Annotated in this window: 51 protein-coding genes and 1 pseudogene (2 of these 52 cut by a window edge); 35 read left to right on the top strand and 17 right to left on the bottom strand. The window is 65.1% G+C overall.

The features are described 5' to 3' along the window. Nucleotides 1-66, top strand: the 3' end of a protein-coding gene (locus ACVI1L_RS04000; protein WP_076829027.1) for a GFA family protein. Its footprint begins 360 nt before the window's first position; 66 of the gene's 426 nt are visible here — the last part of the coding sequence; the start codon falls outside the window, past its left edge; its stop codon occupies nucleotides 64-66. 235 nt (nucleotides 67-301) lie between these two features. Here the strand turns inward: ACVI1L_RS04000 and ACVI1L_RS03995 are convergent, their stop codons facing one another. Next, complete coding sequence (locus ACVI1L_RS03995; protein ID WP_456785505.1) at nucleotides 302-1546, bottom strand: IS4 family transposase; 1245 nt, start codon at nucleotides 1544-1546, stop codon at nucleotides 302-304. 307 nt (nucleotides 1547-1853) lie between these two features. On the opposite strand from ACVI1L_RS03995, the gene cnbZ reads away from it, so the two are divergent. From cnbZ to hemC, 8 genes are all read left to right on the top strand, one after another. Beyond that, nucleotides 1854-2606 (top strand): 2-amino-5-chloromuconate deaminase CnbZ, encoded by a 753-nt coding sequence (cnbZ, locus tag ACVI1L_RS03990; protein ID WP_456782334.1) that lies wholly within the window; start codon nucleotides 1854-1856, stop codon nucleotides 2604-2606. A gap of 124 nt (nucleotides 2607-2730) precedes the next feature. Beyond that, nucleotides 2731-4323: an FAD-dependent oxidoreductase gene (locus ACVI1L_RS03985; RefSeq protein WP_456782333.1), complete on the top strand. Its 1593-nt coding sequence runs from the start codon at nucleotides 2731-2733 to the stop codon at nucleotides 4321-4323. A gap of 2 nt (nucleotides 4324-4325) precedes the next feature. Next, the gene (locus ACVI1L_RS03980; protein ID WP_229192223.1) at nucleotides 4326-4730 is read left to right on the top strand and encodes a c-type cytochrome; all 405 of its coding nucleotides are present in this window, start codon (nucleotides 4326-4328) and stop codon (nucleotides 4728-4730) included. A 172-nt stretch (nucleotides 4731-4902) separates the two neighbouring features. Next, nucleotides 4903-5391, top strand: coding sequence for a Rid family hydrolase (locus ACVI1L_RS03975; protein ID WP_456782332.1), 489 nt, complete (start codon nucleotides 4903-4905; stop codon nucleotides 5389-5391). Nucleotides 5392-5521: 130 nt separating this feature from the next. Then, a complete protein-coding gene (locus ACVI1L_RS03970) occupies nucleotides 5522-6940 on the top strand; it encodes a M20/M25/M40 family metallo-hydrolase (protein WP_253640464.1) in 1419 nt (472 codons plus the stop codon). Continuing rightward, a complete protein-coding gene (locus tag ACVI1L_RS03965; protein ID WP_456782331.1) occupies nucleotides 6940-7758 on the top strand; it encodes an aspartate dehydrogenase in 819 nt (272 codons plus the stop codon). Before ACVI1L_RS03970 ends, ACVI1L_RS03965 begins: the two co-directional genes overlap by 1 nt. Beyond that, nucleotides 7758-8378 carry a bifunctional nicotinamidase/pyrazinamidase gene (gene pncA, locus ACVI1L_RS03960; protein ID WP_057018820.1) on the top strand — a complete coding sequence of 207 codons (621 nt, stop codon included), beginning with the start codon at nucleotides 7758-7760 and terminating at the stop codon, nucleotides 8376-8378. Before ACVI1L_RS03965 ends, pncA begins: the two co-directional genes overlap by 1 nt. A gap of 65 nt (nucleotides 8379-8443) precedes the next feature. Further along, the gene (gene hemC, locus ACVI1L_RS03955) at nucleotides 8444-9454 is read left to right on the top strand and encodes a hydroxymethylbilane synthase (RefSeq protein WP_168857218.1); all 1011 of its coding nucleotides are present in this window, start codon (nucleotides 8444-8446) and stop codon (nucleotides 9452-9454) included. A 4-nt stretch (nucleotides 9455-9458) separates the two neighbouring features. Here hemC and ACVI1L_RS03950 read toward each other — a convergent pair whose 3' ends face one another. From ACVI1L_RS03950 to ACVI1L_RS03940, 3 genes are read right to left on the bottom strand one after another with little or no spacing between them, the layout of a single operon-like run. After that, entirely contained in the window at nucleotides 9459-10148 is a 690-nt protein-coding gene (locus ACVI1L_RS03950) for a DUF1045 domain-containing protein (protein ID WP_253640462.1), read from the bottom strand. 9 nt (nucleotides 10149-10157) lie between these two features. Further along, on the bottom strand, nucleotides 10158-11330 hold the full coding sequence (locus ACVI1L_RS03945; protein WP_456782330.1) for an alpha-D-ribose 1-methylphosphonate 5-triphosphate diphosphatase: 1173 nt from the start codon (nucleotides 11328-11330) through the stop codon (nucleotides 10158-10160). Continuing rightward, entirely contained in the window at nucleotides 11327-11992 is a 666-nt protein-coding gene (locus ACVI1L_RS03940; protein ID WP_141341832.1) for a transferase hexapeptide repeat family protein, read from the bottom strand. The genes ACVI1L_RS03945 and ACVI1L_RS03940 overlap by 4 nt, the downstream gene beginning before the upstream one ends. A gap of 211 nt (nucleotides 11993-12203) precedes the next feature. Here ACVI1L_RS03940 and phnC point away from each other — a divergent pair, with 211 nt between their 5' ends. The 4 genes from phnC to phnE (ACVI1L_RS03920) all read left to right on the top strand — a co-directional run bounded on the left by phnC (nucleotide 12204) and on the right by phnE (ACVI1L_RS03920) (nucleotide 15844). Beyond that, nucleotides 12204-13019, top strand: coding sequence for a phosphonate ABC transporter ATP-binding protein (gene phnC, locus ACVI1L_RS03935; RefSeq protein ID WP_028334545.1), 816 nt, complete (start codon nucleotides 12204-12206; stop codon nucleotides 13017-13019). A gap of 79 nt (nucleotides 13020-13098) precedes the next feature. Then, nucleotides 13099-14031 carry a phosphonate ABC transporter substrate-binding protein gene (gene phnD / locus ACVI1L_RS03930; protein WP_057018814.1) on the top strand — a complete coding sequence of 311 codons (933 nt, stop codon included), beginning with the start codon at nucleotides 13099-13101 and terminating at the stop codon, nucleotides 14029-14031. A gap of 83 nt (nucleotides 14032-14114) precedes the next feature. Continuing rightward, nucleotides 14115-14999 (top strand): phosphonate ABC transporter, permease protein PhnE, encoded by an 885-nt coding sequence (gene phnE / locus ACVI1L_RS03925; RefSeq protein ID WP_057018813.1) that lies wholly within the window; start codon nucleotides 14115-14117, stop codon nucleotides 14997-14999. Further along, nucleotides 14996-15844 (top strand): phosphonate ABC transporter, permease protein PhnE, encoded by an 849-nt coding sequence (gene phnE / locus ACVI1L_RS03920; RefSeq protein ID WP_176936949.1) that lies wholly within the window; start codon nucleotides 14996-14998, stop codon nucleotides 15842-15844. Before phnE (ACVI1L_RS03925) ends, phnE (ACVI1L_RS03920) begins: the two co-directional genes overlap by 4 nt. A gap of 49 nt (nucleotides 15845-15893) precedes the next feature. Here the strand turns inward: phnE (ACVI1L_RS03920) and ACVI1L_RS03915 are convergent, their stop codons facing one another. Beyond that, nucleotides 15894-17600, bottom strand: a complete 1707-nt coding sequence (locus ACVI1L_RS03915; RefSeq protein WP_456782329.1) for a Na/Pi cotransporter family protein — start codon at nucleotides 17598-17600, stop codon at nucleotides 15894-15896. Between the two features lie 346 nt (nucleotides 17601-17946). On the opposite strand from ACVI1L_RS03915, the gene ACVI1L_RS03910 reads away from it, so the two are divergent. Beyond that, nucleotides 17947-18447 carry a DUF1269 domain-containing protein gene (locus ACVI1L_RS03910; protein WP_076829007.1) on the top strand — a complete coding sequence of 167 codons (501 nt, stop codon included), beginning with the start codon at nucleotides 17947-17949 and terminating at the stop codon, nucleotides 18445-18447. Nucleotides 18448-19012: 565 nt separating this feature from the next. After that, nucleotides 19013-19202: pseudogene (locus tag ACVI1L_RS03905) on the top strand (patatin-like phospholipase family protein); the annotation flags it as partial. 97 nt (nucleotides 19203-19299) lie between these two features. Here ACVI1L_RS03905 and phnF read toward each other — a convergent pair. After that, nucleotides 19300-20025 carry a phosphonate metabolism transcriptional regulator PhnF gene (phnF, locus tag ACVI1L_RS03900; protein ID WP_456782328.1) on the bottom strand — a complete coding sequence of 242 codons (726 nt, stop codon included), beginning with the start codon at nucleotides 20023-20025 and terminating at the stop codon, nucleotides 19300-19302. Nucleotides 20026-20153: 128 nt separating this feature from the next. Here phnF and phnG point away from each other — a divergent pair, with 128 nt between their 5' ends. Genes phnG through ACVI1L_RS03855 form a run of 9 tightly spaced genes read left to right on the top strand, consistent with a single transcriptional unit; the run spans nucleotide 20154 to nucleotide 27105 of the window. Continuing rightward, complete coding sequence (gene phnG, locus ACVI1L_RS03895) at nucleotides 20154-20615, top strand: phosphonate C-P lyase system protein PhnG (RefSeq protein WP_456782327.1); 462 nt, start codon at nucleotides 20154-20156, stop codon at nucleotides 20613-20615. Between the two features lie 4 nt (nucleotides 20616-20619). After that, the gene (gene phnH, locus ACVI1L_RS03890; protein WP_456782326.1) at nucleotides 20620-21228 is read left to right on the top strand and encodes a phosphonate C-P lyase system protein PhnH; all 609 of its coding nucleotides are present in this window, start codon (nucleotides 20620-20622) and stop codon (nucleotides 21226-21228) included. A 3-nt stretch (nucleotides 21229-21231) separates the two neighbouring features. Then, nucleotides 21232-22335 carry a carbon-phosphorus lyase complex subunit PhnI gene (locus tag ACVI1L_RS03885; RefSeq protein ID WP_057015440.1) on the top strand — a complete coding sequence of 368 codons (1104 nt, stop codon included), beginning with the start codon at nucleotides 21232-21234 and terminating at the stop codon, nucleotides 22333-22335. After that, nucleotides 22332-23216, top strand: coding sequence for an alpha-D-ribose 1-methylphosphonate 5-phosphate C-P-lyase PhnJ (locus ACVI1L_RS03880; protein ID WP_456782325.1), 885 nt, complete (start codon nucleotides 22332-22334; stop codon nucleotides 23214-23216). The genes ACVI1L_RS03885 and ACVI1L_RS03880 overlap by 4 nt, the downstream gene beginning before the upstream one ends. Next, nucleotides 23209-24006 (top strand): phosphonate C-P lyase system protein PhnK, encoded by a 798-nt coding sequence (gene phnK / locus ACVI1L_RS03875; protein ID WP_253624192.1) that lies wholly within the window; start codon nucleotides 23209-23211, stop codon nucleotides 24004-24006. The genes ACVI1L_RS03880 and phnK overlap by 8 nt, the downstream gene beginning before the upstream one ends. A gap of 8 nt (nucleotides 24007-24014) precedes the next feature. Then, nucleotides 24015-24713: a phosphonate C-P lyase system protein PhnL gene (phnL, locus tag ACVI1L_RS03870; RefSeq protein WP_057015437.1), complete on the top strand. Its 699-nt coding sequence runs from the start codon at nucleotides 24015-24017 to the stop codon at nucleotides 24711-24713. 13 nt (nucleotides 24714-24726) lie between these two features. Further along, a complete protein-coding gene (locus ACVI1L_RS03865; protein ID WP_456782324.1) occupies nucleotides 24727-25881 on the top strand; it encodes an alpha-D-ribose 1-methylphosphonate 5-triphosphate diphosphatase in 1155 nt (384 codons plus the stop codon). Continuing rightward, complete coding sequence (gene phnN / locus ACVI1L_RS03860) at nucleotides 25878-26471, top strand: phosphonate metabolism protein/1,5-bisphosphokinase (PRPP-forming) PhnN (RefSeq protein WP_253624191.1); 594 nt, start codon at nucleotides 25878-25880, stop codon at nucleotides 26469-26471. The genes ACVI1L_RS03865 and phnN overlap by 4 nt, the downstream gene beginning before the upstream one ends. 22 nt (nucleotides 26472-26493) lie before the next feature. Further along, nucleotides 26494-27105: a pyridoxamine 5'-phosphate oxidase family protein gene (locus ACVI1L_RS03855; RefSeq protein WP_057015434.1), complete on the top strand. Its 612-nt coding sequence runs from the start codon at nucleotides 26494-26496 to the stop codon at nucleotides 27103-27105. 135 nt (nucleotides 27106-27240) lie between these two features. Here the strand turns inward: ACVI1L_RS03855 and ACVI1L_RS03850 are convergent, their stop codons facing one another. Then, complete coding sequence (locus ACVI1L_RS03850) at nucleotides 27241-28968, bottom strand: SulP family inorganic anion transporter (protein ID WP_057015433.1); 1728 nt, start codon at nucleotides 28966-28968, stop codon at nucleotides 27241-27243. A 69-nt stretch (nucleotides 28969-29037) separates the two neighbouring features. Further along, nucleotides 29038-29637: a TetR/AcrR family transcriptional regulator gene (locus tag ACVI1L_RS03845; RefSeq protein WP_028339538.1), complete on the bottom strand. Its 600-nt coding sequence runs from the start codon at nucleotides 29635-29637 to the stop codon at nucleotides 29038-29040. A gap of 204 nt (nucleotides 29638-29841) precedes the next feature. On the opposite strand from ACVI1L_RS03845, the gene ACVI1L_RS03840 reads away from it, so the two are divergent. Both ACVI1L_RS03840 and ACVI1L_RS03835 read left to right on the top strand, forming a co-directional pair. Further along, on the top strand, nucleotides 29842-31086 hold the full coding sequence (locus ACVI1L_RS03840) for an efflux RND transporter periplasmic adaptor subunit (RefSeq protein ID WP_456782323.1): 1245 nt from the start codon (nucleotides 29842-29844) through the stop codon (nucleotides 31084-31086). A gap of 23 nt (nucleotides 31087-31109) precedes the next feature. After that, nucleotides 31110-34292 (top strand): efflux RND transporter permease subunit, encoded by a 3183-nt coding sequence (locus tag ACVI1L_RS03835; protein ID WP_057015430.1) that lies wholly within the window; start codon nucleotides 31110-31112, stop codon nucleotides 34290-34292. Between the two features lie 137 nt (nucleotides 34293-34429). On the opposite strand, the gene ACVI1L_RS03830 is transcribed toward ACVI1L_RS03835, so the two are convergent. The 4 genes from ACVI1L_RS03830 to ACVI1L_RS03815 all read right to left on the bottom strand — a co-directional run bounded on the left by ACVI1L_RS03830 (nucleotide 34430) and on the right by ACVI1L_RS03815 (nucleotide 37219). Beyond that, nucleotides 34430-34648 carry a hypothetical protein gene (locus ACVI1L_RS03830; protein ID WP_057015429.1) on the bottom strand — a complete coding sequence of 73 codons (219 nt, stop codon included), beginning with the start codon at nucleotides 34646-34648 and terminating at the stop codon, nucleotides 34430-34432. Nucleotides 34649-34864: 216 nt separating this feature from the next. Next, complete coding sequence (locus ACVI1L_RS03825; protein ID WP_057015428.1) at nucleotides 34865-35665, bottom strand: SDR family NAD(P)-dependent oxidoreductase; 801 nt, start codon at nucleotides 35663-35665, stop codon at nucleotides 34865-34867. 1 nt (nucleotide 35666) lies between these two features. Further along, on the bottom strand, nucleotides 35667-36221 hold the full coding sequence (locus ACVI1L_RS03820) for a carboxymuconolactone decarboxylase family protein (RefSeq protein ID WP_168857209.1): 555 nt from the start codon (nucleotides 36219-36221) through the stop codon (nucleotides 35667-35669). 47 nt (nucleotides 36222-36268) lie between these two features. Next, nucleotides 36269-37219 carry a hypothetical protein gene (locus ACVI1L_RS03815; RefSeq protein WP_456782322.1) on the bottom strand — a complete coding sequence of 317 codons (951 nt, stop codon included), beginning with the start codon at nucleotides 37217-37219 and terminating at the stop codon, nucleotides 36269-36271. 216 nt (nucleotides 37220-37435) lie between these two features. Between ACVI1L_RS03815 and ACVI1L_RS03810 the strand changes: the two genes are divergently transcribed. The 4 genes from ACVI1L_RS03810 (at nucleotide 37436) to ACVI1L_RS03795 (ending at nucleotide 44346) form a co-directional block, all read left to right on the top strand. Further along, the gene (locus ACVI1L_RS03810) at nucleotides 37436-40909 is read left to right on the top strand and encodes an indolepyruvate ferredoxin oxidoreductase family protein (protein ID WP_456782321.1); all 3474 of its coding nucleotides are present in this window, start codon (nucleotides 37436-37438) and stop codon (nucleotides 40907-40909) included. Nucleotides 40910-41034: 125 nt separating this feature from the next. After that, complete coding sequence (locus tag ACVI1L_RS03805; protein ID WP_200844543.1) at nucleotides 41035-41466, top strand: hypothetical protein; 432 nt, start codon at nucleotides 41035-41037, stop codon at nucleotides 41464-41466. 314 nt (nucleotides 41467-41780) lie between these two features. Next, nucleotides 41781-43361, top strand: coding sequence for an alkaline phosphatase D family protein (locus ACVI1L_RS03800; RefSeq protein WP_456782320.1), 1581 nt, complete (start codon nucleotides 41781-41783; stop codon nucleotides 43359-43361). Nucleotides 43362-43527: 166 nt separating this feature from the next. Next, the gene (locus ACVI1L_RS03795) at nucleotides 43528-44346 is read left to right on the top strand and encodes an aldo/keto reductase (RefSeq protein ID WP_057015422.1); all 819 of its coding nucleotides are present in this window, start codon (nucleotides 43528-43530) and stop codon (nucleotides 44344-44346) included. A 69-nt stretch (nucleotides 44347-44415) separates the two neighbouring features. Here ACVI1L_RS03795 and ACVI1L_RS03790 read toward each other — a convergent pair whose 3' ends face one another. Further along, nucleotides 44416-44646: a hypothetical protein gene (locus ACVI1L_RS03790; protein WP_050387960.1), complete on the bottom strand. Its 231-nt coding sequence runs from the start codon at nucleotides 44644-44646 to the stop codon at nucleotides 44416-44418. Between the two features lie 232 nt (nucleotides 44647-44878). Here ACVI1L_RS03790 and ACVI1L_RS03785 point away from each other — a divergent pair, with 232 nt between their 5' ends. Next, on the top strand, nucleotides 44879-46159 hold the full coding sequence (locus tag ACVI1L_RS03785; RefSeq protein WP_316395979.1) for an amidohydrolase/deacetylase family metallohydrolase: 1281 nt from the start codon (nucleotides 44879-44881) through the stop codon (nucleotides 46157-46159). Between the two features lie 247 nt (nucleotides 46160-46406). On the opposite strand, the gene ACVI1L_RS03780 is transcribed toward ACVI1L_RS03785, so the two are convergent. Next, on the bottom strand, nucleotides 46407-47645 hold the full coding sequence (locus ACVI1L_RS03780; RefSeq protein ID WP_168857204.1) for an aminotransferase-like domain-containing protein: 1239 nt from the start codon (nucleotides 47643-47645) through the stop codon (nucleotides 46407-46409). A 60-nt stretch (nucleotides 47646-47705) separates the two neighbouring features. After that, a complete protein-coding gene (locus ACVI1L_RS03775) occupies nucleotides 47706-48248 on the bottom strand; it encodes a DUF3124 domain-containing protein (RefSeq protein WP_375162624.1) in 543 nt (180 codons plus the stop codon). 59 nt (nucleotides 48249-48307) lie between these two features. Between ACVI1L_RS03775 and ACVI1L_RS03770 the strand changes: the two genes are divergently transcribed. From ACVI1L_RS03770 to ACVI1L_RS03755, 4 genes are all read left to right on the top strand, one after another. Beyond that, on the top strand, nucleotides 48308-50038 hold the full coding sequence (locus tag ACVI1L_RS03770) for a cation:proton antiporter (protein WP_168857203.1): 1731 nt from the start codon (nucleotides 48308-48310) through the stop codon (nucleotides 50036-50038). Between the two features lie 263 nt (nucleotides 50039-50301). Beyond that, nucleotides 50302-51378 carry a 3,4-dihydroxy-2-butanone-4-phosphate synthase gene (ribB, locus tag ACVI1L_RS03765; RefSeq protein WP_028334516.1) on the top strand — a complete coding sequence of 359 codons (1077 nt, stop codon included), beginning with the start codon at nucleotides 50302-50304 and terminating at the stop codon, nucleotides 51376-51378. Nucleotides 51379-51546: 168 nt separating this feature from the next. After that, entirely contained in the window at nucleotides 51547-52761 is a 1215-nt protein-coding gene (locus ACVI1L_RS03760) for an acyl-CoA dehydrogenase (protein ID WP_229190641.1), read from the top strand. Nucleotides 52762-52961: 200 nt separating this feature from the next. Continuing rightward, a complete protein-coding gene (locus tag ACVI1L_RS03755) occupies nucleotides 52962-53879 on the top strand; it encodes an MBL fold metallo-hydrolase (protein ID WP_057015202.1) in 918 nt (305 codons plus the stop codon). A gap of 92 nt (nucleotides 53880-53971) precedes the next feature. On the opposite strand, the gene ACVI1L_RS03750 is transcribed toward ACVI1L_RS03755, so the two are convergent. Both ACVI1L_RS03750 and ACVI1L_RS03745 read right to left on the bottom strand, forming a co-directional pair. Next, the gene (locus ACVI1L_RS03750; protein ID WP_057015203.1) at nucleotides 53972-54829 is read right to left on the bottom strand and encodes a DUF1499 domain-containing protein; all 858 of its coding nucleotides are present in this window, start codon (nucleotides 54827-54829) and stop codon (nucleotides 53972-53974) included. 243 nt (nucleotides 54830-55072) lie between these two features. Beyond that, nucleotides 55073-56148: the 3' portion of a fatty-acid--CoA ligase gene (locus ACVI1L_RS03745; RefSeq protein ID WP_456782319.1), read on the bottom strand. The gene runs 553 nt beyond the window's last position; only the last 1076 of its 1629 coding nucleotides appear in the window; its start codon lies off the right edge, out of view; the stop codon is at nucleotides 55073-55075.

Genomic DNA, 56148 nt, shown 5'->3' with positions numbered 1-56148 from the left:
CATACGAACGACACCGGCAAGCCGACGCGCCGGGCAGGCACACTCCACTTCATCCCTGCCGACTGACGATCGCTGTCGGCCGACGACCGCCCGGCTCGTCGCGGGACGACGGTGAGAGGGAAGGGAGCCCTTCCACCGGTGGTTGTGCAACAAGTTCAGTGTCGTCCCTGCCTAGTGCGCAATTGCGCACGGAGCACGGACCCATAACCACCGATCGTCATTGTTTCACGACGCCGAAATGACGAGTCCCTTTAACAACCTCGGCCGCGGAGTATGGGTCTCTGCTTTCGCACTAGTGCATCTACACGTTTGTCGGGCCATTTGCGAGGATTTGGAAGCGGGCCATTCCGGTGTGGAAGGTGATTGGTCCAGGTGGACGGTGGGAGGCGTAGCCGGTCCATCCGCCGAGTTTTGCGATGATCCATGCCGCCCAAGCAAGGGTGTTGGGGCGATGGTGGTTTTTCTGAAGCTCGGTGCGACCTTTCATGGTTTTGTTGATGGCCCTGAGCGTCTCGATCTCTTCTGCGGTGAAGACAAATTCAGCCGGCAATTCTTCGCCACTGTTGCGGGCCTGAACGAGTTGAATGACGATACATGCCGCTCTGGTGGCGACCGCCACGAGCTTGATCAGGCCTTCGGCGCTCTCGATCTGACTATCCTCGATGCGCAAACCCTGGCTCTTCAGCGAGCGAAAGAGTTGCTCAATGATCCAGCGCTGGCGGTACCAGGAGACGATCTGCCAGGCGTCTTTAGCGGTGGCGACCGGATGAGTGGTCAGGAGCAGCCAGCGAATGGGCTCCGCACCTCTCGGCGGATGCAACTCGACCACTTCTACGAAGCTGAGTTTGATGCCCTCCGCCAAGTCGGTGACGCCGGGCCTCTGCGGCCGCTTGAGCACGACGGTTCCGAAGCGCATCGAGAGATGGGCCTGCCGGCCGCGCCGATCCATTCGCTGCGGCAGATCGATCACCGCGTTGTCGCAGAAGCGGCTCCGCTCGACCGCCTGATAAAGTGTGTCGCCATCGACCAGCGCATGGTCGTGCATGGCACGCGACAGAAGATGGACATTCTCAGCTGGCGTCAGCGCCCAGTGAGCAAAGAAATCCCCCTCGCGGTCGTTGACGACGGTGATCATGCGGGCATCTGCCAGGACGTCGCGGCCTTGCTCGGCGGCCGTCACCCAGCGCGCCGACTCCTTGTCGGCCAAGGCGCGCCGCTCATGCGGGATTTTTACCTTGCCTTTGCGCGTCCAAACGTTGCCGCCAGTAAGGCCAAGACAGACCCCGCTGTCGGCATCCACCGCCATCATCGCATGCAACAGCACGCCGCGAGCATTGCCCTTGCCGACTTTGCCCAGCCCGCGCCGCCGTCCCGCCTGGGTCTGGAACTTGACCTCGCTCGTATCCTGGATCGCCAGCACATGACGCCCGCTGACCGCAGTCCGCGTCTGCGTGCTCCAGCCCTCAATCAATTTATCGATCGTGACTTGGGGGTTGTTCACAAACCGCCAGAACGCCATATTGGCAGCCCAATCGCCCCGGGCCATCTGGCGCAAGCAGACGCTGCGCGTGCAAAGCATAGCCCGGAGAAGCGTCGCCCCCTTTTGTCGAGACGAACGTCCCCGAACTCACCCAAAGACAAATCCGGCTGCATCGCTGGCGCTCCTTCGAATCAAAGCGCCAGTGAGAGAATCATACAACATGCTGCAGAGACGCCACTTCTTGCTGCACCGAGTCAATCTGTCGCGCCCCAAAACCGTGTAGACACGCTAGTGCTTTCGCAGGGACGACAGCTGTGGTGAAATCAAGTGAGGCGTCATCGCGACGGCCCCATCACCGTGTTCACGAGGCACCATGACCAACACCATCGAGGCTTCCGACGGCGGCTACCGCTTCATGCCCGGCGTCAGCCAGTATTCCTGCGGCATCGCTGCGCTGCCCAGCTTTGCCATCGAGCGCGTCAGGTTCTCTGAACCGGTGCCGTTGGGCGCGGGTTTTGCAAGGATTGCCGACATCATCAAAGCGGCGGGTCGTCCGCTGACGTCATTTGGCGCCTGCGAACTGCGTTCCCCGGCGCCGTTCACCGAGGACGGGTTCAGGGCCTTCAACGAGATCTACATCAAGACGCTCGTGGCCTGGGGTGCGATGCGGGACGGCGTCAATCCGGTGGCGCGCAGCAATGTCTGTCCGAAGCTCGATCCGCCCGGTGAGCCGAGCTTCCACGCCTTCTGCTACACGGTGCCGGCCGCCATGGACGAACCAGCCAGCTTTGTCGTCGCCGGCAGCGGCGAGTCGGTCGAGGGCAAGGCCAATTATCGCGATCATACCGTAGCCCTCGGCGACACCAGCCCGGCCGGCCTCCTGGCGAAGGCGAAATTCGTGGCCGACGAGATGGAACGCCGGATGAGCGCGTTCGGCGGCCGTTGGCAGGACACCACCGCGGTGCAGCTCTACACTGTGCACGACGCCTATCCGGTGCTCGAAAGCGAGCTCGGCCGCCGCGGCGTGCTGCGCAACGGCTTGACCTGGCATTTCGACCGGCCGCCGGTGGTTGGCCTCGACTTCGAAATGGATTGCCGGCGCGTGCATCGCGAGCGCGTGGTGTGACGTGGCGGTCGCGTGATGCATCAAAAGCGCGTGTGGGTGGATGTGGAAGCGTGCGCCCTTTCTTGACACGGATCGCGTCAACCGTTTCCCTTCGCCATCGACGTCAGCGGCTGGGTGAGCGCGGGTGCAGAACGAATCTGTGATCAGGCGGCGTGATCTGCTGGCGCTGATTGGCACCGTTGCCGGCAGTTCGGCGATGTATCACGCGATGACGAGCCTCGGCTTCGCGTCCGAATCCGCCTACAAGGGGCCGCTGAAGCTCGCAGGCGATGTGAAGGGCGCCTCGGTGCTGATTCTCGGCGCGGGGCTTGCCGGGATGACGGCGGCGCTGGAGCTGCGCAAGGCCGGCTACAAGGTCCAGATCCTCGAATTCAACAGCCGCGCCGGCGGCCGCAACTGGTCGATCCGCGGCGGCGACAGTTTTGTCGAGCTCGGCGGCTTCAGGCAGACCAGCCAGTTCGAGCAGGGGCTCTATCTCAATCCCGGCCCGTGGCGGATTCCCTATCATCACCGTGCGCTGCTCGACTATTGCCGCCGGCTCAATGTGACGCTGGAACCCTTCATCCAGCTCAATCACAACGCCTATCTGCACGCGACGCGTGCATTCGGCGGCAAGCCGCAGCGCTTTCGCGGTATCAAGGCGGATTTCCAGGGCGGGGTCTCGGAGCTGCTCGCAAAGATCACCCAGCAGGGCCGGCTCGACGAGACCATCGGCAAGGAAGATCAGGAGATCCTGCTGCAGTCGCTGCGCGACTGGGGCGCGCTGGATCGCGACTACAAGTACAATGCCAACCTCGTGTCGGCCGAGTTCCGCGGTTATGCGCGCGATCCCGGCGGCGGCCTGATGGGCGATCCGCTGCCCAGCGAGCCGATCCCGCTGCAGGAGCTGCTGCGGTCGCGGATGTGGCGCTATCTGCAGACCTTTGCGCGCTACGATTTCCAGACCACCATGTTCCAGCCGGTCGGCGGCATGGACATGATCGGCAAGGCGTTCGCGCGCGAGGTCGGCGATCTCATCCGCTATGGCGCCAAGGTGACGCAGATCCAGCAGAACGGCTCCGGCGTCACCGTGAGCTATGTCGATACCGCCAATCCATCGACGGTGCAGCAGGCGACCGCCGACTGGTGCATCTGCACCATCCCGTTGCCGATCCTGAGCCAGTTGCCGGTCGATGTCAGCGCGCCGATGAAGAGTGCGATCGACTCCGTGCCCTATGCCGCCTCGGTGAAGATCGGCCTGCAGTTCAAGCGGCGGTTCTGGGAGGAGGATGACGCGATCTACGGCGGCATCAGCTACACCGACCTGCCGATCCGGCAGATCGCCTATCCGAACTATGGCTTCAACCGCGGCGGCCGCGGCATCCTGCTCGGCGCCTACATGTATGGCGGTGCCAATTCGTTCGAATTCACCGCGATGACGCCGGCCGAGCGGGTCGCCAGCGCGGTCGAGTTCGGCGCCGCGATCCATCCGCAGTACAGAAACGAATTCGAGAACGGCGTCGCGGTGGCCTGGCATCGCGTGCCGTTCACGCTCGGCTGCGCCGGCGAATGGACCGAGGCCACCCGCGCGCAGCACTACCGCAATCTCTGCCAGATCGACGGCCGTATCGTGCTGGCGGGCGAGCACGCCTCGCAGCTGCCGGCCTGGCAGGAGGGCGCCATCCTGTCCGCGCTCGACGTCATCTCCCGGCTGCACGAACGCGTGGTGAAGACATGATGATGCGGACCGCAACATCCGTCGTCGCTGGACTGGCGCTGCTGTGGGCGACGGCAGCCCTTGGGCAGGACAGCGGCGCGGGTAAGCGCACCTTCTCTTCGGGCTACCGCTTCGTCGAGATGACCGGCGAGGAGCTGTTCGCCAATGTGTGCCAGGGCTGCCACATGCCGGATGCGACGGGCGCCAGCGGGGCGGGCAGCTACCCGTCGCTGGCCGGCAACAAGAATCTCGAGGCCGGCAGCTATCCGGTCTTCCTGGTCATCAACGGCCGCCGCGGCATGCCGGCGTTCGGCGACATGATGACCGATGGTCAGATCGCCGCCGTTGTGAATTATCTGCGGACGCACTTCAGCAACAACTATGAGGACGCGGTGACGACCAAGGATGTCCAGGACGCCCGCCGCTAGAGGCGCCGTTCCGTCATTCCGGGGCGTGGGCAAGGCCCGCGAACCCGGAATCCAGAGGTGATGTACTCGGAGTTCCGCAACTTCGAGATTCCGGGTTCGCGCTGCGCGCGCCCCGGAATGACGAAATGAACGATGTGTGCCGCACGAACTTCTATCGAGTAATGGAGAAATCATGAGATTAGCAACTATCACACTGGGCGCGGCGCTATCCGCGGTGGCGACGGTCGCCTGCGCGGATGTGGTCAGGCATCCGATTCCCAACTCGACATTCCCGATCGCGCAGGCCGTGACCGTCACCGGCAACACCACGACCGTCTATGTCAGCGGCCAGGTGCCGCCGGCGATCAACAAGGACGCCGATCCGTCAAGCCCGCAGGCCTATGGCGATACCAAGACGCAGACCGTCGGCGTGCTCAACCGCATCAAGACCATTCTGGAAGGCCAGGGCCTTGGCATGGGCGACGTCGTCAAGATGCAGGTATTCCTGGTACACAACGCATCCGCGCCGATGGACTTCAAGGCCTTCATGGAGGGCTACACCCAGTTCTTCGGCGGCAGCCAGCCGAACCTGCCGGCGCGCTCGGTGGTCGGCGTCGCCGCGCTCGCCAATCCCGGATTCCTGGTCGAGATCGAGGTGATCGCGGCCAAGGATTCGAAATAAGGACTGCAAATAGTGTGCGCGAAACCGCGGAGCATGCGCGCGGAAATTGAAGGGCTCGCCGTCTTGCCAAAGCGCGTGTCGCCTGTCTGAATTCGTCTCCGATCAGGCGGCGGAATTCTGGGAGAGTACGATGTCGCACAAGGCTAGAGACACGGTTCGATCGCTGCGGCTCGCGGCAGCGCTTGGTCCGGCGCTGCTGGCAACCGGCGCCGCGGCGCAGGGGCTGACCGAGCAGCAGCAATTCGCCCGCGGCATCTACCAGGAGCTGGTCGAGATCAACACCACCACCGCGACCGGCGATACCCAGAAGGCAGCGGAGGCGATGGGCGCGCGGCTCCGCGCGGCTGGCTTCCCCGAGGCCGACGTGCACGTGTTCTCGCCGGCGCCGCACAAGGGCAATCTGGTGGCGCGGCTGCGCGGTTCCGGCGCGCGCAAGCCGATCCTCCTGGTCGCCCATATCGACGTCGTCCCCGCCAACCGCGAGGACTGGTCGGTCGATCCGTTCAAGCTCACCGAGCAGGACGGCTATTTTTACGGCCGCGGCTCCAGCGACGACAAATACATGGCGTCCGCCTTCATCACCAATCTGATCCGCTACAAGAAGGAGGGCTACAAGCCCGATCGCGACATCATCGTGGCGCTCGAGACCGACGAGGAGATCCTCGATGCCAACGGCCTCGGCATGCAGTGGCTGATCAAGAACCACCGCGACCTGATCGATGCCGAGTTCGCGCTCAATGAAGGCGGCGGCGTCGGCCTCAAGAACGGCAAGGCGATCCGCAACAGCGTGCAGACCAGCGAGAAGGTCTCGATCGGCTACCAGCTCACGGTGAAGGATCGCGGCGGCCACTCGTCGCTGCCGCGCAAGGACAACGCGATCTATCATCTCGCCGAAGGCCTCGTGCGGCTCTCCAATTACAGCTTCCCGATGAACCTCAACGAGACCACCCGGATCTATTTCACCAAGACCGCCGAGGTCGACACGTCGCATGCCGACGATATCAAGGCCATTTTGGCGCCGCAGCCCGACCCGGCGGCGCTGGCGCGATTGTCGGAGAATCCGGGTTATAATGCGCAGCTCCGCACTACCTGCGTTGCGACCATGCTGGAGGGCGGCCACGCCATCAACGCGCTGCCGCAGCTGGCGACCGCCAAGGTGAACTGCCGGATCCTGCCCGGCGAGCCGGTCGAGGGCGTGCAGGCGACGATCGAGCGCGTGCTCGCCGACAAGGAGATCGCGGTGGCTCCGACCGGCAAGGCCGTGCTGAGCCCGCCGTCGCCCCTCAACGAGGAGATCATGGGTTCGATCGAGAAGCTGTCGAAGGAGTTCTGGCCGGATGCGTCGATCGTTCCGGTCATGAGCACCGGCGCGACCGACGGCAGCTATCTGCGTAACGCGGGGATTCCGACCTATGGCCACTCCGGGCTGGCCGCCGATGTCGACGACAACCGTATCCATGGCAAGGACGAGCGCGTGCTCGTCAAGTCGTTCTACGAGGGCGAGGAGTATCTCTATCGCCTGGTCAAGATGCTCGCCGGCGGGAAATGATGGCTGACAGCAAGACAAGGACACGGGTTGCGGTCGCCGGCCTCGGTGCGATCGGCACCGACGTCGTCAAGGCGCTCGATCAGGGCATCGAGGGCCTGACGCTGGTCGCGGTGTCGGCGAACAGCCCGGACAAGCATCGCGGCTGGGTGGCGGAGCTCAAGTCTGCGCCGAAGCTGGTGCCGATCGAGCAGCTGGCCGAGATTGCCGACATCGTGGTCGAGTGCGCGCCGAGCAAGCTGGTCCGCGCAATCGTGGCGCCGGTGGTCGAGCGCGGCAAGACCGCGGTCGTGCTCAGCGTCGGCGCGCTGCTGCAGAACGAGGACCTCGTCGATCTCGCGAAGGCCCATGGCGGCCAGATCATCGTGCCGACCGGCGCGCTGATCGGGCTCGATGCGGTGACCGCCGCGGCGATCGGGACCATCCATTCGGCGAGGCTGGTGACGCGCAAGCCGGTCGCGGGCCTCGTCGGCGCGCCGCATCTGGTCGAGAACAACATCCGGATCGAAGGCATCACCGAGCCGCTGCGCATCTTCGAGGGCAGTGCGCGCGACGCCGCAAAGGGTTTTCCGGCCAACCTCAACGTCGCGGTGGCGCTGTCGCTGGCCGGCATCGGCCCCGACCGCACGAGGGTCGAGATCTGGGCGGATCCGACCGTGACCCGCAACACCCACCGGATCGAGGTCGATTCAGATTCCGCGCGGTTCTCGATGATGATCGAGAACATTCCCTCGGAGAACCCGAAGACCGGCCGCATCACCGCGCTGTCGGTGATCGCCTGCCTGCGCAAGCTGCGCGCATCGTTGCGGATAGGCACCTGATGAAGATTGCGCCCGACGATCTGTTGCTGGTCATCGACGTGCAGAACGATTTCTGCCCCGGCGGCGCGCTGGCGGTCGCGGACGGCGATGCCGTCGTGCCGGTCGTCAACCGGTTGGCCGGCCGGTTCGACCATGTCGTGCTGACCCAGGACTGGCACCCGGCGGGCCACAGCTCGTTTGCGACCTCGCATCCGGGCGCGGCGCCGTTCTCCGAGATCGCCATGCCGTATGGGCCGCAGACGCTGTGGCCGGATCATTGCATCCAGGGCAGCGCGGGCGCCGCGTTTCATCCTGACCTCGCCACCGAGCGGGCCGAGCTCGTGATCCGCAAGGGGTTCCGGGCCGCGATCGATTCCTATTCGGCGTTCTTCGAGAACGACCGCAAGACGCCGACTGGGCTCGCCGGCTATCTGCGCGAGCGCGGCCTCAAGCGCATTGTGATGGCGGGGCTCGCCACGGACTATTGCGTGCAGTATTCGGCGCTCGATGCGCGCCGGCTCGGTTTCGAGACTATTGTCGTGCTGGCAGGCTGCCGCGCCATCGATCTCGGCGGTTCGCTTGCCGTCGCCACCGCGGCGATGCGCGCGGCCGGGGTGGAGCTTGTCGAGGAGCTCGTCTGAGCGTCGCCAAAGAGGGGCAAAAACCGTTGTTTTGACTGGCTTTTTGTTCTAATCCCCCACCGTTGATGATCACGCGTAGCGGAGCTTTCGTGTCGGGACAGGTTTTGCGGATTGGGACGCGCAAGAGCGCGATGGCGCTCGCGCAGACGGATGAGGTCGCACGCCTGCTGCGCGCTTCGGCGCCGGACCTTGCCGTCGACATCGTCAAGTTCGAGACCCGCGGCGACCAGGACCAGACCAGCAAGCTGTTGCGTCATGGCGGCAAGGGCGGCGCCTTCGTCGCCGAGATCCGCGAAGCCATGCGTGCCGGCACCTTGCAGGCGGCGATGCATTCGCTGAAGGACGTGCCGGGCAACGAGGAGACGCCGGGTCTTGTCATCGCCGCGATGCTGGCGCGCGATGCCGCCAATGACAGCCTCGTGCTGCGTCCCGGCCTGTCGCTGGAAACGCTGCGCGCCGCGCGCGGCAAGGGCTTCATGATTGGCACCAACGCCGTGCGCCGCGCCGCCTATCTGCGCCGGCTGTTTCCGGAAGCGACCGTGATCCATTATCGCGGCGCCGCCGACACGCGCGTGGCCAAGCTCGATCGCGGCGACAAGCAGCGGCTGCCCGGCGGCGGCGACGTGGGGCCGGCGGATGCGCTGGTGATGGCGCGCTCGGGCCTGGAGCGCATCGGCATGACCGCGCGCATCGCGCATGATTTCTCGGTCGGCGAGATGCTGCCGGCGGTCGGCCAGGGCATCGTCGCGGTGGAATGCGTCGAGACCGACTGGGCGACGCGTGCGCGGCTTGCCGGGATCGACAACGTGCCGTCGCGGCTCGCCGCCGAGGCCGAGCGCGAGGTGCTGTGGGTGCTCAACGGTCATTGCAATTCACCGATCGCCGGCCACGCCACGCTCGCGGGCAGCGAGATGACGCTGCGCGCCTCCGTGCTTGACGAGGCCGGCGCCGGCTTCATCGAGGTGACGCGGCGCGGACCCGCGGACCGGCCGCGCGAACTCGGCCGCGCCGTGGGCATGGAGCTGCTGGAGAAGGGCGCCGCCGAGATCATCGCCCGCACCCGGGCGGAGGAATAGCGCGCTACGCCCGCAACGGCCAGCTGCCGATGATGCGGAAGCGCGATGCGCTGTCGGTCTGCTTGAACAGCGCGATGCGGTCGATTGCGAGCCGCGCGAGGTCGACCGCCGCGAACCGTGAGCGCAGCTGCGCCACGATCGGGCCGCGCCGCTCGTCGCTCAGCCGCCCTGTCAGCGTCATGTGGAAGCGGAACTCCTCCATGACGTAGGGATAGCCCCAGCGGTCGAGATAGTCGCACTGCCGCGCGGTGAGTTTCTCTGGCCTGCGGCGCGCGCGATCTTCCGGCGTCAGCGGCGCGCGGAACGCGTCGAATTCGGTGACGCAATCGGCGGCAAGCTGCTGCAGATCATCCGAGCGGCTGGCCGGGATCACCGCGATGAAGCCGCTGATCGCATCGACCACCGGTTCGATCACCGGAATGCGCCGCGCGCGGCCGGCGAAGGCGGCACAGGCATCGAGAAGCTCGGCCTCGCTTCGACCGTCGGCGAGCGCGGTGGGCGCTTTCAGCGTGGCGTGGAATCCATACTTGCGCGGATCTTCGGTGATCTCGCGCCAGTCCGGCGTGACGCCTTCGGGAAACGGCAGGTCGTCGCCCGACACCGCATCGTAGCCGAGCAGTGTCGAACCGAAGCGGTGCAGGACGCTGTCGGGTGACGGCGCATAATAGATCGCGTAGCGCGGAGTGCTGGCCATGGGACTGGGCTACGCCGCCGCAACCGTCTTGCGCGGCGCGAGTAAATGAACGAGGCAGCTCGCGTCCGCCAGATGCACCAGCCGTCCGGCCGCTATTACGGCGATGATGCGCGGCCGCAGCGGCGCCTTGTCGTCGACGACGATGATGTCGGCACGGCGGCCCGCGGCGAGCACGCCGCGATCGGCGAGCCCGGCCGCGCGGGCCGGCGCCGACGAGATCAGGTCCCAGGCCCTGGCGAGCGGCAGGATGCCATCGGCGACGAGGCGGAACGCCGCGAGCAACTGCGCCGGATAGTAATAGTCCGACGCCAGCACCGAGCAGAGGCCCTGCGCGATCATGTCGGATGCCTTGGTCCAGCCGGTATGGCTGCCGCCGCGCACCACATTGGGCGCGCCGAACACGATGAAGTCGTCCGCCGCCGCAGCGTCGCGCGCGGTCTCCTCGTTGACAGGGAATTCGGCGATCGTGGCGCCCAGCGCGCGAAACTCCTGGCGCATCGCCGGGCTGTTGTCGTCATGCGAGAGCATGCGGATATCGGCCGCGCGCGCGGCGGCGGCGAGTCGCGCGATCGAGGCGGGCACCTCGGGGCGGCGCGCCACGATCCGGTCGAGCATGTCGTTGACGGCCTCGACGGAGAGCCCGGTGCGCTCGGCCAGCTGGTTGCGCTTCTTCGGCTTGACGTTGCTGTGGTCGTTGAAGGCGAACAGGTCGATGCGGCCTTCACTGAGCCATTGAATGATCTCGGCCTCGGCCTCGAGATTGTGGGTCTCGTGGCGCAGATGGAAGCGGGTGTCGGCGGCGAGCTGCGGCCGCAGCGCCTCGATCGCATCGAGCAGCTTGCGCGCATTCTCCGCGCCGCGCAGGCCGGGCTCCCACGACCAGGTCGCGCCATGGAACACGGTGGTGATGCCGTTGGCGATCGCCTGCCGGTCGCTGTCGATCAGCGCCACGTCGGTCGGGAAGTCGACGCCGGGGCGCGGCATCATCTGCCGCTCGAACGCATCGCCATGCAGGTCGATGATGCCGGGCAGCACCAGGAGGCCACTAGCATCGATGTGAAGCGCGGCGCGACCCTGCTCGGCGTCGAGCGCGCCGATGTCGCGGCCTGCGGTCCGCAGCGAGGTCTCGACCAGGGCGCCGTCAACCAGCGTGCGCCCGCCCTCGATGAAAATGTCCGTCACGATGCGGCGCTCCGTTGTTTGGCTTGCGATTTGGATACGGCCTCGGCCTCGTACTTGTCGAGGAATTCCTCGACCGCGAGCTTGCGAAAGTCGGGCAGGACGCGGCGGAGCGTCTCGTGATCCCAGTCCCACCATGCGAGCGCGGCGAGGCGGTCGGCGATCGTCTCGGAGAAGCGCCGCTTCACGGGCCGCGCCGGATTACCGGCAACGATGGTGTATGCGGGAACGTCCTTGGTCACGATCGCGCCGGCAGCGACGACAGCGCCGGTTCCGATGTTCCGTCCTGGTAACAGGATCGCACCGTGCCCGATCCAGACGTCATGGCCGATATGCACGTGATGCGCACGTCGCCAGTTGAAGAAGTCGGTGTCGTCGCTCTCTCCGGGGAAATACGCGCTGGCGCGGTACGTGAAATGCGCTTGAGTCGCGCGATGCATCGGGTGGTTGCCGGGGTTGATGCGGGTCATCGCCGCGATCGAGCAGAACTTGCCGATCGAGGTGTAGGTGATCTGGCTGTCGTTCACGACGTAGGAATAGTCATCCATGCTCACTTCAAGCAGGATCGTGCGCGCGCCGACCTCGGTATATTTGCCGAGCTTGCTCTCACGGACCGACGCGGTCGGGTCGACGGTCGGCACAACCGAGAGTGTTTTTCCGGCCATCAGGGCCTCCGCAAATCTTCAAGGATCTTGGGCTTCCGGGGGATGCGCGCTCGTCATCGGGATGCTTGATGACAACATCATGACGTTGCGATGACGGCAAGGGAGCGACAAGGGAGGAGTGTGGACGATCGCCGCACCGCAGCGCTGTCGTCACATAACTGTAAAACGCCGGGGATAGCGATGGCCCAACGAGGCGCGGTTGGAGCATTACATGCTGGTCGTGGAAGGTTTGACGTGCCGTTTCGGCACGAAAGCCGCAGTCGACAACGCGTCCTTTTCGATCGCGCCGGGCAGCTTTGTCGGCGTGATCGGCCGCTCCGGCGCCGGCAAGTCGACGCTGCTGCGGATGATCAACCGTCTCGCCGATCCGACCTCCGGCCGTATCCTGTTCGAGGGCACCGACGTCACCGCGTTGCGCGGCAAGGAACTGCGGCGGTGGCGCGCGCGCTCGGCGATGATCTTCCAGCAGTTCAATCTGGTCGGCCGCCTTGATGTGCTGACCAACGTGCTGATGGGCCGACTGGCCCAGATTCCGTCATGGCGCTCGCTGGCGCAGGTCTGGCCGGAGCAGGACAGGGCGCTCGCACTGTCGGCGCTCGAGCAATTCGACATCGCCCAGCTGGCGGCACAGCGCGCCGACCAGCTCTCCGGCGGCCAGCAGCAACGCGTCGCGATCGCCCGCGCGCTGGTGCAGGAGCCCGACATCATTCTCGCCGACGAGCCGATCGCCTCGCTCGATCCGCGCAACACCAAGATCGTGATGGACGCGCTGCTGCGCATCAACAAGCATTTCGGCATCACAGTGCTTTGCAATCTGCACTCGCTCGACCTGGCGCGGACCTATTGCGACCGCCTGGTCGGCATGGCCGCAGGTCGCGTGGTGTTCGATGGCGCCCCCGCGGCGCTCACCGACCATATCGCCCGCGAGCTCTATGACCTCGAGGCCAATGACGTCATCGGCGCAGCACCGCTGCCCGCGCCCGACGGTGCAACTGCGCCGGCACTCGGCACCGCAGCCGCGGCCTGAGCGTCGCGCATTTTTCAATCTGGGAGGCCGGGCATTTTGCCCGGCCAACAGGTGCAACTACAACAAAAGAGGGGTAGTCATGTTCACTCGTCGCATCATTCTGGCTGGCGCCGCCGCGCTGGCATTTGCCGGTTCGGCCTCCGCGCAGGACTGGAAGGCAAAGTATCCGGAGCTCACCTTCGCGGTGGTGCCGGCCGAGAACGCCTCCGGCGTCACCGAGCGCTGGACGCCGTTCGTGGCGTATCTGTCGAAGGAACTCGGCGTGAAGGTCACACTGCGCATCGCCAACGACTACGCGGCCGTCATCGAAGGCCAGCGCGCCGGCAACATCCAGATCGCCAGCTACGGCTCGGCCTCGTTCTCTCGCGCGCGCTTGACCGGCGTCAAGACCGACGCGTTCGCCAACGATATGAACGCCGACGGTTCGACCGGCTATTACTCGGTGTTCTTCGTCAAGGCGTCGAGCCCGTACAAGACCGTCGAGGACCTGAAGGGCAAGAATCTCGGCCTGGTCGATCCGAATTCGACGTCCGGCAACAACGTGCCGCGCTTCGAACTGAACAAGATGGGCATCGCGAACGCCGAAGGCTTTTTCGGCAAGGTCGTGTTCACCGGCAGCCACGAGAACGCCGTCCTGGCGCTGTCGCAGGGAACCGTTGATGTGGCCGCTAACCAGTGGACCAACGAGGACGATTCCACGCTCGCCCAGATGCTGACCAAGGGCATGCTGAAGAATGCCGACGGCTCGGCGATGAAGAAGGATGATTTCCGCATCATCCACAAGTCGGCGCTGATCATCAACGGCCCCTATGCGTACAACACCGATCTTCCGGAGGACCTGAAGGCCGCGATCGCAAAGGCCTTCTTCGACGCCCCGACCAAGGACAAGGCCGCCTTCGACCGTCTGTCCGACGGTCAGAAGAAGGGCTTCCATCCCGCCACCACCAAGGATTGGGACGGCACCATCGAGCTGATCAAGTTCGTCGACGGTTTGCGAAAGAAGGCGAGCTGATCGCACGCCTGACGTCACGAGGGTCGGGCGTATAGCCCGGCCCTTTCTCTCCACTCAACTCCGAACCGGACTGGCACGCGTCGATGGCGACCGCCGTATCCATTCTTCCAGCGCAGCAACTGGCGACGCTGGGGGACGCCTACCGCAAGTCCGTCGCACGCAAGCGGTTGAAGGCCGCGCTGGCAACGGCGGCATTCTGTGCGGTGCTGGTGATCGCGGCGTTCGGCGCGGAAGTGAACCTGCGCACGCTGTTCACCTATTTCGGCAATTTCGTCAGCTATTTCGATCGCATCCTGACGCTGGATTCCGGCGCGCGGGTCTGGACCGATCCCGCCGAATGGTTCTGGGGTTGGCATAAGTGGCTGAAGATGCTCGGCGAGACGATCCTGATCAGCTATGTCGGCACGCTGACGGGTGCCGTGCTCGCCTTCGCGCTCAATTTCTTCGCGGCCCAGAATACGTCGCCGGGCCCGTGGGTACGTTTCACGATCCGCCGCCTGCTGGAATTCGCCCGCACCGTCCCCGGCATCGTGTTCGCGCTGATCTTCGTGATCGCGTTCGGCCTCGGGCCGATGGCTGGCGTGCTGGCGATCGCGATCCACACCACCGGGGCGCTCGGCAAGCTGTTTGCCGAGATCGTCGAGAATGCCGACATGAAGCCGGTCGAGGGCATCCGCTCCACCGGCGCGAGCTGGCTGTCCTGCATGCGCTTTGCCGTGCTGCCGCAGGTCTCGGCCGGCTATGCCAGCTATGCGCTGCTGCGCTTCGAGATCAACGTCCGCGAGGCGTCGGTGATGGGCTTCGTCGGCGCCGGCGGCATCGGCCAGGAGCTGGTGGTCGCGATCCGCAAGTTCTACTATTCCGACGTCAGCGCCATCCTCATCACCATCATCGTCACGGTCTTCATCATCGACATCTCGACCGGCTGGCTGCGCGGCCGGCTGTTCGGCAAGGAGACCCGTCGATGAGCCAGATGCCGAGGCCGGACACCACGGAACTGCGCGCGAAGTACCCCGACGTCTTCGAACGTCCCGCATCGGCACGGTTGGCGATGCCGGCCATGATCGCGGCGGCGCTCGCGATCTTCGTGTTCGGACTGGTCGATCTCGATTTCTCGCCGTCCAGGCTGATCGCGGGCCTCGGCCAGCTCGGCTGGATCACGATGCTGATGCTCCCGCCGAATCCGGGCTCGTCGTTCCCGCTCTACATGCAGGCGCTCGGCGAGACGCTGTCGATCGCGGTGCTCGGCACCACGCTTGCCGCGCTGCTGGCGCTGCCGGTCAGCCTGCTGGCGGCGCGCAACATCATCCCCTCGAACCTGATCCGCTTTCCGGTGCGCCGCTTCCTCGATTCGATCCGCGGCGTCGATACGCTGATCTGGGCGCTGGTCTGGATCAACGTCGTCGGCCTCGGCCCGTTCGCGGGCGTGCTCGCGATCATGGTGTCGGACTTCGGTGCGTTCGGAAAGCTGTTCTCGGAGGCGATCGAGGCCGCGGATCGCAAGCAGGTCGAGGGCATCCGCGCGTCCGGCGGCAACGCGCTGCACGAGATCCGCTTCGGCCTGCTGCCGCAGGTGCTGCCCGTGATCGCCGGGCAGGTGCTCTACTTCATCGAGTCGAATACCCGTTCGGCCACCATCATCGGCATCGTCGGCGCCGGCGGCATTGGGTTGCAGCTCGCCGAGCAGATCCGTGTGCTGGAATGGCAGAAGGTATCGTTCCTGATCCTGATGATCCTGATCGCGGTTGCCGCGATCGACTTCATCTCGAGCAAGCTGCGCTTTGCGATCATCGGCCAGCGCGCCGTGGTGTAGGACCCTGCCTCGCCCTGCTCTTGCGGGGGGCCTCGAGTTTTGTACCGCACTATGCGCTGCGATCGTGAAGATGCGCGACGGAGCGCCAGGCGTGATGCGTGAGCGTTTCAAGGCGCCGTACGGTATCGACGCGAGCGATTGCGTCGTCCGCGATCGTCGTTCCATTCGCCACTGAGTCGAGCGTGGCCTTGCGGTGGTCTCTCCGCACTTCGCCGAGTGCTTTCGCGCAGTGTTCCAGATGCGCAAGGGCCTGCTCGGTCGATGTCCTGGCTGTGGCGAGTGCCTTTTCTGGGTGGAGCGACCGCGTCGGCGCAGTTCTCGGCTTGATCTTTCTGGCGGAATCGGAAGCGTCGGGCACGACGGCGACTTCAGCGGCGAGCGATGCCGCGCTACGCATGGCCTCCACGCAGAGTTCCACCGCGCGCATGTCCTGGGAGCCGCTGGGGAGCCGACCGAGTTCGATTTCCTCGCCGAAGGTTTCGGCCAGGCGAGACGCGTGGTCAAGTGCATGTACCGTGCTGGCGAGCCGCCGCTGCTCATTCTGCGATTCAGGAGGTCCACTTACTTCTGATATGAACTCCTGCGCCTGGCGCAGGGCAGAGGCAGCTTCCCCCGCTGGCACTGTGTTCTGTCTCGCCGGGACGGGGGCGTCCTGACTCGCTGTTGACAGTGCTGTCGCCAATGATCCGCACATCGCTTCAAGCGCGCGCGCGACCGTGCGTCGCACTGCCTCGACGGTTGCGATCGGGGTCGCGAGCGCTGCCGGATCCAGGCACCTGGTCAGCGGTGAGCCTCGTTCGGGCAGGATGCGCTCGACGAACCGGGTAAAGCCATTGATCACAGGCAGCAGCACCAGGACGCCGATGACGTTGTAGGCGGTGTGATAAGCTGCAAGCAGCGTTACACCACCAATGCTGTCTGAGGCGCGGACCAGAAGGGGAATGGTCACGGGGAAGAGCACCAGCGCAATAGCCGCCGCAATCAGCTTGAACAGGATGTACGCCAAGGCCAATCGCTTGGCGGTGCTGCTCGCGCCGATTGCCGCCATGGCGGAACTGGTCGCCGTTCCGATGTTCTGCCCAATGATCAGTGCGCATGCCTGGTCTAGGCCGATGGCTCCCGCATAGTGTGCCGAGAGCGTCACCGCGATAGCCGCGGTCGACGATTGCATCACGGCGGTCATCACCAGTCCGACGACGGCCAGCGCCAGCACCCCGTACAAGCCGGCCCACCAGGTGGCGCCGAGAACGGCCGGCAAGTCCGCCGGGTGCAACCGTTCGGCTAGTCCTCCCATGCCCTGCTGCAGGGTCGTCAGCGCGAACAGCACCAGCGCGAACCCCGCAAGGGCTGCTCCCGCTGCGGATACACGGCCACCGCCCAACAGCTTGATCAATGCGCCGACAAAAATCATCGGGAGCGCCGCGGCCGTGAGGGAGACGCGAACGCCGATCAGCGCAACGAGCCAGCCGGTTCCCGTGGTTCCGACGTTCGCACCGAACACGAGGGCCAGCCCTTGTGGAAAGGTCAGCACGCCCGCGCTTACCAGACCGATGGTGGTCATCGTCGTGGCGCTGGACGATTGCACGATCAAGGTCACGATGGCGCCCCACAGCGCACCGGATAGCGGGGTTGCTGCTGCCTTGCTCAGGACTGTCCGCAATTTGGATCCGGCGAGTCCCTTGAGGCCGGCGGTCATGACGCTCATGCCAAGCAGGAAAAAACCAACTCCACCGAGGATCGAAATCGCCGTCGACATGCGTGCTCTCTTCGCAGTGCACCGACAATTGAACCAATCAACCTAAAGCAGCGGCGCCCTGAAGTCAGCAGGAGACGAGGATTCGCCATCCGGCGGATCAAGCGACGGCTTTTTGGTCGCACGGGTCGAACTCAGAAGGGCGCGGCACACAGGCTTGCGGCGAGTCCTTGTTCAAGACACATGCGACAATGTCGCTTACTCAATTGCACCGAGCGCTAAAAACATCTCGGGATTGTGAAGCTGCGTGCATGATTGCGCGGCAAGAGACTTTCGGGTCTGTGCTAAGTTTCGGCCGTGCATCACGCGCGGAATAGGGGCAGCACTTCGAGCCATCAGGGAGTGTTCAATGTCAGATCTCGTTGCGATCGTGTACCCATCCGAAGTCAAAGCAGAGGAAGTTCGGCAAAAAATACTCAAGCTTCAGAGCGAGTACCTGATCACGATCAGCGATGCCGTGATCGCAGTCAAAACCGGGGACGCTGTAAAGCTCAATCAGCTCGTGAACACCACCATGACCGGCGCCGCCAGTGGCAGCTTCTGGGGACTGCTCTTGGGGATGGTATTCCTGAATCCCCTTCTCGGCGTGGCGCTCGGAGCCGGCGCAGGCGCTTTGAGCGGTGCGCTGACCGATTTCGGGATCAGAGACCAGTTCATGAAGGATCTCGCGTCGAAGGTGAAATCGGGAGATGCCGTTCTGTTCCTGCTGATCAAGTCCATGACCTCAGACAAGGTTCTCAATGCGATCAAGGATGCGGGAGGGATCGTCCTGACGACCTCGCTCGATGAAAAGAAGGAGCAGCACCTTCGCGACGCGCTCGCAGCCGCAACTCAGGCCAAGGCTGCCTAGTCGCCGATCTTGTGGCGGCCTAATACGCTGCGGACTTGCGTGGGGATCAGTGCGCAACAGCATCGGTCCTTGGGCGGATCGCCAGCGATGAGGTTGGCTGCGGCGTTCGGCTCCGCGGTCGCTTCCCTTCCGCGCAGCCAGGAGCCGGGAGAAAATCATGCGCAAATTGTTTCTATGGGGCCTAGCACTTGGGATTGCTTCGGTGGCGATCACGGCGACCAGCGGTCGTTCGCAGGCCGGCCTCATTGCGCCGCTGGGTCTGCGCCAGGCCGCCGACGAGCTTCGTCTCGCGGAAACTGTCCAATTCACCTGGAGGGGCCACCGCTACTGTTGGTACAGCAGGGGATGGCGCGGCGGCGGTTGGTATCGGTGTGGTTTTGGTTCAAGGCGCGGCATGGGTTGGGGTGGTCCGGCGGGATGGCACGGATGGCGCCGGCCAGGCCACCGCCCGGTCACTCGGCCTCCGAGACCTGGGCGGCCAGGAATCCAGCGTCCGCAACCACTCCCGCAACCGCTTCCCGGCAGGAGCTGATGGCTGCTTTGTCTATCGTTCGCCGGCCGCGACGTGGCCGCACGCCAGTCGGAGCCCCGCCATGTCCTTGAAGGAGCCGCAAACACGCGCGGGCCAAGTGCGCGATACCGTGCTGGTCGATCTCGCGCTGGAGGGCAGTGGATCGTACCGCGCTTTTACCTGGGGGGTGCTCGATCGGCTCATGGATGAGCCGTGGTTGCGCAGCGAGGCAATATCGGGCACCTGACGACGACCAACGTTCATACTGGCCGTGGGCGTGTGTAACAAGACATCGGGCCTTGCAGGGCTCGACCGTTTAGTTCGGATTACAAAGGGGATTGTCAGCCGTTCTCGACCAGAAACTCCACGCGCTCGGCGGCGAAGCGCGAGCGCTTGGTCACCAGCGGCTGGTCCAGCATGTCGACGTCGGTGGCGTCGACCACCAGCACCGGCCGTCCCAGCGGCAGGTCGAGTCGCGCGGCGTCGGTCGCATCGACGATCGCCGCGGTGATCCGGGTTGAGGCGCGGTGGTAGTCCTTGACGCCGTAATGCCCGAGCAGCTTCGTCATCGAGCGGACGTTGGCGAACACGCTGCCGGCATCGGGAAACCGCTCGGCCGACAGCCAGGTGGTGGAGACGCAGATCGGCGTCCGGTCGGCGAGCCGCACCGCTTCGATCCGGATCAGCGGCGCACCGATCTTCAGGCCGAGCTCGCGCGCAAGCTCGCGATTGGCGGTGTCGCTGCTCGCATCGATCAGCTGGCCGCGCGGCTCGTGACCGCCGGCGCCGACGATCTCGGAGAACCGCGTGCGTGAGCGCAAGGGATAGGCGAGGCGCTGGGCTTCGACATAGGTGCCGCTGCCGCGCTCCGCGCGCACCAGGCCGCGCTCGGCCAATGCGGCGAGTGCCCGCCGCACGGTGTGCCGGTTGACCCGGTACGTCTCGGCGATCTCCATCTCGCCGGGCAGCTTTTCGCCGGCGGCGAAGCGGCCGTCAGCGATGCCGCGCTCGATGCCGTCGGCGACCTGCCGCCACAAGGCGACGCCGGAACTTTCCTGCATGCTCATGGCGCGGTGATACCAGAAATCTTTGGTTTGTCACGAAACAGTCATGGCGCTCCGCTATCAAGTTGTCTAGTATCATAGACAACTTGATGCAAGCAAGGTTGCCCAAAGGTTTGCCCATGAGTTCGACCATGAGTTCGACCGGACCAAACAGCAAACAGGCCCAGCGCAAGGCCGCGATGACGGTGCTGGCGCACGCCGCCGCTACGGACATCGCAGGCAGGCTGGCCGCGATCGCGGTGCCCGCGCATGAGAACCTGCGCCAGCCGGAAAACGGCCTTGTGATGCTGCGCGGGCGGATCGGCGGCGACGGTGCGCCATTCAATCTCGGCGAGGCGACGGTGTCGCGCGCGGCGGTGCGGCTTGCGACCGGCGAGGTCGGCTTCGGCTACACGCTCGGCCGCGACGCGCGGAAGGCGCAGATGATCGCGCTGTGCGACGCCATGGTGCAGTCGGCGGAGTTGTCCGGCGAGGTGGAGGCCAAGGTGATCGCGCCGCTGCGCGTCGCCATGAACGCCGAACGCGGCCGCAAGGCAGCGGAAACCGCGGCGACGCGGGTCGATTTCTACACGATGGTGCGCGGTGAGGGATGATGCAATGACGACGATTGCCGAAATGCCCGCGGGCTTTGCCGACAAGGTGCTGTCGGCGCAGTCGACTTTCCGTTCCGTGATGGATGCGATGGCGCGCCCGGGCAGCGTGCAGCGCGTTGCCGCTGATGTCGGAACACCGGCCGGCATGATGCGCGGCTCGGCCGCGATCGCGCTGACGCTGTTCGATCACGACACGCCGATCTGGCTCGACGCCGCGATGTCGGCGACGCCTGACGTCGCCCGCTGGCTGAAGTTCCATGCCAGCGCGCCGGTGGTGGCCGATTCCTCGATCGCGAGCTTCGCTTTGATCGGCGATGCCGCGAGCCTGCCGGCGCTCGATTGCTTCGCATTCGGCAGCAGCGAATATCCTGACCGGTCGACCACGCTGATCCTGCAGGTCGACAGCCTGTCGCAGGGGCCGGCCTTCGAGCTGAAAGGGCCCGGTATCGACGGGAGCGCCGTGCTGCAGGCGATGCTCAAGCCGCGCGACCTGTTCCAGCGGCTTGCGATCAACGAAGCCCTGTTCCCGCGCGGCATCGATGTCGTGCTGGTCCATGACGATGCCATTGTGGCGATCCCGCGCACCACGCGGCTGATCGCAAGCGGAGTGTGAGCGATGTATGTAGCCGTCAAGGGAGGCGAGCGCGCCATCGAGAACGCCCATCGTCTGCTCGCGCATGAGCGGCGCGGCGACCGCGAGGTGCCCGAGGTGACGCTGGCACAGATTTCCGAGCAACTCGCGCTCGGCGTCGATCGCGTGATGACCGAAGGTTCGCTCTACGACCGCGAGCTCGCGGCGCTCGCGATCAAGCAGGCGCGCGGCGACATGATCGAGGCGATCTTCCTGGTCCGCGCCTTCCGTGCCACGCTGCCGCGCTTTGGCGCCACCGAGCCGGTCAACACCGGCGAGATGCAGGTGCGGCGGCGGATCTCCTCGACCTTCAAGGACGTTCCGGGCGGCCAGATCCTGGGGCCGACTTTCGACTACACCCATCGCCTGCTCGATCCGCAGCTCGCGGAAGGCTTTGTGCCGGAGCAGCCGGCGACCGCGGAGGCCTCGCAGGCCGCCACGCCGCGGGTGACCGACATTCTCGGCCGTGACGGTCTGATCGAATCCTCGCCGCAGGCAGATTGCGACACGCCGGTCGGCGACCTCACGCGCGAGCCGTTGAGCTTTCCGGCCGACCGCGATTTGCGGCTGCAGAACCTGGCGCGCGGCGATGAGGGCTTCCTGCTCGCGCTCGGCTACTCGACGCAGCGCGGCTACGGTCGCAATCACCCGTTCGCCGGCGAGATCCGCTTCGGCGAGGTCGAGGTCGAGTTCTTCGCCGAGGACGCGGGCTTTGCCGTGCCGCTCGGCTCGATCGAATTGACCGAGTGCCAGATGGTCAACCAGTTCAAGGGCTCGACGACCGAGGCGCCGTGCTTCACCCGCGGCTATGGCCTCGCCTTCGGGCAGAGCGAACGCAAGACCATGTCGATGGCGCTGGTCGATCGCGCGCTGCGTGCGCGCGAGCTCGGCGAGGAGGCGGCGGCGCCGGCGCAGGACGAGGAGTTCGTGATGTCGCACTCCGACAATGTCCAGTCGACCGGCTTTGTCGAGCATCTCAAGCTGCCGCACTATGTCGACTTCCAGTCCGAGCTCGGCCTGTTGCGCAAGCTGCGGCAGGAGTTCGCGGAAGCCAACGAGGCCGTGGAAATGCAGGAGGCCGCGGAATGAACGCGCCGACGTACAATTTCGCCTATCTCGACGAGCAGACCAAGCGGATGATCCGCCGCGCGATCCTCAAGGCGATCGCGATCCCCGGCTATCAGGTGCCGTTTGCGAGCCGCGAGATGCCGATGCCCTATGGCTGGGGCACCGGCGGCGTGCAGGTGACCGCCGCGATCCTCGGTCCCGACGACGTGCTGAAGGTGATCGACCAGGGCTCGGACGATACCACCAACGCGATCTCGATCCGCAAATTCTTCGGCAAGACCGCGGGTGTCGCGACCACGACCTCGACCACGGACGCGACCGTGATCCAGACCCGGCACCGCATTCCCGAGGCGTCGCTGCATGCCCGACAGGTGCTGGTCTATCAGGTGCCGATCCCCGAGCCGCTGCGCTTCCTCGAGCCGCGCGAGACCGAGACGCGGCGCATGCACGCGCTCGCCGAATACGGGCTGATGCACGTCAAGCTCTACGAGGACATCGCGCGCTTCGGCCATATCGCGACCGCCTACGCCTATCCGGTGAAGGTGAACGCACGCTACGTGATGGACCCGTCGCCGACGCCGAAATTCGACAATCCGAAGATGGACAATTGCGCGGCGCTGCAACTGTTCGGCGCCGGCCGCGAGAAGCGCATCTACGCGATCCCGCCCTACACCACCGTGATGTCGCTGGACTTCGAGGATCACCCGTTCACGCGCTACCGCTTCAACGCGCCCTGCGCGCTGTGCGGCGCCGACAATTCCTATCTCGACGAGATCATCACCGACGACAAGGGCGGGCGGATGTTCGTCTGCTCCGACACGGACTTCTGCGAGCAGCGCCAGGCCGCCGGCCATCACGGCACCGAGAGCGCAGCGCCGCACAAGGAGAAGGCGCATGTCTGAGCTCTCGAGCCTCGACAACGACGAGCCGTTGCTGGTGGCCGAGGGGCTTGCCAAGAATTACGGCCGGCTTACCGCCTGCCGCGACGTCTCGTTCGCGCTCTATCCCGGCGAGGTGCTGGCGATCGTCGGCGAGTCCGGCTCGGGCAAGTCGACGCTGCTGCAGCTGCTCTCGGCGCAGCTCGCGCCGAGCGCGGGCCGGGTGTGCTACCGGATGCGCGACGGCGTGCTGCGCGATCTCGCTGAACTCGGCGAGGCCGAGCGGCGCTTCCTGTTCCGCACCGACTGGGGCTTCGTGCACCAGGACCCGGCGCAGGGGCTGCGCATGGGCGTCTCGGCCGGCGCCAATGTCGGCGAGCGGCTGATGGCGGTCGGCTGGAATCATTACGGCCGCATCCGTGACACCGCGTCGACCTGGCTGGAGCGGGTCGAGATCGATACCGGCCGCATCGACGATGCGCCGAAGACCTATTCCGGCGGCATGCGGCAGCGGCTGCAGATCGCCCGCAACCTCGTCACCGAGCCGCGGCTGGTGTTCATGGACGAGCCGACCGGCGGCCTCGACGTCTCGGTGCAGGCCCGCCTGCTCGACCTGATGCGCAACCTCGTCAGCGAGCTCGGGCTCGCCGCGATCGTCGTGACCCACGATCTCGCCGTGGCGCGGTTGCTTTCGCATCGCGTGATGGTGATGAAGGGCGGCCGCGTCATCGAGACCGGCCTCACCGACCAGGTGCTCGACGATCCGCGTGAGCCCTATACGCAGCTGCTCGTTTCCTCGATTCTTCCGCCATGAGCGTGCCAATGACCGCGATGATCGAACTTGCCAACGCCGAGAAGACCTTCACCATGCATCTGCAGGGCGGCGTCGAACTGCCCGTGGTGCGCGGCGTCTCGTTCCACGCCGATCCGGGTGAGTGCGTGGTGCTGTCGGGCCCGTCGGGCGCCGGCAAATCCTCCATCCTGAAGATGATCTTCGGCAACTATCGCTGCGACAGCGGCCGGATCGGCATCCGCCATCACGGCATGGTTGTCGACCTTGCCACCGCCGAGCCGCGCCAGGTGCTGAGCATCCGCCGCTCGACCATCGGCTATGTCAGCCAGTTCCTGCGCGCTGTGCCGCGGGTGGCGACGATCGACGTCGTCGCCGAGCCTTTGATCGTCAACGGCGTGGCGCGCGAGGAGGCCCGCGCGCGCGCCGGCCAGCTGCTGCGCCGGCTCAACATTCCGGAGCGGCTGTGGACCTTGCCGCCCTCCACCTTCTCCGGCGGCGAGCAGCAGCGCGTCAACATCGCGCGCGGCTTCATCTCGGACCTGCCGATCCTGCTGCTGGACGAGCCGACCGCTTCGCTCGATGCGGCGAATCGCGCCGTGGTGGTCGAGCTGATCGCGGAGAAGAAAACCAAGGGCGTCGCGATGGTCGCCATTGTCCATGACGACGAAATCCGTCATCTGATTGCCGACCGCATCGTCGATGTGACCTCGTTCGCGGCTGCTGCCTGAAGGACCGTTTGAAATGACCGCCAAGCAAGACACTATCATCGGCAACGCCCGGCTGGTCCTCGCCGATCGCGTGATCGAGCAGGGCTGGGTCGCGATTGCTGATGGCAAGATCGCCGAGTTCGACGAGGGCAGGGCGCCCGAGGCCGCCGAGGATGCCGGCGGCGATCTCCTGATGCCCGGGCTGATCGAGCTGCACACCGACCATCTCGAGATGCACTATGTGCCGCGGCCGAAGGTGTTCTGGAATCCGGTCGCGGCCGTGATCTCCTATGACGGGCAGCTCGCGACCTCAGGCATCACCACGGTGCTGGATTCGCTGCGGGTCTGGCGCGAGGACGGCGCCGAGGATGTCGACGGCCGCGCCGGCGTGCTGGCGGCGGCGATCGCGGCGGCGCGCGAGGAGAATCTGCTGCGCGCCGATCACTTCCTACATCTGCGCTGCGAGGTCCCGATGCCGGACGTGGTCGCCGAGGCCAAGGAGCTGATCGACCGGCCGGACGTGCGGCTGATGTCGCTGATGGACCACACGCCGGGCCAGCGCCAGTTCCGCGACGAGGTCAAGCTGCGCGACTACTATCGCGGCAAGGGCGGCGGTATGACCGACGCCCAGCTCGACGTGCTGTTCGCACGGCGCTTCGCCTATCAGAAGGAATATGCGGTGGCGAACACCCGCGCGATCGTCGCGCTGGCGCATGAATACCGGATCCCGCTGGCGAGCCATGACGACACCACGGATGAGAACGTGGTCGACGCCGTCAACGACAAGGTCGCGGTGGCAGAGTTCCCGACCACGATGGAAGCCGCGCGAGGCTTGCACGCCGCCGGCATCGACATCCTGATGGGCGCGCCGAATGTGGTGCGCGGCGGCTCGCACTCCGGCAACATCGCGGCCGTCGATCTCGCCAATGAGGGCATGCTCGATATCCTGTCGTCGGACTACATCCCGTCCAGCCTTTTGATGGCGGCGCTGCAGCTGCCGCGGCATGTGCCGGCGATCGATCTCGCTTCCGCCGTGCGCACCGTGACCAAGACGCCGGCCGAAGCGGTCGGGCTCACCGACCGCGGCGAGATCGCGGTCGGCCGGCGCGCCGACCTGATCCGCGTGCACGTTGCGCGCGATCTGCCTGTCGTGCGCAGCGTCTGGCGCGGGGGAGGGAGGGTCGCATGACCGATGCATCCGTCGTCGCCGACCGGCGCGCCGGAATCGGTCCCGGCCGGCTGATCCTGGTGGTCGGCCCGAGCGGCGCCGGCAAGGATACGCTGCTGGGGTTCGCCAAGGCGGCCTGTGGCGATGATCGCGATGTCGTGTTTCCCCGTCGACTGATCACCCGCCAGGCCTCGGCGTCGGAGGACAATGAGGAGGTCAGCGCGGAGAGCTTCCAGCGCGCGGTAGCCGCCGGCGACTACGCCATGCACTGGGAAGCGCACGGCCATCGCTACGCGCTGTCGCGGTCGATCAACGACGATATCGGCGCCGGGCGCACCGTGATCGCGAACGTCTCGCGCACCGTGATCGCCGCGGCGCGCCGCAACTATGCCAATGCTGTCGTGGTGCTGGTCACGGCGCCGCCGGATGTGCTGGCCGCGCGGCTCGCGATGCGGGCGCGCAGCAGCGACGGCCTTCTCGAGCGGCGGCTGGCCCGCACCGTCGACGAGAGCACGTCGACGCCCGATTTCACCATCGTCAATTCCGGCACCGCCGACTATCATGCGCGACAGCTTGTCCGCATCATCAAGGGCGAACGCTGGGACGACTAGCAACCATAGGAGAACGGCACGAATGTCGGTGATCGAAACGGTCGAGCAGCTTGAGGCGATCTACGGCTTCCCGAACGACGCGTCGACCGTGAAGGTCGCCGATCACGTGACGCCGCTCTATCGTGTGCTCATCGAGAAGTCGCCGTTCGTGTCGCTTGCGACCGCAGGCCCCGAAGGGCTCGATTGCTCGCCGCGCGGCGACCTGCCGGGCTTCGTGCGCATCCATGATGCGAAGACGCTGATGATGCCGGATCGCCGCGGCAACAATCGCTGCGATTCGCTGCGCAACATCGTTCGCGATCCCCGCGTCGGCTTGCTGTTCCTGATTCCGGGCTCAGGCAGCACGCTGCGCGTCAACGGCCGCGCTTATGTCACGGCCGAACCGGAGCTGCTCGCCTCCTTCATGATGGAAGGCAAGGCACCGCGCACGGTGATCGTAATGCATGTGGAGGAGATCTATTTCCAGTGTGCGCGCGCGATCGTGCGCTCCGATCTCTGGAATCCGGACAAGCGGGTCGATCCGAAGGTCTTGCCGACGCCGGGCCAGATCCTCGCCGAGATGAGCGAGCACACGGTCGGCGGCGAAAAATACGATCGGGAATGGCCGGAGCGCGCGCGACAGACGATGTGGTGATGCGCCCGGACGGTTGGGAAGCATGATCCGGAAAAGTGCGAAGCGGTTTTCCCTGCGACAAACGCGAAGCGTTTGCGCGGAGATCATGCTCAAACAAAAGCGCTATAGCGCGCTGACGATTGAACCCATCGCGCTTTAGGCCTCGGCGGCGCGGTCTTCCCAGTCCTCCCAGGTCACGTCAGCATTGATCTCGAGGTAGCGCGCAACGGCGACGCCGATGGTCGGGAAGAAGTTGTTTTCGCCAAGTTGCGCCAGCAGGCCGAATTTCTTCAGCTTGTCCTTGACGGGATCCTTGAGCTCGGCAAAGCACAGCTCGATCTTCTGTGCATGCAATGCCTCGTCGAGCTCGGCGAGAATGTCGCCGGCGGTCACGTCCACGCTGGTGACCGGCTCGGCCGTGACCACCAGCCAGCGCACCGGCGTCGGGGATTTCGCCACGGCATCCAGCGCGCGTTCCTTGAAGAACTCGGCATTGGCAAAGAACAGCGGCGCATCCCACCGGAACAGCACCAAGCCGGGGATCTGGCGCGCGTCCGGGTATCGCGTGATGTCGTGATAGCCCTTCACGCCGGAGGCGCGGCCCAGCACGGCGGAATGCGGCCGCCAGCCGTCCCACAGGAATTCGACGATCGCGAGCACGATGGCGAGGCCTATTCCGGGGATCACGCCCAGCACGGCCACGCCGACAAAGCAGACCATCGATAGCCAAAACTCCCACTGCTGAATGCGGTAGATTCGCCTGAGGTCGCCGATCTCAAACAGGCCGAGCGCAGCGGCGATGACGACGGCCGCCAATGCTGCGTTGGGCAAGTGCTGCAGCAAATTCGGCGCTATCAGCAGCAGGAAGGCGATGGCCAGCGCGCCGATGACGCTGGTCAATTGCGTGCGCGCTCCGGCAGCTTCCGCAACGGGCGTTCGCGATCCGCTGCTGCTGATCGGAAAACCCTGAAAGAAGCCGGCCGCCAGATTGGCCGCGCCGAGCCCCACCATCTCCTGGTTGGGATCAACGCGATCGCCCAATCGTCCTGCATAGGCGCGCGACAGGACGCTGGTATCGGCGAACGACACCAGCGCGACGGCGCAGCCGCCGATCAGCACCTGCACGATGTCGCCATAGCCGATCCGGGGAATGGCAAATCCCGGCAAGCCCTGGGGAAGCGAACCCAGGACCGTCACGCCGAAGCGGGCCCCGAGATCGAGAACCCCGGTGACGACCGTCGCGGCGACGACGGCAATGAGAATGCCGGGCAACCGCTTGTTCCGGGCTAGCAGCAGGATCACCGCCAGCGTCGCAAGGCCGATCCCGAGGGTCGCCCAATTCGTCTTTCCGTCGACGATTGCTCCGATGACCGCCCAGAGGCTGCGCAGAGGTCCATCGCCTTCAATGGAAAAGCCGAACAGCTTTGGCAGCTGGCTGATCAGCACGGTCAGGGCAATGCCGTTCATGTAGCCGTAGCGGATCGGCTTGGAGAGAAGCTCGGTCAGGAATCCCAGCCGCGCGATACCCGCGACGATGCATATCGTCCCGGAGACCACCGCCATCATGGCGGCCAGGGTTGCCGCACGCATCGGATCGCCGCCAGACAGCGGAGCGACGACGCCGAGGATGATGGCCGCAAGCGCCGAGTCCGGCCCAAGGACAAGGATGCGGCTCGGCCCGAACAGCGCGTAGACGAGCAGCGGGATGATCGTCGCATAGAGCCCGTAGATGCCGGGCAGGCCGGACGCCTCCGCATAGGCGATGCCGACCGGGACCAGCATGGTCGCGAGCACCAGCCCGGCGACGATGTCGTGTGGGAGCCACGCCGCTTGATATCGACGCAGCGTGGTGAGACCCGGCAGCCAGCCGGTCCAATGCTTCATCGCCGGTCACTCCCAACGTCGTTGGGGCCGCAGGCGCTTGACGTGAACCGCTCTACCCCTTCAACCGCTTTAACCCTTCGCCTGCTCATCAAACGCCTTCAGCGACACCGCTGCAATCTCGCGCAGCGCGTTGCGGTCGGCGCCCGAGGAAGCCATCACGCACATGCCTGATGTCACCGCGGAGAGATAGCGGGCAAGGGTGGCCGGATCGGCGCTTTCGCCCAGGTCGCGTTCGGCCTTCGCGCGGACAAAACGTTCGTGCAACTGGTCCTCGGTTCGGGTGCGGCGCGCTGCCAGTTCAAATGGAACATTCTCCGAGCCGGTACCGCAGGCAAGGCCGCCCTGCACCAGCAGGCAGCCGGGCGGGTTGGCGGGATCGGTCTGGGCGTCCGCGTGCTCCATGAGAAATCGTTCGGCCACCTCTCGGGCGGTGGCGGCGCCCAAAACCTTTTCCATCCAGGCGTCGCGCTTCTCGGTGTAGCGGTCGAGCGCGGCCTTCAGCAGGCCCTCCTTGCTGCCAAAGGCGGCGTAGAGGCTGGGCGGATTGATATTCATCGCCTCGGTGAGCTGGGCGATCGTCGCGCCCTCGTAACCGTGGCGCCAGAACACGTCCATGGCCTGGTCCAAAGCGGCGTCCGCGTCGAAAGCGCGGGGGCGTCCCATTCCCATTTTTCGTTGCTCCGTAAGCCGGGTGCCGTTTCTATGACGGATTGTCCCTGGCTTATCCTCTTGTTGCACGTGATGTTTTTCCGCGACTTCCCATTTCCCCATGAATGAGATAAGAAATTCATAGTGCTTGATACATAAGTATCTTGCGAACCGGCGTCCAGCTCCACATCTGTAGCGAACACTACAGATATCTGGAGCGCGTGAATGCCCTCGTCAATCCAAAATCCCCGTTCCGGCCGCTTCCGACGTGTCGTCGGCGGTATCGTGATCCTTGGCGCCCTCGCGGTGGCCGGTTCGATCGCGACCGGCCACTATTTCCATGCCGCACAGGCGACCGCGACTGCCGCGGCCCCCGAGCCGGCGGTCCCGGTCACCGTTGCCGTGATCCAGCCGCGGCCGACCACGCTGTTCGATGACTTCTCGGGCCGGCTCGAAGCCGTCGACCGGGTTCAGCTCCGGCCGCGGGTGGCGGGCGCGATCCTTTCGACCAACTTCACCGAGGGCGCGCTGGTGAAGTCCGGCGACATCCTGTTCAAGATCGACCCCGCGCCCTACGCCGCCGAGGTCGATCGCGCCCAGGCGCAGCTCGAGGCCGCCAAGGCCCGCGTCGTGTTCACCACGAGCGAAGTCGAGCGCGGCGCGCAGCTGGTTGGCAACAACATCGTGACCAGGCGCGATTTCGACCAGCGCGACAATGCCAATCGCGAGGCAGTCGCCAACGTCAAGGCCGCCGAGGCCGCGCTGCAGACGGCCAAACTCAATCTCGACTACACCGAGGTGCGGGCGCCGGTCGACGGCCGGGTCGGCAGGATCGAGGTCACCGTCGGCAATCTCGTCGCCGCCGGCACCTCGTCACCGGTCCTGACCTCGCTGGTCTCGGTCAATCCGATCTATGCGAGCTTCGATGCCGATGAGGAAGCGGTGCTGCGCGCGCTGAACTCGATCGCGGATGCCTCCGGCAAGCGCGGCAATCTCGACCAGATTCCGGTCGACATGGTGACGTCGGGCGGCCTCAGCGCCAAGGGGCACATCCAGCTCATCGACAACCAGGTCAACGGGCAGAGCGGCACCATCCGAGTCCGCGCCGTGTTCAAGAACGATGACGGCCGATTGATCCCGGGGCAATTCGCCCGTGTGCGCATGGGCCAGCCCAAGCAGCAGACGCTAGTGCTGATCGACGAGCGCGCCGTCGGCACCGACCAGGACAAGAAGTTCGTGATGCTTGTCGGCGACGACAGCCGCGCCGTCTATCGTTCCATCACGCTTGGCGGCTCGGTCGATGGCCTGCGGATCGTCACCGCCGGCCTGAAATCCGGCGACCGCATCGTCGTCAACGGCCTGCAGCGCGTGCGTCCCGGCGCGCTCCTGAAGATGGAAGTCGCCGAAATGGGCGCGCGCGGCATGAAGCAGGCATCCACTGAAACCAACCAGCACGTCGTGCAGCGCTAGGCGCTGCACGCGGGGGCGGAGCCATGAATCTCTCAAAATTCTTTATCGACCGGCCGATCTTCGCCGGCGTGCTTTCGATCCTGATCTTCCTGGCCGGGCTGATCTCGCTGCTGGCGATGCCGATCTCGGAATATCCCGACGTGGTGCCGCCGTCGGTCGTGGTGCGCGCGACCTATCCCGGCGCCAATCCGAAGGTGATCGCCGAGACGGTCGCGACCCCGATCGAGGAGCAGATCAACGGCGTCGAAGGCATGCTCTACATGTCGAGCCAGGCGACCACCGACGGCGCGATGACGCTGACGGTGACGTTCCGGCTCGGCACCGACCCCGACAAGGCGACCCAACTGGTGCAGAATCGCGTGCAGCAGGCCGAGCCGCGCCTGCCGGCTGTGGTGCGCCAGCTCGGCATCATCACCAAGAAGAGCTCGCCCGACCTCACCATGGTCGTGCATCTGCTGTCGCCGAACAACCGCTATGACATGACGTATCTGCGCAACTACGCGGTACTCAACGTCAAGGACCGGCTGGCGCGGATCGACGGCGTCGGCGACGTCCAGCTCTATGGCGCCGGCGACTATTCGATGCGGGTCTGGGTCGATCCGCAGAAAGCCGCCGAGCATTCGCTGACCGCGAGCGACGTCGTACGCGCGATCCAGGCCCAGAACGTCGAGGCTGCCGCCGGCGTGGTCGGCTCCTCGCCCAGCGTCAAGGGCATCGACCTCCAGCTCTCCGTCAACGCCGAGGGACGGCTCTCGACCGAGGAGCAGTTCGGCGACATCGTGGTGAAGACAGGTTCGGCTGGCGAGGTGGTGCGGCTGCGCGACGTCGCGCGGGTCGAGCTCGGCGCCTCCGAATACGGCCTGCGCTCGCTGCTTGACAACAAGCAGGCGGTCGCGATCCCGATCTTCCAGGCGCCGGGGTCGAATGCGCTGGAGATCTCCGACCATGTCCGCGCCACGATGGCCGAGATCAAGAAGAACATGCCGGAAGGCGTATCCTACCAGATCGTCTACGATCCGACGCAATTCGTGCGTTCGTCGATCGAGGCTGTCATCCATACGCTGCTCGAGGCGATCGCGCTTGTCGTGCTGGTGGTGATCCTGTTCCTGCAGACCTGGCGTGCCTCGATCATTCCGCTGATCGCGGTCCCGGTGTCGATCGTCGGCACCTTCGCGGTGATGCATGTGTTCGGCTTCTCAATCAACGCGCTCAGCCTGTTCGGCCTGGTGCTGGCGATCGGCATCGTGGTCGACGATGCCATCGTCGTGGTGGAGAACGTCGAGCGCAACATCGAATCCGGCCTGTCGCCGCGCGATGCCACCAACCAGGCGATGCGCGAAGTGTCCGGCCCGATCATCGCGATCGCGCTGGTCCTGATCGCGGTGTTCGTGCCGCTCGCCTTCATCTCCGGCCTCACCGGACAGTTCTACAAGCAGTTCGCGCTGACGATTGCGATCTCGACCGTGATATCAGCGATCAATTCGTTGACGCTGTCGCCGGCGCTGTCGGCTCTGCTGCTGAAGGGACATCACGAGCCGAAGGACTGGCTGACCCGGATCATGGAAAGGTCGCTTGGCTGGTTCTTCCGCGGCTTCAACAAGGTCTTCACCAAGTCCTCCGAGAACTACGGCCGCACCGTCACCAAGGTGATCTACGGCAAGGCCGTGGTGATCGGCCTCTATGTGCTGCTGATCGGCCTGACCGGCGTTCTGTTCAAGCAGGTGCCGAGCGGATTCGTGCCGGGCCAGGACAAGCAGTATCTGGTCGGCTTTGCCCGCCTGCCCGATGGCGCGACGCTCGACCGCACCGAGGAAGTGATCCGCAAGATGAGCGACATCGCGCTGACCCAGCCCGGCGTCGAAAGCTCGGTGGCGTTCCCCGGCCTGTCGATCTCCGGCTTCACCAACTCCTCCAACGCCGGCATCGTGTTCTCGACCTTGAAGCCATTCGACGAGCGAAAGGATCCCTCGCTCAGCGGTCCGGCGATCGCGGCGGCGCTCAACAAGAAATATGCCGGCATCCAGGATGCCTTCATCGCCATGTTCCCGCCGCCGCCGGTCAACGGCCTCGGCACCATCGGCGGCTTCAAGCTGCAGATCGAGGACCGCGCCGGCCTCGGCTATGAAGCGCTGAACGACGCGACCAAGGCGTTCATGGCGGCGATGCAGAAGGCGCCGGAGATTGCCGGCGTGTTCTCGAGCTTCCAGGTCAACGTGCCGCAGCTGTTCGCCGATATCGACCGTACCAAGGCGTTGCAACTCGGCGTGCCCGTCACGGAGGTCTTCAACACGCTGCAGATCTATCTCGGCTCCTACTATGTGAACGACTTCAACAAATTCGGCCGCACCTACTCGGTCTATGTGCAGGCCGACGCGCCGTTCCGCGCGCGTGCCGACGACATCAGGCAGTTGAAGGTGCGCTCGTCGTCGGGCGACATGGTGCCGCTGTCGGCGTTGCTGAAGGTCCGCCAGAGCGCGGGTCCGGAACGCGCGATCCGCTACAACGGCTTCCTGTCGTCGGACATCAACGCGGCTGCCGCGCCGGGCTATTCCTCCGGCCAGGCCCAGGAGGCGGCGACGCGGATCGCGGCCGAAGTGCTGCCGCCCGGATTCGCTTTCGAATGGACCGACCTGACCTATCAGGAGTTCATCGCCGGCAACTCCGGAATCTGGGTGTTTCCGCTGGCGATCCTCCTGGTGTTCCTGGTGCTCGCCGCGCTCTATGAGAGCCTGGCGCTGCCGCTCTCGATCATCATGATCGTGCCGATGGGGCTCTTGGCCGCGATGTTCGGGGTCTGGCTGTCGAAGGGCGACAACAACGTCTTCACCCAGATCGGCCTGATCGTGCTGGTCGGATTGTCGGCCAAGAACGCCATCCTGATCGTCGAATTCGCGCGCGAGCTCGAATTCGCCGGGCGGTCACCGATCCGCGCCGCGATCGAGGCGAGTCGCTTAAGGCTGCGACCGATTCTGATGACGTCGATGGCCTTCATCATGGGCGTGCTGCCGCTGGTGCTGTCGACCGGCGCGGGCTCGGAGATGCGGCGCGCGATGGGCGTTGCGGTGTTCTCCGGCATGATCGGCGTCACGGTGTTCGGCCTGTTCCTGACGCCGGTGTTCTACGTGCTGCTGCGCAGCCTCACCGGGATGAAGCCGCTGACGCAGCACGGCGAGACGACCATCCCCGGAAAAGCACACGCGGCATGATGCCGCGTGTGCAGAGCGTTTTCGAGCGAAGTGGATACCGGTTCGCGTGAAGAAAACGCGGCAAGACAAAAAAACGAGAGCTTCAGCTTTGATTCAATCAAAACTGAAGCTCTCGTTCGTGTCAGCTTCGAACAGAATCAGGCTGCGATATCGAGCAGCAATTGTGACGAACCGCGGACCAGCACCTTGCGGCCCGCGGGCGTCAGTTCAAACGAATCGCCGCGCACCGCAACATAGCCGAGCGTGATCAGGCTCTCGACGGCAAACCGGTTCAGCCGGGTAGGGTTTGCTGCGGGAGCCCGCAGCGCTTTCAGCGCATCCCATTGATCGGGTCTGAGTTCGAATTCTTCGCTCATCGGTCCAGGCACTCCAGAAGTTCTTGGCGTGCGAGATACAGAGCGCAGATGAATTTCGTGCGACCACAACGAGTCAGGATTTCGATTTATGTGGACGCGTCGTCACATCGCCGTGTCATTGGAATACTTCAATTTTTTCGAATCATTGCGGCGCAATAACGCGTGATTTCGTCACAGTGATTAATCCCAAATTGTCACACAGGTTAATCGTCTCGATTAACCGCGCCGCACACTTGCGCCGCCATCGACCGGCAACGTGACGCCGGTCACGAAGTTTGCTTCATCGGAGGCGAGAAACAGCGCGGCATTGGCGACGTCCCAGCCGGTGCCCATCTTGTGACGCAGCGGCACCTTGCTGTCGCGCTCGGCCTCGACCTCGGCGCGGCTCTTCTTGAATTCGCGGGCGCGGGTGTCCACCGCCATCGGCGTGTTCATCAATCCCGGCAGGATCACGTTTGCGCGAATGCCATATTGCGCATTCTGGTAGGCGAGCTGTTCGGTGAAGGCGATCATCGCCGACTTGGTCGCCTTGTAGGCGACGTAGGGATAGGTCGTGATCGCGGCCATCGACGAGATGTTGATGATCGAGCCGCGCTGCTGCGCGCGCATGATCGGGATCACATGCTTGGCGGCGAGGATGCAGCTCTTCAGATTGATCGCCACGCAGCGGTCGAACGCCTCCTCGGTGATATCAAGCAGTTCGGCATCGCCGCCGGAGAGGCTGACGCCGACATTGTTGTGCAGGATGTCGACACTGCCCCAGCGGCCATGTGCGTCCGCCACCATCGCCTTGATGTCAGCATTTTTGGTGACGTCGGCCTTGAAGGCGACTGAAGTCCCGCCCTTGGCCGCGATCAGGTCGACCGTCTCCTGCGCCGAAGCCAGATTGTAATCGACGCACAGCACCCTGGCGCCTTCGCGCGCGAAGGTCAGCGCGGTGGCGCGGCCGTTGCCGATGCCCTCGCCGGGGCTTTGGCCTGCACCGACGACGATGGCGACGCGATCTTGCAGGCGCATCTCACTTCACTCCCTGTAGCGGGTACTGCTGCAGTACCTCCTTGTAGTAAGGTTCGTTGTCGATCTGCATGGTGGCGAGCACCCGCACCACGGCGCAGTAGAACGCGATCGTCAGCACGAGGTCAGTCATGTGCTCGTCGGAGAGATGTTGCTTGATCTCGGCGAAGGTCGCATCCGACATCGCGAGCTCGTGGACCATCTCGCGAGCGCCCTTGAGGATCGCTTTCGCCAGCGGCTCGAGCTTCGACGGCTTGCCACTGGTCTCCGCGATCAGGCCCTTTATATCCTCGTCGGTGACGCCAAACTCCTTGCCGATCTTCACATGGTGGGTGAATTCGTATTCCGACTGCTCGAGCCAGCCGACCTGCAGGATCGCGAGTTCGCGTAAGCGCGGATCGAGCTTGCTCTTGAAGCGGATATAGCCGCCGACGCCGTTGAAGGCGCGCGCCATGTCCGGCGAGTTCACCAGCAGCTTGTGCAGATTGGTGTTGCGCTTGAGCATGTCGCGATATTCGGGGGCGACCTGATCGGCTTCGAGATAGGGCAGGCGGGCCATTGTTGTTGTCCTTGTTTCGGCGGCTTGCGGAAGAGGCGGCTGTTGTTTCAGCCGTAGAGGGCTTTGTGCTCGCTTTCGTAGTTGGCGTAGGAATCCTTCATGCTGGCGCCGTTGAGCAGCATCGTTCCGACCACCGCGTTGTCGGCATCGAACACGGTCGAGCGCACCCACATGCTCTCGGTGCGCTTGCTGCCGGAAAGCGCCACGACCTCGCGCTCGACCCAATAGGTCTCGCCGGGGAAGAGCGGCCCGCGCAGAAGACGGATCTCCTGGTCGGCGAACAGCCCGACGGCGGGGCCGCGGACCGGCAGCCGGTCCTCGCGCGCGCGGTACTGGAACAGCACGCTCAGCATCTCCATCGGGATGATGGCGCGGCCCCAGGGATTGTGCTCCAGCGAATAATAATCCGACGGCTCGGTGATCACCCTGAGCTTGTCGGCAAGCGAAAATGGATAGAGATCGCCCATGTTCTGGTCGAAATCCATCTTGATCGCCTGCCGCGGCGTCTTCATGCCGACCTTGATGTCGGCGAGGATCACGGGATCGGTCAGCGGCTTCAATTCGCCGAGCCGGCGGCTGAGCGCCGTCTCGTTGCCGTCGCCATCGATCGAGGCGGTGCCGCGCAGGATCTCGGTGCCGTCACGCTTGACCATCCCGATCGTGCAAACGGTCTGGCCCGGCTTCGGCTTCTCGATCTGGGCCTGCACCTCTTCGCCTTCGAACACCGGGTTGCGGTAATGCGCGGATAGGCAGCCAGTGATGAACCAGGCGCGGCCCCAGATCCGCTCGCACAGCGGCGCGAACTGGCTGAAATGGGTCGGTCCCTCGATCGTGCCGCCGCGAAAGCCGAGCTTCTGCGCGGTTGCATCGTCGTGAATCGAGGCGTGGGAGTCGTAGGTCTGGGCCTGCAGCATCTGCTTCGGGCTGCGCCAGGGACCCACCAGCAGATTGCCGTTCTCCACGATTTCCGTCGTGAATGCGGATTCGACTGTAATCATCCTTGGTCTCCCTTTGCGCGCCACCGTTTCAAAGATGCCGGGGTTCGGCAAGGCCTTGCAGAACGGCAAGGCCTCGCTTGGGCAACATGAGATATGTGCTGCGGCCATGGAACGGGGCTGTTCATGCATAACAAAATCAGTGCATGCTGATGCATGATCATTTCGGAAGATAATCAGACCGGTCCGGACCGGCGTGGCTGACTGACGGGGAAACTGATGGCGTTGATGGAAGTTGGACTGGACGACAAGTACCGGTTGGATACGAAACGAATCTTCCTCTCCGGTACCCAGGCGCTGGTCCGATTGCCCATGTTGCAGCGCGAACGCGACCGCGCGCAGGGGCTGAACACCGCCGGTTTCATCTCCGGTTACCGCGGCTCGCCGCTCGGCATGTACGACCACGCGCTGTGGCGGGCGAAGTCCTTCCTCAGGGAACATGACATCGCCTTCGTCCCCGGCCTCAACGAGGATCTGGCGGCGACCGCGGTGTGGGGCAGCCAGCAGGTCGGCATGTTCCCCGGCGCCAAGGTCGATGGCGTGTTCGGCATCTGGTACGGCAAGGGCCCAGGCGTCGACCGCTCGCTCGATGCGCTCAAGCACGCCAATTCCGCCGGCACCTCGCCGAACGGCGGCGTGATCGCGCTGGCCGGCGACGACCATGGCTGCCAATCCTCCACCCTGGCGCATCAGAGCGAGCAGGTGTTCGCCTCGGCGCTGATGCCGGTGGTCAATCCGGCGACGCTGCAGGATTATCTCGACCTCGGCATCCTCGGCTTCGCGCTGTCGCGCTATTCCGGCTGCTGGGTCGGCTTCAAGGCGATCTCGGAGACGGTGGAAAGCTCGGCCTCGATCGTCAGCGATCCCGATCGCATCAAGATCATCATGCCCGACGATTTCGAGATGCCGCCGGACGGGCTCTCGATCCGCTGGCCGGATCCGCCGCTCGAAGCCGAGCGCAGGCTGCACGGGCCCAAGATGGAGGCGGTCGCGGCCTTCGCCCGCGTCAACCGCTTCGATCGCATCGTGCTGGATTCGAAGCCGGCGCGGCTCGGCATCATGGCGACCGGCAAGGCCTATCTCGATCTGCGCCAGGCGCTCGCCGATCTCGGCATCACCGATGCCGATGCGCAGGCGCTCGGGCTGCGCATCTACAAGGTGGCGCTGACCTGGCCGCTCGAAGCGCGCGGCGCGCGCGCCTTCGCCGAGGGCCTGCAGGATGTGCTGGTCGTCGAGGAGAAGCGCGGCTTCATCGAGGACCAGCTGGTCCGCATCCTCTACAACATGGACGCCTCCAAGCGTCCCTCGGTGGTCGGCAAGCGCGACGAGAGCGGCGCTCCCTTGCTGCCGAGCGAGGGCGAGCTGACGCCGACCATGGTCGCCGCCGCCGTGGTGGCGCGGCTGCGCCGGCTCGGTCACCGCAGCCCGCTGCTGGAGCAGCGTTTGGCAAAACTCGAGGCGTTCGATCGCCCCGCCGAGGGCACGGGCACCGCGAAGCTGCAGCGCACGCCGTATTTCTGCTCGGGCTGCCCACACAACTCGTCGACCAAGATCCCCGAGGGCAGCCGCGCCATGGCTGGCATCGGCTGCCACGGCATGGCGCTGTCGGTGCCGAACCGCAACACCCAGACCATCTCGCATATGGGCGCGGAGGGCGTGAGCTGGATCGGGCAGGCGCCGTTCACCAGCGAACAGCATGTGTTCCAGAACCTCGGCGATGGCACCTACACCCATTCCGGCTTGCTGGCGCTGCGCGCAGCGGCCGCGGCCGGCGTCAACATCACCTACAAGATCCTCTACAACGATGCGGTTGCGATGACCGGCGGCCAGCCGGCCGAGGGCGGCTTTACGGTGTCGCAGATCGCACACCAGGTCTGGGCGGAGGGCACCAAGCGGCTCGCGATCGTCTCCGACGATCCAGACAAATATCCCGCCAATTATTTCCCGGCCGGCGCTACCATTCATCATCGCCGCGAGCTCGATGCCGTGCAGCGCATCCTGCGCGAGATCGAGGGCCTCACCGTCCTGATCTACGACCAGACCTGCGCCGCCGAGAAGCGCCGTCGCCGCAAGCGCGGGCTGTTCCCCGATCCGGCCAAGCGCGTCTTCATCAATGAGCGCGTCTGCGAGGGTTGCGGCGACTGCTCGGTGGCGTCGAACTGCGTCTCGGTGCAGCCGCTGGAGACCGAACTCGGCCGCAAGCGCCGCATCGACCAGTCGAACTGCAACAAGGATTTCTCCTGCATCGAGGGCTTTTGCCCGAGCTTTGTGATGGTGCAGGACCCCAAGCTGCGCAAGGCGGACCGCGCTGCCGCCGATCCCAAGGCGTTGTTCGCCGACTTGCCGACGCCGCCTGTGGCCGCGTTGAGCAATCCCTACAACATCCTGATCACCGGCATCGGCGGCACCGGTGTGATCACCATCGGCGCGTTGCTCGGCATGGCCGCGCATGTCGAGGGGCTCGCCTGTTCGACGCTCGACTTCACCGGCCTGTCGCAGAAGAACGGCGCCGTGATGAGCCATGTCCGGCTCGCGCCCGCCTCCGACATGCTGACCACGGTGCGCATCGCACCGGGCAATGCCAACCTGATCCTCGGCTGCGACCTCGTCGTCGCCACCAGCGTGCCGGCGCTGAGCCGCGCCGAGCGCGGCGTCACCCGCGCCGTGGTCAACGCCGATCTCTTGCCGACCGCGAGCTTCGTGATCGATCCCGATATCGACTTCGAAGCCAGCTCGATGCGCGATGCGCTAAACGGCGCGGTGACGCCTGGCGACCTCGATATCCTCGACGCCACCGGGCTTGCCACCGCGCTGATGGGCGACAGCATCGCCACCAACGCCTTCATGCTCGGCTTTGCCTTTCAGCGCGGCGCGATCCCGCTGTCGCTGGAAGCGATCCTGAAGGCGATCGAGCTCAACGGCGCCGCCATCGAGATGAACAAGACCGCGTTCTTGTGGGGCCGGCTCGCCGCGCATGATCTGCAACGCGTGGTCAGCGCCGCACGCTTCAAGAGCGCCGGCGCCGCGCCGGCCAAGAAGACGCTTGATGAGGCGATCGCGTTCCGCGCCAAATTCCTCACCGACTATCAGGACGCGGCCTACGCCAGGCGCTATCTCGACGATGTAGCGCGCGTCCGCACCGCCGAGGCGGCGGCCGCGCCGGGCTCGCAGGACCTGACGGAGGCCTTCGCAAAGGGCCTGTTCAAGCTGATGGCCTACAAGGATGAATACGAAGTCGCGCGGCTCTATTCCGACGGCGAGTTCAGCAAGGCCTTGAGGGAACAATTCCAAGGCAATTCCGGCTTGAAGGTCTTGCTGGCGCCGCCGCTGCTGGCCCAGCGCGATCTCGTCACCGGGCGGCTGCAGAAGCGTGAATTCGGTCCGTGGATCTTCACGGCGTTCGGCATGCTCGCAAGGCTGAAGGGCCTGCGCGGCACCGCCTTCGACATCTTCGGCTATACCGCCGAGCGCAAGATGGAGCGCGCATTGCCGGTCGAGTATTCGGCGATGGTCCTGCGTCACCTCGACGGCAAGAAGCCGCTCGACTTGCCGCGCCTCGTGGCGCTGGCGAAGGCTGCGGAGCTCGTGCGTGGTTATGGCCACATCAAGGAGGGCAACGTCGCCCGCTACCGCACCGAATGCGCTCGGCTGGAGCGCGCGATCAGCCAGCCGCTGGCGCAGGCGGCGGAGTAAGGCCGGGGAACTTTCCACAGCCGCCCTGGTTGACCGGCAACCCTGCCTGCAAGCGGTGGCTGGATTCGTACGCCCGAGCCCCTACATGATGGCTGTCTGTTCGAGTGATTTCAGGAGGCCGTTTGATGGTCCTGAAAAACGCTTTTGTTGCAACCGTTTGTACCGCGTGCCTGGCTTTGGGCGGCGTGGCGTTGGCTGACGAGTATCGCCCCAGCGAGTTCTTCAGCCTCGATCTTTCACGCGCAGTGTTGTCGCCGAAGCCGCTTGGCCCGCCGGCGCAGTTCGAGCCCGTTCCGGTCGAGGCGAAGACCGACCATGGCCCCGATCAGCATGCGAATGTCGAGCCGCAGGTCGAGGAGCCGAAAGTCGCGCCGAAGAAAGCCGTGCGGACCACCAGGGTGACCGCGCCGCACGAGAAGAAGCGCGCGGAAGCGCGCGTGCCCGCCCGTGCCAAGCTCGCGCGCCGCCACTCGAACCCGCTCGATGCGGAGGCCCGTGACACACGGATCCAGACCTGGCCGTGCCGCACCGGCGGCATCTGCAACTGGCATCGGTGAGGCGGCGCTCTCGCGCCTCTGCTTTCTCGAAGTGCGTCAATCCTTGACCCGTCATCCTGAGGTGCGAGCGAAGCGAGCCTCGAAGGATGGATCGGCCACGGACGGGCCGTTCATCCTTCGAGACGGCCGCTTCGCGACCTCCTCAGGATGACGGGTTTGGTGCTTGAGCGCTCGATATCCGGGGCCGCCGTCCCAGCAGCCGCCCCCGAGTCATCCCGCCGTCGCAAAACCGTCGGCGGAGAGTCAAGAAACCGTAAGGCCGGAGTCAAGGAGCGCAGGCAAAACCTTCGTTGCGATTCGACGAAGGTTATTCGATGCCGACAGCGAACTCCGCGAGGCGGCGAGGCCTCACCCGGCGCCAGCTTCTGGTGCGCTCGGCGTCGACCGCGGCGCTGGCGGGATTCGGCGCGCTGGCAAGACCGTATCTGAGCCGCGCCGCGGATCGGCCCGCGATTGCGGGCATCCAGTCCGGCGACGTGGCAAGCGATTCCGCTGTCATCTGGGCGCGCGCCGATCGCGCCGCGCGGATGCACATCGAATGCGCCGCGGTCGAAAGCTTCGCCAGCATCCTGCGCACCGTGTCCGCCGATGCGCTGCCCGAGCGCGACTTCACCGCCAAGCTGCTGCTCGACGGCCTGCCGCCGGGCCAGGACCTGTTCTATCGCGTGCGCTTCGAGGACCGCGAGGGCACATCAGGCGAAAGCCGGGTCGGCCATTTCCGAACCGCGCCGGCCGACCGGCGTCCCGTCTCGTTCGTCTGGTCCGGCGACGTCGTCGGGCAGGGCTGGGGCATCGACCCCGCGCGCGGCGGCTTGCGCAGCTACCGCACCATGCTGGACGAGCGTCCGGACTTCTTCATCCATTCCGGCGATCACATCTACGCCGATTGCACGGTGCCGTCGGAGCAGAAACTCCCAAACGGTGAGATCTGGCGCAACATCGTCACCGAGGAGAAATCCGTCGTCGCGCAGAGCCTCGATCAGTTTCGCGGCAACTACAAATACAACTGGCTCGACGAGAGTTTCCGCGCCTTCCACGCCGAGGTGCCGATGTTCGCGCAGTGGGACGACCACGAGGTGGCCGACGACTGGTCGCCACTCGGCACCACCGATGCGACCGGCTATGAGGCGGACGGCAGCTCGCGCCTGGTGGCACGGGCACGCCGCGCCTTCCACGAATTCATGCCCATGCGGCTGATGCCGGAGCGCGATGGCCGCGTCTACCGCAAGATTCCCTACGGGCCGCTGCTCGACGTCTTCATCATCGACATGCGCTCCTATCGCGATTCCAGCTGGAACAAGCAGGGCGATCCGGACCACGCCTGCATCCTCGGCCAGAGCCAGCTCGCCTGGCTGAAGCGGGAGCTGGTGGCGTCGGATGCTGTCTGGAAGGTGATCGCGGCGGATCTGCCGATCGGCCTCGTCAGCCTCGATGCGGTCGCGCTCGGCGACGGGCCGCCCGCGCGGCGCGAGCACGAGATCGCCGATCTGTTGTCCTTCATGAAGCGCGCCGGGGTCCGCAACACGGTGTGGCTCACCGCCGACATGCACTACACCGCCGCGCATCACTATGATCCGAACCGCGCGGTTTTCCAGGAGTTCGAGCCGTTCTGGGAGTTCGTCTCCGGTCCGCTGCATGCCGGCACCTGGTCGCCGGGCGAGCTCGACAACACCTTTGGCCCGAAGGCGATGTACCAGAAGGGCTGCTCGGCCGAGCAGGGCGACAATCTCGCGCCGTGCTTCGAGCTGCAATTCTTCGGCCGCGTCGACATCGACGGCAAGACCGGCGTGATGACGGTGACGCTGAAGGACGTCGACAACCACGACCTCTGGTCGGTCGATATCGAGCCGCGGCCGGACGCGCGGCCCGGCCAGATCATGGCGCAGCACATCTAGCGCCGTCTCTGATCCGTCGCGACATCTTGATTGCCGGCGTCTTGCCCGAGGGCCCGGTTTGCGGGCAGACTGCGTGTCGGCAGTCCTGCCAATTTCATTCCCACGAAACGATTTGCTGGCGTGACGTCGTCGATGGCATCGGCGTCCCACGCGTCAGGAGCTATCCATGGAAAATCTGCAGACACAGGGCATCAGCCTGCCGCAGCTCGGGCTCGGCACCTTCCGCATGCAGGGCGATACCTGCCGCGCGGCGGTCGAGAGCGCGCTTGGGCTCGGCTATCGGCATATCGACACCGCCGAGATGTACGGCAATGAAGAGGCGATCGGGGCGGCGATCGCTGCCTCGAATGTCGCGCGCAGGGACCTGCACGTGACCACCAAGGTCTGGCACGAGAACCTGGCGCCGGATGCGATCCGGACAGCGTTCGACGCCAGCCTGAAGAAGCTGCGGCTCGATCACGTCGATCTCTATCTGGTGCACTGGCCGTCGCGGAGTATGAAGCTGCCTGCCGTCTTCGAGACGCTGATGAAGCTGAGGGAGGAAGGCCGCACCCGCGCGATCGGCGTCGCCAATTTCACCACCGCGCTGCTCAAGACCGTGGTCGAGGACATCAAGGCGCCGATCGCCTGCAACCAGATCGAATATCACGCGATGCTGGACCAGACGCCGGTGCGCAAATATCTCGCCGCGAAATCGATCCCGCTGGTGGCCTATTGTCCGCTCGCCCAGGGCCGCTTCGCCACCGACGAGACGCTGGCGAAAATCGGCAGCAAGCATGATGCGACCGCGGCGCAGGTGGCGCTGAAATGGCTGCTCGATCAGGATGGAGTGGCGGCTATTCCGAAAGCCTCGCGCGCCGAAAGCCAAAAGGCCAATCTCGACGCACTGAAGGTCAAGCTCGACGACGCGGACCGCAAGGCGATTGCGGCGCTGCCCAAGGACATGCGCTGCGTCAATCCGGGGTTTGCGCCGGCGTGGGATTGAGGCCGCTGGCCCTGAGGAAGCAGAAAAGAAAATGGCTCCGTGAGGAGCCATTTTCCGTTGTGTCGGTCCTTAGTAGTGATGACGCTTGATGATCACCGTCCGGTCATGGCCGTGATGCCAGCCATGATGCCAACCGCGATGCCAGCCACGGTCATGGCGCATTTCGGCGCGTGCGCCCCAGCCGCGGTCCCAGTGATGATGACCGCCGTGTCTGATCACGACCGTCTCGGCGCTCGCGATCGACGGAACGGCCACCGCAAGCGCACCAACCGCCGCGAGAACAAAGCCAATCTTTTTCATCTCATCCTCCTCAAATAAGTGAAGAGAAAACCGTGCGGAGATTGAAACGTTCCTCAGGAACCAGAGGAGTTTTCTGAACACTTGTTCAGCAACTGCCTCGAACGCTGCTGCCGTCGCGTGTTGGTGCGCACAACCGATGAGCGAGCGCACGGGCGGCTTTCCCGGCCTTGCCTAACCGCTGCGTCCGACGCATCATCGCGCCATAAAAATCAATGTTCGGGGGGACGTTGCCATGAGCGAATTTTCACGCCGGGATTTTTTGAAAGTGACGGGATCGGCCGCTGCCGCAGCCATCGCGAGGCCGGCCGCTGCGGCGATGGGGCCGGACGACAAGTTCGACCTCGTGATCAAGAACGGCGATGTCATCGATCCCAGCCAGTCGCTGCGCGGCAAGCGCGACATCGGCATCCGCTGGGGCATCATCGAGGCGATCGAAGACGATATCCCGGCTGCTCGCGCCGCCAGGACCATTGACGCGTCGGGCAAGCTCGTGATGCCGGGTCTGGTCGATCTGCACTGCCACGTCTACCCGTACGGATCGGCGATCGGCATTCCCGCCGACGAGCTGGTGCAATTCCAGGGCACCACGACGGTGGTCTCGGCGGGCGACGCCGGCGTCAACAACCTCGCGGCGCTGCGGCGCTTCATCGTCGCGCAATCGCGGGCGCGGATCTACGCCTTCGTCCACATCGCCAACAACGGCCTGTCGGCATTCCCGGTGGCCGAGCTCTACAACATCGACAACGCCCAGGTCGAAGCCTGCGCGATGGCGCTGGCCGAGAACCCCGACTTCCTGATCGGGGTCAAGGTGCGGATGTCGGAAAACGTCATCTTCAAGCACGGCCTCGAGCCGCTGAAGCGCGGCATCCAGGCCTGCGAGATGTGCGGCTGGCCGGCGCGGATGATGGTACATATCGGCGGCGTCGAGACCAGGGAACTGATGTCCGACATCCTCGATCTGCTGCGGCCGGGCGATATCCTGACCCACGCCTATTCCGGCGCGCCGAACATGTCCGGCGCTTTCACCAATATCGTCCAGGAGGGCAAGCTGTTGCCGGCGGCGCTCGCGGCCAAGCAGCGCGGCGTGCTGTTCGACGTCGGCCATGGCGGCGGCAGCTTCGATTTCACGGTGGCCGAAGTCGCGATCCCCGCCGGCTGCGCGCCCGATACGATCTCCTCCGACATCCACGTCTTCTCGGGCAACTCGCCCGGCATTCCGTTCCTGCCGAACGTGATGAGCAAGTTCCTGGCGATGGGCTCGTCGCTGGATCAGGTGGTGGCGATGGCGACCTCGGCGCCGGCGCGGATCATCAACCGGACCCCGAAGGTCGGCACCCTGCAGCGTGGCGCGCCCGGCGACGTCGCGATCATGGATCTCGTCGAAGGCCCGGTCTCCTTCGTCGATACCCGCAACAACAAGCGCGACGGCAATCTGCTGCTAAAGCCGGTGCAGACCGTGGTCAACGGCGTGCCGTTCGGCCGGCCCTATCAGGCGCCGTTCTCGGTGAGGTAGGCGCGCAGATCCGTAGAGCATGATGAGATTCAGATCGAATGGCGACCGCAAGCGCGCTGCGCTCCCTCGCCCCGTTCTTACGGGGAGAGGGTTGGGGTGAGGGGCTGTCTCCGCAAATCCGGTGATAGCTGAGGTTGCGGAGGCTCCCCCTCACCCGGAACGCATCTGACGATGCGTTCCGACCTCTCCCCGCAGGGGCGAGGTGAATCGGAGTCCGCAACTCGCTTCAGCGCAAAGTCATCATGATCTAGCCGCGCTTCTCCACATTGCTGCTGCGCGCCGGCACGCCGAACTCCTTGCGGCACACCTCGGCCAGCGCGGCAACGCCCTCGCGGATCTGCTCGTGCGAGGGGCTGGCGAAGCAGAGGCGGAGCCGGCTGCCGGAATGGGCCTTGCTGGTCGACCATTCCGGTCCCGGATTGATCGAGACGCCGGCGGCAAGCGCCGCCTGATAGAGCTTCAGCGTGTCGACATTGTCGGGCAGCTTGACCCAGAGGAAGATGCCGCCCTTGGGCGCCTCGAATTCGGCCGCGGTGCCGAACTGCTCGTTCAACGCCTCCATCAGCGTATCGAGCTTGGCGCGCAGGCCCTTGGTCAGGCGCGGCACATGGGTCGAAAAATGCGGTGCGCAATATTCCGCGAGCACCATCTGCTCCAGTGCGCCGGAGCCGGCGTCGGTCTTCAGCGGCAGCATTCGCGACATGATCCCCCAGGGCGCGACGATGAAGCCGACCCGTAGCGCAGGCGCGATCGATTTGGAGAACGAGCCGATATGGATCACGCCGCCATGCTTGCTCATCGCATAGATCGCGGGCGGCCGTTCGCCGTTCCAGATCAAATCGGCATAGCAATCGTCCTCGAAGATCGGCACGCCGTATTCCCTTGACAGCTTCAGCATCCCGGCGCGGCGGCTCTCCGGAAGGATCGAGCCGGTCGGGTTCTGCACTGTCGGGATGGTGTAGATGTATTTCGGCGTGATGCCGCGCCGCTTGTGATCGGCGAGTGCCGCAGCCAGCGCATCGATCCTGATGCCCTCGCCATCGAGGGGAATGCCGACCGCATTGACGCCGAGCCGTGTCAGCCGGTTCAGTGAGCCCTGATAGGTTTCCTGCTCGATCAGCACGGTATCGCCCTTGGCGAGCAAGGTGTGATTGACAAGATCGAGCGCCTGCAGCGAGCCGGAGACGATCATGATCTCGTCCGGCGTGCAGGCAATCCCGGCGTCGCGCTTCAGCTTCTCGGTCAGGAACTGGCGCAGCGGAAGATAGCCCTGCGGCCCGTGCGCGAGATTGTAGGTCGCCAGATTCCTGCCCTCGCGCTTCAACACGGCGTTGACCGCCTCCAGCAGCCCGTCGACCGGGACCTGGTCGGGATCGTTGTTGCCGCCGACGAAGCTGTATTTGGCGAGCCCGGTCCAGCGTGCGGCCGGGGCAGGCAGGCCGGCCGCGAGTAGCGGTGTAAAGTCGAACTGGGCTGAGGTGGACATGGACGTTTCGCTCCGTGTTGTTATCGTTGAGAAGGCCGCGGCAAGCGGCCTTCCATGAGGTTAGTTCTTGCCGACCGGCCGGATCGGCCGGCCCTGGCTGATGAAGGCGTAGTGCCCTGCGCCGACACTGCCGACCATCAAGGCCTCGACCGCCGGTTCCGCGATCTCGCCGGCGGCCGCCCAATCGACCACGAAATTCGCGCCGGTGCCGCCGCGGGTATCGGTCGTGGCGATCGCGACCTCGACGGTCGCAAACGGTTTTAGCGCGACCGGCGATTTAAGGTAGCTCTCCACCATCTTGCCTGATGTGTCGAAATAGGCGATCCGCTTCAGCACCAGCGGCTTCGTCTCGGAGGCGTTGTGCACGCTGAGCGTCACCGAAAAATCGGCCCTGAGCTTGCCCTGGCTCATCGACACGCTGGAATACACCGGCACGTAGAATGCACCGGAGGCGGTGAGGCCCTCCGATGGCACCGTCGTCAACGAGTTCGCGAAATTTTGTTCAATACTTGCCGAGGATTGTGCTAGCGCCTCTGACATGCGCACGGTGAGCAGGCAGAGCAAAACTGCGAGAAAAATGCCGCCTGCGCGGATGTGACACATTGCTCGGTTGATCCTCACGCCCGGCCCTCTAGGTTGCGGCAACAGGAAGTCTTTGACGCATGCATGAACTGATTCCCGATATCACGCTCTGTATCCTGTTTGCCTGGGGGATTGGGCTGCTCGCCCACTTCTCCCGGCAACCGCTGATACTGGCCTACCTTATCGCCGGCTTTTTCATTGGTCCATTCGGCATGGGCTGGGTCAAGTCCCAGGAATCGATCAGCGTCATCTCCGAGCTCGGCCTGATCTTCATGCTGTTCATGATCGGGCTGGAAATCGACCTCAAGAAGATCATCCGTGCCGGCAAGGTCATCCTGTTCGCGGGAGCCGGCGAGCTGATCGGCGGCTGCCTGATCGGCGTGGCGTTCTTTGCCGCTATCGGGCTTGCGGTCGGCGGCGGCAAGTTCGACGCGATCTATCTCTGCGTCGCCTGCTCGTTGTCGTCGACCGTGATCATCGTCAAGGTGCTCTACGAGAAGCGCGAGCTGGATACGCTGCCGGGCCGCATCACGCTCGGCGTGTTGGTGCTGCAGGACATCTTCGCGATCCTGTTCCTGGCGGTGCAGCCGAGCCTCGACAATCTGCAGATCAGCGTCGTGCTGTTGTCGATTGCCCGCGTCGCGGTGCTGGTCGCGACCGCGCTGGTGCTGAGCCGCTACGTGCTGCCGCGGCTGTTCCACCAGATCGCGCGGCGGCCCGAGCTCGTGCTGCTCGGCGCGCTCGCCTGGTGCTTCCTGATCGGCGAGATCGCCGAGCGGCTGCATCTGTCGCGCGAGATGGGCTCGCTGGTCGCCGGCGTCTCGATCTCGACCTTTCCCTATGCGCTCGACGTCACCGCCAAGGTCACGACGCTGCGGGATTTCTTCATCACGCTGTTCTTTGTCGCGCTCGGCATGACGATCCCGATTCCGGGCCTCTCGGTGATCTGGCTTGCGCTCGTCATCGCGGCCTTCACGGTGGCGAGCCGCCTGATCACGACGTTCACGCCGCTCTATCTGATGAAGCAGGGCCTGCGCGCCAGCCTGCTGCCAGCGATCAACCTGGCGCAGATCTCCGAGTTCTCGCTGGTGGTGATCCAGACCGGCGTCGCCGCCAACCACATCGGAACCGAAACCGCGAGTGCGGCCTCGTTCGCCTTCGTGGTGTTGGCGGTGCTCTCGACCTTCGCGATGGGACGCAGCGACCAGATCGTGCGCGGCCTGATTGGTCCGTTGAAGCGGATCGGGCTGCGCGACCTCGATCAGGAAGGCCAGGGCCGCGAGGCCGGGCACGAGGGCGGACATGGCGAGATCCGGCGCATCGTCATCCTCGGCTTTTTCCGCGCGGCGAGCGCGCTGATCAGCCAGATCGAGCGGCAGAACCAGTCGCTGCTCGAGCAGATCAGCGTCATCGATTTCAACCCGCTGGTGTTCCGCACGCTGTCCGACCGCGGCATGCATGTGATCTATGGCGACATCAGCAATGTCGACACCCTGGTTCATGCCGGCATCGGCAAGGCCGAGATCATCATCCTGAGCGTGCCGGATTTCCTCTTGGTCGGCGCCGACAATGAGAAGCTGGTGCGCCACGTCCGCGCCCTCAATCCGACCGCGCGGATCGTTGCCACCGCGGACCTGTTGACCGGCGTCGACGACCTCTACAGCGCCGGCGCCGACTACGTGACGGTGACCCGGCTCAGCGACGCCGGCGAGCTCTATTCCGTGATCGAGGCGGCCGACGCCGGTCTGCTCGACGACAAGCGCGCCGAACTGGACGCCCAGCTCAGCGACCGGCGCGAGGTGCTGCCGTAACGCCGGTCTCAAGGCTGTCCATCACCTCTCCCCATCGGGGAGAGTCGATTTGCGCAGCGGGTGAGGGGGCTCGAGTCCCACGAGAGGGCTGAACCCCTCACCCGGATCGCATCGAGCGATGCGATCCGACCTCTCCCTTTGGGAGAGGTGAAATCTCCCCTCCTGGTATCCCTGCCGGATGCATGGCGGGTTGCATAATGATACTGGCGCTGACATCGGAACCCGGCTAATCCACTGCCTGCATATAGCGAGATGTCAGGACAATGGCCGATACGATCCAGGAAGTGCTGCAAGCCTTTGCGAAGGGTGAACTCGTTGTCGTCACCGACGATGACGACCGGGAAGGCGAGGGCGATTTGATCGTCGCGGCGTCGTTCTGTACGGCGGAGAAGATGGCTTTCATCATCCGCCACACCTCCGGCATCGTCTGCGCGCCGATCACCACCGAGGATGCCCGCCGGCTGCGGCTCGACCCGATGGTGGCGCACAACGAGTCCAACCACACCACTGCCTTCACGGTCTCGATCGACTACAAGCCCGATGGTGGCACCGGCATCTCGGCCGAGGAACGCGCCTCCTGCTGCCGCGCGCTCGCCAATCCCAATGCCGGCGCCAATGATTTCGCGCGTCCCGGCCACATCTTCCCGCTGATCGCGCGCGACGGCGGCGTGCTGCTGCGCTCCGGCCACACCGAGGCGGCGGTCGATCTGTGCCGGCTCTCCGGCCTGCCGCCGGTAGGCGTCATCAGCGAGCTGATGAACGACGATGGAACCGTGATGAAGGGCGAGCAGGTCGCCAAATTCGCCGCCGCCCACAAGCTCAAGCATGTCACGATCGCGGACATGATCGCCTATCGCCAGGCGCGCGAGAAGCTGATCGAACGGGTCGCGACCTTCACCACCGAAAGCCCGATCGGCCCGCTGCAGGGCTACGCCTATCGCTCGCCGTTCGATGAGATCATGCATGCCGCCTTCGTCTATAACGGCATCGGCGACGGCCGGGACGTGCTGACGCGGCTGCACAAGCCGAACATCGTGAAAGACCTGTTCACCGGGCCGGCGCGAATGGAAGCCGTGCTGCGGCATTTCAAGGATGCCGGCCGCGGCGTGCTGGTATATCTGCGCGATGGTGCCGCCGGTGTTCCGGTCGAGCCGGTTGGCGAGCAGAAGACGGCGGAGGCCGATCGCCACAGGCAGTGGCGCGAGGTCGGCGTCGGCGCACAGATCCTGCGTGATCTCGGCGTCACCTCGATCCGGCACCTGACTTCGTCGGTGCATGACTACAAGGGATTGTCAGGTTTCGGCATCGAGATCGTGTCGAACGAGAAGCTGGAGACCTAGCACTGTCATTCCGGGGCGCGCGATAGCGCGAACCCGGAAGCTCGAGATTCCGGGTTCGATGCTGACGCATCGCCCCGGAATGACGAAGGTCCCAATTCAATTGCGCTTCGCAGCATAGCGCTTTAATTTATCCGCCAATTTCCGATAGACGATGCGAAAGGATGTTTCATGAGCGTGCGCCCCCAGGCCAAGGACAAGCCGGCTGCCGCCAGCTTCCAGTGGGATGATCCGTTCCTGCTCGACGACCAGCTTACCGAAGACGAGCGCCTGATCCGCGACACTGCGCGGGCCTATGCGCAGGACAAGCTGCTGCCGCGGGTCACCAAGGCCTATCTGGAAGAGAAAACCGACCGCGAGATCTTCAACGAAATGGGCGAGCTCGGCCTGATCGGCGTGACGCTGCCCGAGGAGTATGGCTGCGCCAATGCGAGCTACGTGGCCTATGGCCTCGTGGCGCGCGAGATCGAGCGCGTCGATAGCGGCTATCGCTCGATGAACTCGGTGCAGTCGTCGCTGGTGATGTATCCGATCTACGCCTATGGCGACGAAAACCAGCGCAAGAAATATCTGCCCAAGCTTGCGACCGGGGAATGGGTCGGCTGCTTCGGCCTGACCGAGCCGGATGCCGGTTCCGATCCCGGCGGCATGAAGACCCGCGCCGAGAAGGTCGCCGACGGCTACAAGCTCAACGGCGCCAAGATGTGGATCTCGAACGCGCCGATCGCTGACGTGTTCGTGGTGTGGGCCAAGTCGGCTGCGCACGACAACCAGATCCGCGGCTTCATCCTCGAGAAGGGCATGAAGGGCCTGTCGGCGCCGAAGGTCGGCGGCAAGCTGTCGCTGCGCGCCTCGATCACCGGCGAGATCGTGGTCGACAATGTGGTGGTGCCGGAAAGCGCGCTGCTGCCTAACGTCTCCGGCCTCAAGGGCCCGTTCGGCTGCCTCAATCGCGCCCGCTACGGCATCTCCTGGGGCGCATTGGGCGCTGCCGAGGACTGCATGCACCGCGCGCGGCAATACACGCTCGACCGCAAGCAGTTTGGCCGGCCGCTCGCCGCCACCCAGCTGGTGCAGAAGAAGCTCGCCGACATGGAGACCGAGATCGCGCTCGGCCTGCAGGCCTCGTTGCGCGTCGGCCGCCTGATGGACGAGGGCAAGATGGCCCCTGAGATGATCTCGATCGTCAAGCGCAACAATTGCGGCAAGTCGCTCGACATCGCCCGCATGGCGCGCGACATGCACGGCGGCAACGGCATCCAGATCGAGTATCACGTGATGCGTCACGCCGCGAACCTCGAGACGGTCAACACCTATGAGGGCACGCACGACGTCCATGCGCTGATCCTCGGCCGCGCAATCACCGGCATCCAGGCGTTCTCGTAAGGGCGCTTGCTCGTCATTCCGGGGCGCGCCAACCGAACTCAGGTTTACCCGAGTTCGGCAGATCTTAAATGTCTAAGTCGGCAACAGCCGATTTGGACGGCGCGAACCCGGAATCTCGCGCCGCGTTCCTTTCCCTTCTTTCGAGATTCCGGGTCTGGCCCTGCGGGCCATCCCGGAATGACGATGCAGAGAAAATCCCCATGGCCGACAACGACGACATCCCGTTCAACCGCGACTTTCCGCTGAAGCCCGGCGTGGTCGAACAGGTTCGCCCCGGCGTTCGCCGTGTCCTCTGCAACAATCCGAGCCCGTTCACCTTCACCGGCACGGTCAGCTACATCGTGGGCGAGGGCAAGGTCGCGATCATCGATCCCGGTCCCGACGACGAGGCGCATGCCAAGGCGCTGCTCGATGCGGTCAAGGGCGAGACCGTGACGCATATCCTGGTCACCCATACCCATCGCGACCATTCGCCGAACACGCCGCGGATCAAGGCCGCGACCGGCGCGCCGGTCTATGCCGAGGGGCCGCACCGCGCCTCGCGGCCGCGCTTCGAGAGCGAAAAGCATAATCCGGAATCCGGCGCCGACCGCGATTTCCGACCCGACGTGCAGGTCAAGCATGGCGACGTCATCGAGGGCGCTGGCTTTGCGCTGGAGGCGGTCGCGACCCCCGGCCACACCGCCAACCATCTGGCGTTCGCCTGGGCCGAGCGCAGCATCAATTTCGTCGGCGATCATGTGATGGGCTGGTCGACCTCGATCGTGGCGCCGCCGGACGGCTCGATGATCGATTACATGGCCTCGCTGGAGCGGCTGGAACAGCGGCCCGAGCAGCTGTATTTCTCCGGCCACGGCCCGGAGATTCCGGAGGGCCCGCGCTACGTCCGCTTCCTGGCGCGGCATCGCCGGGCGCGCGAGGCGTCGATCCTGCATCGTCTCGGCAAGGGCGAGGCCGACATTCCAACCATGGTGCGGGCGATCTATATCGGGCTCGATCCGCGGCTCGCCAATGCCGCCGGCTATTCGGTGCTGGCGCATCTGGAGGACCTGGTCGCACGCGGCGTCGTGGCGACGGACGGCGATCCCGTGATCGGCGGGACGTACCGATTGGCCTAGTTCGTCATTCCGGGATGGTGCCAAGCACCAGACCCGGAATCTCGAGATTCCGGGTTCATCGCTGCGCGATGCCCCGGAATGACGCTACCGCGTCACTTCTTCACCGTCTTCGCCGGTGGCGCCTTTGGCGCGACAGGAGCCGCCTTCTTCGCCGGCTTGGCATTGTCGTTCTCGGCCGCGCTGTTGAGGTCTTCGATCAGCTTCTTGACGCGGGCGGCGTTGCTGCCGAGATCGGTGTCGAAATAGCGCGACGCCGAGCGGATATCGACGCGGGAGTCCTCGTCGTCAGGCGTGACCCGGATCGAGACGTCCTCGCGGAAACCCATGATCGGCGTCCGCGCTACCGCCTCGATGCGGCCGATGCGGCGCGGCGGCTGCGGCGCGCGCGCGTCGATGACGAGCCATTTGCGGCGGTTCACCAGCCGCAGCGTCAGCTCATAGGCGCGGTCGACCGGGGTTTCGAGCTCGACGGTTTCGATATCGGGATAGGCCGCGCGCTGCCGCTCGGCCGAATAGAGGCCGGCATAGGCGGCAGGATTGGTGCCTTCCCCGGTGCGCAGCCGCGCCAGCGCCTCGAATTTCGGCGGGTCGATCGCGTCGGTGGTGACGTCGTAAATCCGCGGCAGCTTGCGGTACTGATAGATGAGGTAGGCCGGGTAGGCGAGGATCGCCGCGTCGATCAGCAGCGCGAGCAGGATCCGGCCCATGCCGCGGGTGCCGTTCTGCCAGATCGCGGCAAAGGCGGCCAGCCCGAGCAGGATCGACAGGCCGGCCAGGCCCAGCGCGCCGAAGAAGGTCGCCAGCGCCGGCTTGACCTCCAGGAACCCGAAGCGGACGATCAGGATCGAAACGACCACCGCGACGACGGAGAAGATGGCGAGGTTGCGCGACCAGGTGGCGAGACCGGACACGGGCTCCTGCTGGTAGGGAGCGGAAAACCTGCGCGCCATCGTCGAAAAATCTGCCGGTTGAGATGTCCTCAGGCGACCTCGGCCGCCGCGATCAGTCGTGTGAGACCACGGACCTGCGGCGAATTCAAGGGATTTGGGCTTTACCCCGAATCGTCATGGCCGCGCATAGCCGTCCGAAGGACGGCGTCGCTTCCGCTCGCCTATGACCCGGCCATCCATGTCTTGCCGCACGACGAAGTCGTGGATGCCCGGGTCAAGCCCGGGCATGACGAGCGTTTGTTTTCACGCCGCGGCGGTCGGGAACGTGTAATCCTTGAATTGGTCGCGCAGCGCCGTCTTCAGGATCTTGCCGGTCGCGGTGTGGGGAATGCCGTCGACGAAGGCGACGTCGTCGGGCATCCACCATTTGGCGATCTTGCCGTCCATGAACTTCAGGATGTCCTCGCGCGTGGCACTCTGGCCCTGCTTGAGTTGCACGATCAGCAGCGGCCGCTCATCCCATTTGGGGTGATGGACACCGATCACGGCGGCTTCCGCGACCGCCGGATGGCCGACCGCGAGGTTCTCGAGATCGATCGAGGAGATCCATTCGCCGCCGGACTTGATCACGTCCTTGGAGCGGTCGGTGATCCGCATGTAGCCGTGCTCGTCCATCGTCGAGACGTCGCCGGTGTCGAAATAGCCGGCATCGTCGAGGATGTTGCTGTCGACCCGGAAATAGGCCTTGGCGATCGCCGGGCCCGAAACCTTGAGACGGCCGAAGGTCTTGCCGTCCCACGGCAGCTCCTTGCCGGCATCGTCGGTGATCTTCATCTCGACGCCGAACGGCGGATAGCCCTGGGTCTGCAGGATGTCGAGCCGCTCCTCGCCGGTGCGCTCGGTAAACGGTGGCTTCAGCGTCGCCAGCGTGCCGAGCGGGCTCATCTCGGTCATGCCCCAGGCGTGGCGCACCTGGCTGCCCATGTCGAGGAACGCCTGGATCATCGAGCGTGGCATCGCCGACCCGCCGCAGATCACCATCTGCAGATCCGGCAGCTTGAGGTTGTTGGCGGCCATGTATTGCAGCAGCATCAGCCACACCGTCGGCACGCCGGCGGTGTGGGTGACCTTCTCGGTCGACAGCAACTCGTACACCGAGGCGCCGTCGAGCTTCGGGCCCGGCATCACGAGCTTGGTGCCCATCGACGGCGCGGAGAAGGCGATGCCCCAGCTGTTGGCATGGAACAAGGGGACCACCGGAAGCATTGTGTCCGACGCGGAGGTGCCGAGCGCGTCCTTCGAGTTGGCCATTAGCGCGTGCAACACGTTGGAGCGGTGCGAATAAAGTACACCCTTGGGATCGCCCGTCGTGCCGGAGG

The organism is Bradyrhizobium sp. USDA 4516 (genome assembly GCF_054055915.1).
The sequence above is the reverse complement of the archived record's forward strand: the minus strand, read 5'-3'. Positions and strand labels throughout refer to the sequence as shown.

Bases quoted from the DNA above. Each gene is read 5' to 3' on its own strand.
- ACVI1L_RS03850 (WP_057015433.1), bottom strand. From the start codon at position 28,968: ATGAAGCATTGGACCGGCTGGCTGCCGGGTCTCACCACGCTGCGTCGA.
- ACVI1L_RS03775 (WP_375162624.1), bottom strand. From the start codon at position 48,248: ATGTGTCACATCCGCGCAGGCGGCATTTTTCTCGCAGTTTTGCTCTGC.
- ACVI1L_RS03750 (WP_057015203.1), bottom strand. From the start codon at position 54,829: ATGGCGCGCAGGTTTTCCGCTCCCTACCAGCAGGAGCCCGTGTCCGGT.
- ACVI1L_RS03910 (WP_076829007.1), top strand. From the start codon at position 17,947: ATGTCAGATCTCGTTGCGATCGTGTACCCATCCGAAGTCAAAGCAGAG.
- ACVI1L_RS03885 (WP_057015440.1), top strand. From the start codon at position 21,232: ATGTATGTAGCCGTCAAGGGAGGCGAGCGCGCCATCGAGAACGCCCAT.
- ACVI1L_RS03815 (WP_456782322.1), bottom strand. From the start codon at position 37,219: ATGATTACAGTCGAATCCGCATTCACGACGGAAATCGTGGAGAACGGC.
- ACVI1L_RS03785 (WP_316395979.1), top strand. From the start codon at position 44,879: ATGAGCGAATTTTCACGCCGGGATTTTTTGAAAGTGACGGGATCGGCC.
- ACVI1L_RS03980 (WP_229192223.1), top strand. From the start codon at position 4,326: ATGCGGACCGCAACATCCGTCGTCGCTGGACTGGCGCTGCTGTGGGCG.
- ACVI1L_RS03830 (WP_057015429.1), bottom strand. From the start codon at position 34,648: ATGAGCGAAGAATTCGAACTCAGACCCGATCAATGGGATGCGCTGAAA.
- ACVI1L_RS03800 (WP_456782320.1), top strand. From the start codon at position 41,781: ATGCCGACAGCGAACTCCGCGAGGCGGCGAGGCCTCACCCGGCGCCAG.
- phnF (WP_456782328.1), bottom strand. From the start codon at position 20,025: ATGAGCATGCAGGAAAGTTCCGGCGTCGCCTTGTGGCGGCAGGTCGCC.
- ACVI1L_RS03995 (WP_456785505.1), bottom strand. From the start codon at position 1,546: ATGGCCCGGGGCGATTGGGCTGCCAATATGGCGTTCTGGCGGTTTGTG.
- ACVI1L_RS03880 (WP_456782325.1), top strand. From the start codon at position 22,332: ATGAACGCGCCGACGTACAATTTCGCCTATCTCGACGAGCAGACCAAG.
- phnN (WP_253624191.1), top strand. From the start codon at position 25,878: ATGACCGATGCATCCGTCGTCGCCGACCGGCGCGCCGGAATCGGTCCC.
- ribB (WP_028334516.1), top strand. From the start codon at position 50,302: ATGGCCGATACGATCCAGGAAGTGCTGCAAGCCTTTGCGAAGGGTGAA.
- ACVI1L_RS03915 (WP_456782329.1), bottom strand. From the start codon at position 17,600: ATGTCGACGGCGATTTCGATCCTCGGTGGAGTTGGTTTTTTCCTGCTT.
- phnL (WP_057015437.1), top strand. From the start codon at position 24,015: ATGACCGCGATGATCGAACTTGCCAACGCCGAGAAGACCTTCACCATG.
- ACVI1L_RS03790 (WP_050387960.1), bottom strand. From the start codon at position 44,646: ATGAAAAAGATTGGCTTTGTTCTCGCGGCGGTTGGTGCGCTTGCGGTG.
- ACVI1L_RS03770 (WP_168857203.1), top strand. From the start codon at position 48,308: ATGCATGAACTGATTCCCGATATCACGCTCTGTATCCTGTTTGCCTGG.
- ACVI1L_RS03835 (WP_057015430.1), top strand. From the start codon at position 31,110: ATGAATCTCTCAAAATTCTTTATCGACCGGCCGATCTTCGCCGGCGTG.
- ACVI1L_RS03965 (WP_456782331.1), top strand. From the start codon at position 6,940: ATGGCTGACAGCAAGACAAGGACACGGGTTGCGGTCGCCGGCCTCGGT.
- phnG (WP_456782327.1), top strand. From the start codon at position 20,154: ATGAGTTCGACCGGACCAAACAGCAAACAGGCCCAGCGCAAGGCCGCG.
- phnH (WP_456782326.1), top strand. From the start codon at position 20,620: ATGACGACGATTGCCGAAATGCCCGCGGGCTTTGCCGACAAGGTGCTG.
- ACVI1L_RS03810 (WP_456782321.1), top strand. From the start codon at position 37,436: ATGGCGTTGATGGAAGTTGGACTGGACGACAAGTACCGGTTGGATACG.
- cnbZ (WP_456782334.1), top strand. From the start codon at position 1,854: ATGACCAACACCATCGAGGCTTCCGACGGCGGCTACCGCTTCATGCCC.
- ACVI1L_RS03805 (WP_200844543.1), top strand. From the start codon at position 41,035: ATGGTCCTGAAAAACGCTTTTGTTGCAACCGTTTGTACCGCGTGCCTG.
- ACVI1L_RS03855 (WP_057015434.1), top strand. From the start codon at position 26,494: ATGTCGGTGATCGAAACGGTCGAGCAGCTTGAGGCGATCTACGGCTTC.
- ACVI1L_RS03840 (WP_456782323.1), top strand. From the start codon at position 29,842: ATGCCCTCGTCAATCCAAAATCCCCGTTCCGGCCGCTTCCGACGTGTC.
- phnD (WP_057018814.1), top strand. From the start codon at position 13,099: ATGTTCACTCGTCGCATCATTCTGGCTGGCGCCGCCGCGCTGGCATTT.
- ACVI1L_RS03795 (WP_057015422.1), top strand. From the start codon at position 43,528: ATGGAAAATCTGCAGACACAGGGCATCAGCCTGCCGCAGCTCGGGCTC.
- phnE (WP_176936949.1), top strand. From the start codon at position 14,996: ATGAGCCAGATGCCGAGGCCGGACACCACGGAACTGCGCGCGAAGTAC.
- ACVI1L_RS03950 (WP_253640462.1), bottom strand. From the start codon at position 10,148: ATGGCCAGCACTCCGCGCTACGCGATCTATTATGCGCCGTCACCCGAC.
- ACVI1L_RS03975 (WP_456782332.1), top strand. From the start codon at position 4,903: ATGAGATTAGCAACTATCACACTGGGCGCGGCGCTATCCGCGGTGGCG.
- ACVI1L_RS03760 (WP_229190641.1), top strand. From the start codon at position 51,547: ATGAGCGTGCGCCCCCAGGCCAAGGACAAGCCGGCTGCCGCCAGCTTC.
- ACVI1L_RS03820 (WP_168857209.1), bottom strand. From the start codon at position 36,221: ATGGCCCGCCTGCCCTATCTCGAAGCCGATCAGGTCGCCCCCGAATAT.
- phnK (WP_253624192.1), top strand. From the start codon at position 23,209: ATGTCTGAGCTCTCGAGCCTCGACAACGACGAGCCGTTGCTGGTGGCC.
- ACVI1L_RS03845 (WP_028339538.1), bottom strand. From the start codon at position 29,637: ATGGGAATGGGACGCCCCCGCGCTTTCGACGCGGACGCCGCTTTGGAC.
- ACVI1L_RS03755 (WP_057015202.1), top strand. From the start codon at position 52,962: ATGGCCGACAACGACGACATCCCGTTCAACCGCGACTTTCCGCTGAAG.
- phnE (WP_057018813.1), top strand. From the start codon at position 14,115: ATGGCGACCGCCGTATCCATTCTTCCAGCGCAGCAACTGGCGACGCTG.
- ACVI1L_RS03780 (WP_168857204.1), bottom strand. From the start codon at position 47,645: ATGTCCACCTCAGCCCAGTTCGACTTTACACCGCTACTCGCGGCCGGC.
- phnC (WP_028334545.1), top strand. From the start codon at position 12,204: ATGCTGGTCGTGGAAGGTTTGACGTGCCGTTTCGGCACGAAAGCCGCA.
- ACVI1L_RS03940 (WP_141341832.1), bottom strand. From the start codon at position 11,992: ATGGCCGGAAAAACACTCTCGGTTGTGCCGACCGTCGACCCGACCGCG.
- ACVI1L_RS03825 (WP_057015428.1), bottom strand. From the start codon at position 35,665: ATGCGCCTGCAAGATCGCGTCGCCATCGTCGTCGGTGCAGGCCAAAGC.
- ACVI1L_RS03970 (WP_253640464.1), top strand. From the start codon at position 5,522: ATGTCGCACAAGGCTAGAGACACGGTTCGATCGCTGCGGCTCGCGGCA.
- pncA (WP_057018820.1), top strand. From the start codon at position 7,758: ATGAAGATTGCGCCCGACGATCTGTTGCTGGTCATCGACGTGCAGAAC.
- hemC (WP_168857218.1), top strand. From the start codon at position 8,444: ATGATCACGCGTAGCGGAGCTTTCGTGTCGGGACAGGTTTTGCGGATT.
- ACVI1L_RS03865 (WP_456782324.1), top strand. From the start codon at position 24,727: ATGACCGCCAAGCAAGACACTATCATCGGCAACGCCCGGCTGGTCCTC.